This is a genomic window from Emticicia sp. W12TSBA100-4 (assembly GCF_040253585.1).
GTDB lineage: Bacteria > Bacteroidota > Bacteroidia > Cytophagales > Spirosomataceae > Emticicia.
In genome coordinates, this window is sequence record NZ_JBELAU010000001.1 from 57,527 (window position 1) to 115,197 (window position 57,671).

Annotated in this window: 48 protein-coding genes (2 of these 48 running past the window's edge); 11 read left to right on the top strand and 37 right to left on the bottom strand. The window is 37.1% G+C overall.

Translation table 11 applies throughout. The annotated features are described in order from the left end of the window. The 3 genes in view from ABR854_RS00310 to ABR854_RS00320 are tightly spaced (at most 59 nt apart) and all read left to right on the top strand, a layout consistent with a single transcriptional unit that may run on beyond the window. A protein-coding gene (locus ABR854_RS00310) for an Ig-like domain-containing protein (protein WP_350263350.1) crosses the window boundary here: on the top strand, positions 1 to 929 show its 3' portion. It extends 22 nt beyond the left edge of the window; 929 of the gene's 951 nt are visible here — the last part of the coding sequence; its start codon lies beyond the left edge, outside the window; the stop codon is at positions 927 to 929. A 32-nt stretch (positions 930 to 961) separates the two neighbouring features. Next, positions 962 to 1,504: an RNA polymerase sigma factor gene (locus ABR854_RS00315; RefSeq protein WP_350263351.1), complete on the top strand. Its 543-nt coding sequence runs from the start codon at positions 962 to 964 to the stop codon at positions 1,502 to 1,504. Positions 1,505 to 1,563: 59 nt separating this feature from the next. After that, positions 1,564 to 2,979 (top strand): hypothetical protein, encoded by a 1,416-nt coding sequence (locus ABR854_RS00320; protein ID WP_350263352.1) that lies wholly within the window; start codon positions 1,564 to 1,566, stop codon positions 2,977 to 2,979. Positions 2,980 to 3,038: 59 nt separating this feature from the next. On the opposite strand, the gene ABR854_RS00325 is transcribed toward ABR854_RS00320, so the two are convergent. The 14 genes from ABR854_RS00325 to ABR854_RS00390 form a co-directional block, all read right to left on the bottom strand. Further along, positions 3,039 to 5,624, bottom strand: coding sequence for a TonB-dependent receptor (locus ABR854_RS00325; protein ID WP_350263353.1), 2,586 nt, complete (start codon positions 5,622 to 5,624; stop codon positions 3,039 to 3,041). Between the two features lie 362 nt (positions 5,625 to 5,986). Then, entirely contained in the window at positions 5,987 to 6,202 is a 216-nt protein-coding gene (locus ABR854_RS00330; RefSeq protein WP_350263354.1) for a helix-turn-helix domain-containing protein, read from the bottom strand. 4 nt (positions 6,203 to 6,206) lie between these two features. Then, positions 6,207 to 6,860, bottom strand: a complete 654-nt coding sequence (locus ABR854_RS00335; RefSeq protein ID WP_350263355.1) for a DUF2975 domain-containing protein — start codon at positions 6,858 to 6,860, stop codon at positions 6,207 to 6,209. 11 nt (positions 6,861 to 6,871) lie between these two features. Further along, positions 6,872 to 7,402: a DUF2975 domain-containing protein gene (locus ABR854_RS00340; RefSeq protein WP_350263356.1), complete on the bottom strand. Its 531-nt coding sequence runs from the start codon at positions 7,400 to 7,402 to the stop codon at positions 6,872 to 6,874. 169 nt (positions 7,403 to 7,571) lie between these two features. Continuing rightward, positions 7,572 to 9,488, bottom strand: a complete 1,917-nt coding sequence (locus tag ABR854_RS00345; protein WP_350263357.1) for a sensor histidine kinase — start codon at positions 9,486 to 9,488, stop codon at positions 7,572 to 7,574. Between the two features lie 7 nt (positions 9,489 to 9,495). Beyond that, positions 9,496 to 11,289, bottom strand: coding sequence for a sensor histidine kinase (locus ABR854_RS00350; protein ID WP_350263358.1), 1,794 nt, complete (start codon positions 11,287 to 11,289; stop codon positions 9,496 to 9,498). A gap of 43 nt (positions 11,290 to 11,332) precedes the next feature. Continuing rightward, positions 11,333 to 12,679 (bottom strand): hypothetical protein, encoded by a 1,347-nt coding sequence (locus ABR854_RS00355; RefSeq protein WP_350263359.1) that lies wholly within the window; start codon positions 12,677 to 12,679, stop codon positions 11,333 to 11,335. Between the two features lie 6 nt (positions 12,680 to 12,685). Next, on the bottom strand, positions 12,686 to 13,399 hold the full coding sequence (locus tag ABR854_RS00360) for a hypothetical protein (protein ID WP_350263360.1): 714 nt from the start codon (positions 13,397 to 13,399) through the stop codon (positions 12,686 to 12,688). 64 nt (positions 13,400 to 13,463) lie between these two features. Then, positions 13,464 to 13,733: a hypothetical protein gene (locus ABR854_RS00365; protein WP_350263361.1), complete on the bottom strand. Its 270-nt coding sequence runs from the start codon at positions 13,731 to 13,733 to the stop codon at positions 13,464 to 13,466. 30 nt (positions 13,734 to 13,763) lie between these two features. Beyond that, entirely contained in the window at positions 13,764 to 14,441 is a 678-nt protein-coding gene (locus tag ABR854_RS00370; protein ID WP_350263362.1) for a hypothetical protein, read from the bottom strand. A gap of 29 nt (positions 14,442 to 14,470) precedes the next feature. Continuing rightward, complete coding sequence (locus ABR854_RS00375) at positions 14,471 to 14,956, bottom strand: hypothetical protein (protein WP_350263363.1); 486 nt, start codon at positions 14,954 to 14,956, stop codon at positions 14,471 to 14,473. Between the two features lie 14 nt (positions 14,957 to 14,970). Beyond that, positions 14,971 to 15,675, bottom strand: coding sequence for a hypothetical protein (locus ABR854_RS00380; RefSeq protein ID WP_350263364.1), 705 nt, complete (start codon positions 15,673 to 15,675; stop codon positions 14,971 to 14,973). A 12-nt stretch (positions 15,676 to 15,687) separates the two neighbouring features. Beyond that, positions 15,688 to 17,055, bottom strand: a complete 1,368-nt coding sequence (locus ABR854_RS00385) for an OmpA family protein (protein ID WP_350263365.1) — start codon at positions 17,053 to 17,055, stop codon at positions 15,688 to 15,690. A 128-nt stretch (positions 17,056 to 17,183) separates the two neighbouring features. Further along, complete coding sequence (locus ABR854_RS00390) at positions 17,184 to 17,930, bottom strand: LytR/AlgR family response regulator transcription factor (protein WP_350263366.1); 747 nt, start codon at positions 17,928 to 17,930, stop codon at positions 17,184 to 17,186. A 227-nt stretch (positions 17,931 to 18,157) separates the two neighbouring features. Between ABR854_RS00390 and ABR854_RS00395 the strand changes: the two genes are divergently transcribed. Together ABR854_RS00395 and nadE are read left to right on the top strand one after the other, a co-directional pair. Then, a complete protein-coding gene (locus ABR854_RS00395; RefSeq protein WP_350263367.1) occupies positions 18,158 to 18,703 on the top strand; it encodes a transposase in 546 nt (181 codons plus the stop codon). A gap of 166 nt (positions 18,704 to 18,869) precedes the next feature. Next, complete coding sequence (gene nadE / locus ABR854_RS00400; RefSeq protein ID WP_350263368.1) at positions 18,870 to 20,897, top strand: NAD(+) synthase; 2,028 nt, start codon at positions 18,870 to 18,872, stop codon at positions 20,895 to 20,897. Positions 20,898 to 20,958: 61 nt separating this feature from the next. On the opposite strand, the gene ABR854_RS00405 is transcribed toward nadE, so the two are convergent. The 7 genes from ABR854_RS00405 to ABR854_RS00435 form a co-directional block, all read right to left on the bottom strand. Continuing rightward, positions 20,959 to 23,214 carry a DUF7133 domain-containing protein gene (locus ABR854_RS00405; protein WP_350263369.1) on the bottom strand — a complete coding sequence of 752 codons (2,256 nt, stop codon included), beginning with the start codon at positions 23,212 to 23,214 and terminating at the stop codon, positions 20,959 to 20,961. 204 nt (positions 23,215 to 23,418) lie between these two features. Next, positions 23,419 to 24,240, bottom strand: coding sequence for a ceramidase domain-containing protein (locus ABR854_RS00410; protein WP_350263370.1), 822 nt, complete (start codon positions 24,238 to 24,240; stop codon positions 23,419 to 23,421). A gap of 42 nt (positions 24,241 to 24,282) precedes the next feature. Further along, a complete protein-coding gene (locus ABR854_RS00415) occupies positions 24,283 to 26,532 on the bottom strand; it encodes a DUF7133 domain-containing protein (RefSeq protein ID WP_350263371.1) in 2,250 nt (749 codons plus the stop codon). Between the two features lie 210 nt (positions 26,533 to 26,742). Continuing rightward, positions 26,743 to 27,186: a 50S ribosomal protein L9 gene (gene rplI, locus ABR854_RS00420; RefSeq protein ID WP_350263372.1), complete on the bottom strand. Its 444-nt coding sequence runs from the start codon at positions 27,184 to 27,186 to the stop codon at positions 26,743 to 26,745. 100 nt (positions 27,187 to 27,286) lie between these two features. After that, entirely contained in the window at positions 27,287 to 27,541 is a 255-nt protein-coding gene (gene rpsR, locus ABR854_RS00425; RefSeq protein ID WP_188764753.1) for a 30S ribosomal protein S18, read from the bottom strand. 16 nt (positions 27,542 to 27,557) lie between these two features. Continuing rightward, entirely contained in the window at positions 27,558 to 27,941 is a 384-nt protein-coding gene (rpsF, locus tag ABR854_RS00430; protein WP_188763410.1) for a 30S ribosomal protein S6, read from the bottom strand. A gap of 136 nt (positions 27,942 to 28,077) precedes the next feature. Then, a complete protein-coding gene (locus ABR854_RS00435; RefSeq protein WP_350263373.1) occupies positions 28,078 to 28,530 on the bottom strand; it encodes a type I restriction enzyme HsdR N-terminal domain-containing protein in 453 nt (150 codons plus the stop codon). Between the two features lie 114 nt (positions 28,531 to 28,644). Between ABR854_RS00435 and ABR854_RS00440 the strand changes: the two genes are divergently transcribed. Then, entirely contained in the window at positions 28,645 to 29,418 is a 774-nt protein-coding gene (locus ABR854_RS00440; protein WP_350263374.1) for an AMP nucleosidase, read from the top strand. Positions 29,419 to 29,599: 181 nt separating this feature from the next. On the opposite strand, the gene ABR854_RS00445 is transcribed toward ABR854_RS00440, so the two are convergent. The 4 genes from ABR854_RS00445 to ABR854_RS00460 form a co-directional block, all read right to left on the bottom strand. Continuing rightward, positions 29,600 to 29,947, bottom strand: a complete 348-nt coding sequence (locus tag ABR854_RS00445; RefSeq protein WP_350263375.1) for a LytR/AlgR family response regulator transcription factor — start codon at positions 29,945 to 29,947, stop codon at positions 29,600 to 29,602. A gap of 144 nt (positions 29,948 to 30,091) precedes the next feature. Next, positions 30,092 to 32,038: a histidine kinase gene (locus tag ABR854_RS00450; protein ID WP_350263376.1), complete on the bottom strand. Its 1,947-nt coding sequence runs from the start codon at positions 32,036 to 32,038 to the stop codon at positions 30,092 to 30,094. Positions 32,039 to 32,042: 4 nt separating this feature from the next. Next, positions 32,043 to 33,950, bottom strand: coding sequence for a histidine kinase (locus ABR854_RS00455; RefSeq protein WP_350263377.1), 1,908 nt, complete (start codon positions 33,948 to 33,950; stop codon positions 32,043 to 32,045). A gap of 108 nt (positions 33,951 to 34,058) precedes the next feature. Then, positions 34,059 to 34,802 carry a LytR/AlgR family response regulator transcription factor gene (locus tag ABR854_RS00460; RefSeq protein WP_350263378.1) on the bottom strand — a complete coding sequence of 248 codons (744 nt, stop codon included), beginning with the start codon at positions 34,800 to 34,802 and terminating at the stop codon, positions 34,059 to 34,061. 322 nt (positions 34,803 to 35,124) lie between these two features. Between ABR854_RS00460 and ABR854_RS00465 the strand changes: the two genes are divergently transcribed. Further along, complete coding sequence (locus ABR854_RS00465) at positions 35,125 to 36,408, top strand: citrate synthase (protein ID WP_350263379.1); 1,284 nt, start codon at positions 35,125 to 35,127, stop codon at positions 36,406 to 36,408. A 274-nt stretch (positions 36,409 to 36,682) separates the two neighbouring features. Here the strand turns inward: ABR854_RS00465 and ABR854_RS00470 are convergent, their stop codons facing one another. Beyond that, positions 36,683 to 37,270, bottom strand: a complete 588-nt coding sequence (locus tag ABR854_RS00470; protein WP_350263380.1) for a riboflavin synthase — start codon at positions 37,268 to 37,270, stop codon at positions 36,683 to 36,685. A 127-nt stretch (positions 37,271 to 37,397) separates the two neighbouring features. Between ABR854_RS00470 and ABR854_RS00475 the strand changes: the two genes are divergently transcribed. From ABR854_RS00475 to ABR854_RS00485, 3 genes are all read left to right on the top strand, one after another. Next, positions 37,398 to 37,988, top strand: a complete 591-nt coding sequence (locus tag ABR854_RS00475) for a DUF1684 domain-containing protein (protein WP_350263381.1) — start codon at positions 37,398 to 37,400, stop codon at positions 37,986 to 37,988. Between the two features lie 176 nt (positions 37,989 to 38,164). Continuing rightward, complete coding sequence (gene tnpA, locus ABR854_RS00480; protein ID WP_350263382.1) at positions 38,165 to 38,602, top strand: IS200/IS605 family transposase; 438 nt, start codon at positions 38,165 to 38,167, stop codon at positions 38,600 to 38,602. Positions 38,603 to 38,818: 216 nt separating this feature from the next. Continuing rightward, positions 38,819 to 41,272, top strand: coding sequence for a zinc-dependent metalloprotease (locus ABR854_RS00485; RefSeq protein WP_350263383.1), 2,454 nt, complete (start codon positions 38,819 to 38,821; stop codon positions 41,270 to 41,272). Positions 41,273 to 41,351: 79 nt separating this feature from the next. On the opposite strand, the gene ABR854_RS00490 is transcribed toward ABR854_RS00485, so the two are convergent. Further along, complete coding sequence (locus ABR854_RS00490) at positions 41,352 to 42,170, bottom strand: DUF3298 and DUF4163 domain-containing protein (protein ID WP_350263384.1); 819 nt, start codon at positions 42,168 to 42,170, stop codon at positions 41,352 to 41,354. A 140-nt stretch (positions 42,171 to 42,310) separates the two neighbouring features. Next, a complete protein-coding gene (locus ABR854_RS00495; protein ID WP_350263385.1) occupies positions 42,311 to 43,633 on the bottom strand; it encodes an alpha-L-fucosidase in 1,323 nt (440 codons plus the stop codon). A gap of 149 nt (positions 43,634 to 43,782) precedes the next feature. Between ABR854_RS00495 and ABR854_RS00500 the strand changes: the two genes are divergently transcribed. Further along, the gene (locus ABR854_RS00500) at positions 43,783 to 44,622 is read left to right on the top strand and encodes an endonuclease/exonuclease/phosphatase family protein (RefSeq protein ID WP_350263386.1); all 840 of its coding nucleotides are present in this window, start codon (positions 43,783 to 43,785) and stop codon (positions 44,620 to 44,622) included. Positions 44,623 to 44,693: 71 nt separating this feature from the next. On the opposite strand, the gene ABR854_RS00505 is transcribed toward ABR854_RS00500, so the two are convergent. The 9 genes from ABR854_RS00505 to ABR854_RS00545 all read right to left on the bottom strand — a co-directional run. Continuing rightward, on the bottom strand, positions 44,694 to 45,200 hold the full coding sequence (locus ABR854_RS00505) for a GNAT family N-acetyltransferase (protein WP_350263387.1): 507 nt from the start codon (positions 45,198 to 45,200) through the stop codon (positions 44,694 to 44,696). A 9-nt stretch (positions 45,201 to 45,209) separates the two neighbouring features. Continuing rightward, positions 45,210 to 46,079 (bottom strand): transglutaminase family protein, encoded by an 870-nt coding sequence (locus ABR854_RS00510; RefSeq protein ID WP_350263388.1) that lies wholly within the window; start codon positions 46,077 to 46,079, stop codon positions 45,210 to 45,212. Beyond that, positions 46,069 to 48,630, bottom strand: a complete 2,562-nt coding sequence (locus tag ABR854_RS00515; RefSeq protein WP_350263389.1) for a circularly permuted type 2 ATP-grasp protein — start codon at positions 48,628 to 48,630, stop codon at positions 46,069 to 46,071. Before ABR854_RS00515 ends, ABR854_RS00510 begins: the two co-directional genes overlap by 11 nt. Before the next feature lie 343 nt (positions 48,631 to 48,973). Further along, positions 48,974 to 52,390, bottom strand: coding sequence for a transglutaminase family protein (locus tag ABR854_RS00520; RefSeq protein WP_350263390.1), 3,417 nt, complete (start codon positions 52,388 to 52,390; stop codon positions 48,974 to 48,976). Between the two features lie 232 nt (positions 52,391 to 52,622). After that, complete coding sequence (locus tag ABR854_RS00525) at positions 52,623 to 53,570, bottom strand: sugar phosphate isomerase/epimerase family protein (RefSeq protein ID WP_350263391.1); 948 nt, start codon at positions 53,568 to 53,570, stop codon at positions 52,623 to 52,625. 138 nt (positions 53,571 to 53,708) lie between these two features. Further along, the gene (locus ABR854_RS00530; RefSeq protein ID WP_350263392.1) at positions 53,709 to 54,605 is read right to left on the bottom strand and encodes an SMP-30/gluconolactonase/LRE family protein; all 897 of its coding nucleotides are present in this window, start codon (positions 54,603 to 54,605) and stop codon (positions 53,709 to 53,711) included. Positions 54,606 to 54,755: 150 nt separating this feature from the next. Continuing rightward, entirely contained in the window at positions 54,756 to 56,918 is a 2,163-nt protein-coding gene (locus ABR854_RS00535) for a xanthine dehydrogenase family protein molybdopterin-binding subunit (protein WP_350263393.1), read from the bottom strand. Positions 56,919 to 56,922: 4 nt separating this feature from the next. After that, positions 56,923 to 57,393, bottom strand: coding sequence for a (2Fe-2S)-binding protein (locus tag ABR854_RS00540; RefSeq protein ID WP_350263394.1), 471 nt, complete (start codon positions 57,391 to 57,393; stop codon positions 56,923 to 56,925). Between the two features lie 48 nt (positions 57,394 to 57,441). Then, positions 57,442 to 57,671, bottom strand: partial view of an NAD-dependent epimerase/dehydratase family protein gene (locus tag ABR854_RS00545; RefSeq protein WP_350263395.1) — the 3' end only. 433 nt of this gene lie beyond the right edge of the window; only the last 230 of its 663 coding nucleotides appear in the window; its start codon lies off the right edge, out of view; its stop codon occupies positions 57,442 to 57,444.

The following is a 57,671-nucleotide window of genomic DNA, read 5'->3' on the forward strand; positions in this document are numbered from 1 at the left end:
TATTGGTATTTATGTTTGTGTTTTCTTGCGATGTAGCAAGAGAAGATAGCGTAGCGAATCCAGTAGTTTTTGATGAAAACACATCGAATGTTTTCTATACGTTGGCCGAATCTAATTTGAGCATTGACCCAACGGCTTTTGACAAGTTGAAGTCGGCCAGTTCGTTGGTAGTAAGTCAATTGCCAGTAAGTGGAGAAGCGAAGTTTATCAGAAATGGCTTTGTATTTTATCGTGCAAATAATTCTACGGCTACAAATGATGCTTTCGTTATAAGTGGAAAGGTGGCCAATGGGAGCTCGGTAAGCGAAGAAATAAAGATAAATTTTGTGCAGAATCAAGCAAATTTGCCATGTTATGCAGGAACACTCGGAGATAAGGCAACAACCGAAACTGGAAAATCAGCCGAAATAAACGTGATGGACAATGACAAAACGTGTAGCCTGATTGGTGAAAACTCTTTGAGAATTGAGATTCAACCCACTAACGGAAAAGCTGAGATTATTGACCGAAAAGTAGTTTATACACCAAACCCTGATTTTATAGGCGAAGATATTTTTTTCTATCGAATAGGTATCAATAATAACAAAAATCCAGTAGCTCCCGTAGAGGTAAGTGTCTCAGAATCAAAGGATTGTACGAACGGAATGACCGATGATATAGTCAATGTTTTGAGCTATTCACCTAATACAGATTTAGCTTTAGATGTTTTGCAGAATGATAAAATTTGTACGATTTATCAACAAGCAACACTGAAAATTATTACAAATCCAATAATTGGAACACTTAGAATTGGGAAAAATAATGCGGATAAATCGGTGATTTACTATCAATCAGGTACTATTCCGAAAGGAATTCAGACTTTTGAATATGGACTTTATCGAGCCGAAAAAGTATTTATAAAAGCGAAAGTAACAATCAATTTTAATTAAATTCATATAGCCTACACTATTACCCAGCTTTTGTGCAGTCAAACGACCGTGAATTATTAGAAGGGTGCCTCCGACGAGATTCTAAGGCACAAGCGGCACTTTATCATCAGTATAAAGGTCGCTTTTTTGGTATTTGCCGCCGTTATGCCCAAAGTCGTGAAGACGCTGAAGATTTACTTCAAGATGCATTCGTAAAGATATTTTTAAATCTAAATGAGCTGCGAAGTGCCGAACAAATGAGTGCTTGGATTAGGCGAGTTGTCGTGAATGTGTGCATAGATTACTATCATAAAAAGGTAAGTTTGACAAATATTGAGGAAATACCAGATATTCCAACAGGAAATTGGGAAAACGATAATGTGATAAGTCAGATGAGTAATCAAGAATTATTGATGGCTGTGAATGAATTGCCCGATGGGGCGAGAGTAGTTTTCAATTTGTTTGTGATTGATGGTTTTTCGCACCAAGAAATTAGTGAGAAACTCAATATTACTGAAGGAACATCGAAATCTCAATTATTTTTTGCCAAGAAAATTCTCAGGAAAAAACTCGAAGAAATGGGAGTAAGGGCGTGATGATTAATGTTTAATGAAAATAAGTTACCAGTTACACAGTAACAAATAACTATTTACAAATGGAAAATTTTGAAGATAACATAGAAAAAGAATACCACGAGCGTTTTCAGGATTTTGAAGAAATGCCTGATGATGCGGTTTGGAATAAAATTCAGGAGAGAATTACCCCCGAACCCGAAAGACGTCCGATTGTTTTTTGGTGGAATAACTATCGCTCAATGGGAATTGCAGCGAGTATTTTGCTCGGTTTATTGGGAGGAGGATATTTATTCTCAACTTTTTTTGATATTACTAAATCACAATCTACTAAAATCACTAAATCTACACCAGTTGGGGAGAAAAAACAAACTACTCAAGCTACACAACTTTTAACTAAAAATAGCACGCTAATAAACGCAACATCTGAAAAAACTAATGAAGCGGGAAATGCTGCTGAAAAACAGGTAAAAACAATAATTACGACGCCTGAAACGAGAGAACGTTTCATTGCAAGTAAAACTTTTAATGAAAATGAACCAACCATTAATGAACCAAAAGTTGAAGAACTAAAAAAAGAAACCTTTTCATTTGAAACTTTAGCCAAACAAGAGCAAGTAGATCAAGGTTTTGAATCAAAAACACAAAATCAGACCATAATAAATGGCTCAGAACTTGTTTCTTCTAACCCAAATTCTCCACAAAATACTACAAAGACTACCGAAGAAAGAACTACAATAAGCACTGAGAAATCTAAGTTATTTAGTGATCAATTTGCTTTTTTAATGCCAAAAAATACTGATATTCAGTCAGTTAATAAAGTTTTAAATGTACCAGTGTTACCTCAAAGCGAAGCAGTTTTTGCATTTGAAGAACCACGTCGAGACCGTTTAGTATTTATTCCACCAACCGAAATTTATGCAAATGTTAGTCCAATGCTGAGTTATTATGTTTTTTCGCCGAATAGAGCCGATAATTTTGTGGTAAAAGATTTCAATAGTTCGTCTAATAGACTAAGTTTTGCAGCTCAATTGGGAGTTGTTTATCCATTAGGTAAGAAACTCGATATTCGTACAGGGCTTAGTTTTATGGCAGGAAAATCAAATTTTAGTTATGGATTAACAAATAATAGCCAGAAAGTGGTGAAAGTGATTGATGAATTAAATATTGAAGTACAACCCGTAAATAGTATAAATATTGAGCAAAAAAACTGGCAATATGTAGAGCTACAAAGTGATTTGTTGTATTCCGTGAAGAAGCTTCACGCTGTTTCAGTGGGTTTTAGAGCGGGTGTTCAGACCTCGGCTTTGAATAAACCAGTCTTTAATGGTCGAATCGGCTATCGTATCAGTAAGCCAGTCAACAATAGGGTTGCTTTGTGGCTTGAACCTTCGGTTGTGATTTCACTTTCTTCTCAAGAATCTATTGATAATCATTTCATGTATCATACTACGGGATTCGGGTTGAATATGGGCGTGAGTTTATTGCGGCAAGATTAAAAAAACGAAAACCTGTGAAGACTTCCTTCACAGGTTTTTATTAGAAACTTATTCAATTCTTAATTGCCAGATTTAACCCTGCTTTGCTCAGCTTCAGTTGCTGTGCTACGGCGACGAGCTGCTTTTACATTCTGATTACCAAATTTATATGTAAACGTCAAGCGTGCAGAACGGCTATCCCAGCGGTTGCTGAGGTTCATTTTTACGCCTGCAAAGTCAGTCTTTCCTACAAACTTATTAGTCAAGAAAATATCGTTGATGTTTAATCTCAAGTTAGCCTTTTTGTTCCAAAAACTCTTCTGTAAGCCTGCATTTACTGCATATTGGGCATTCCCACGCATCATACCATATACGTTTGGCGAATTATACCACATTGAAATTTCAGCCGTCAAATTTTTGGGTAATTTTAAACTATGGTTTGTATAACCATTGTAGGCCACTTGTCCAACATTGAGGTTTTGTTCCAATAATTGTCCTGAATATCTATTATAGAAAACCGAGATATTATTTTGTGCTGTCCACCATTTTGTAATCGGAATCGGTACACTGAAGTTGACATTAATGTTTTCAAATTTAGCGATATTCTCACGTGTGGCAAAAGTAATTTTCTCAGGGTCAATTCCTTGAATATTATTATATTTCTTGATTTTAGCCAAAACCTCAGGGTCATTGATCGCATTCTTGATAACCTCGATCATAAAATCGTTTGTTACGCTATACCCAATGCTCGTTACGAAGGCTTGTTTGAAAGAGTGTGTTAGCTCAAATGAATTGGTGTATTGCGGTTTTAAATAGCCATTACCGAGTTGATAAGTATATGGATCAAGGAAATAAACAAATGGGTTAAGCGACTCATAATCAGGGCGTTCGATACGGCGGCTGTATGAATATGAAATCTGATTATCTTTATTAATCGTCTGATTCAAGAATACACTTGGGAATAATTGAGCGTAGTTACGTTCACGTTTTTCGTCCAGAGTAACTGATTTTCCTACAGAATGCGTATGTTCCATACGTAAACCTGCTTGAATATTAAATTTCTTGCTCAATTCTTTACTAAAGTTTGCGTAAGCTGCATTGATGTTTTCGTTATAAATGAAGTAGTTTGTGCGTCCTTTATCAACTTCTCCATTCTGAAAAAAACGAATATCATTGTCAGATTTTACCCAGCTACTTTTTGCTCCAAACTCTAATTTAGCTTTACTTTTTGGCAACGGATGCACATAATCAGCCTTTAACGCAATGATATTATACTGATTTGGTGTATTGCTCGTAATATTAAGCGGTGCGTTTGATTCTACTTCTTTTAGGTCGATATACTTATAAAATCTCGACACCATTCCTCGCTCAATGCCTAAGTTTTGGTAAGTCGAATAATCAACATCGGCTGTTAGTTCTTTACCTGTCGAATCAAAAGTATGCTTAAAGTTAGCGTTTAAGGTCACGTTTTTCCAAGTTCTCAACGTACTTGCGGTAGTAACCAAACTCGAATCTGGCACATTATTACCAGAACGTTTGATATAAGTAGTGTTTATATTTGGCGAGTTTGGTTTATTTTGCCACGAACCAACACTTCCATTGACCAAAACACCCAATGTTGTTTTCTTAGTTGCATAAAAATCTGTTCCAACTTTGTAACTAAAATTTTGATTGGCGTTATAACGATAAGCATATTGCTCGAAGATCTTGCCACCTAAATCACGAACAAAAACGTTATTATTGAAGCGTTGATTATCTGAAAAAGTAAGATTAGCAAAAGTATTGAATTTCCCTTGGCGATTATTGAGATTCAAGCTTGTATTATATTTGGGCATAATACCAGGTTTTACTGTTTCAACTTTACTAAAATCTTCGTTTAAACCTTTCGATAAATAAGGAGGAAAACTGGCCGAAAATCCCGCCGAGATGCTTCCATTTGTACCAAAATTCTTGTTTTTCTTAGTCACGATATTGATTACGGCTTTTCCAGCGGCATCATAGCGAGACGATGGATTTGAGATGATTTCAATCTTTTCGATTTGGTCGCTATTCATGTTTTTGAGCTGGTTAGTCAAATCACTCTGCGACATATACGTAGGTTTTCCGTCCATGATAACCAACACTCCTTGCTTGCCTTTTACGCTGATATTGTCATTATTATCGACTGTTACACCTGGTGATTTTTGCAAAACCTCTAAAACTGTACTTCCAGTGGCCACAATGCTACCTTCAACGTTTACAATTAGTTTATCGGCTGCTTGCTCGATGAATGGTTTTTTTGCCGTGACGGTTACTTCTTTGAGATTCTGTGTATCTAAATTCAACTGAATTGTCGAAAGCTTTACTTCCAGATTTTCATTATTTAAGATGATTTTTGGCGAGAAATATCTCTTATAACCCACCATCGAAATCGATACGATGTATTGAGCATCGTTGCCAACTGCTATTTGTTCAAAACTAAATTTTCCATCTAAATCACTCACAGCACCTTTGGCAAGCGTTGAGTCTTTGGCTTTTAGTAATAAAACATTGGCGAAGGGGAGGGCTTGTTTTTTCTCGTCGAAGAGGCTTCCCGAAATTTTACCTTTGTATGAAACTCCGTTAGTTTGGGCAAAGGTGAACACGCTCGCAAATGCGAGTAGCATTGTAAGTAATAACTTTTTCATTTTTGTAATTGTTAAGTAATAGCTTTTTTCGTTTTTCTTTGGTTTTCGGTTAGACGTGTCGTCAGACCTTTTGTGAATTCAATTATTAGATGCAAAAAATATCTTGCGAGTTACAATCTCTGAGAGTTTTGATAAACTACCCTAAAAGTTTTGAGGCAGTTTTTACGCTTTTCAATTGAATGTTGTTTGCTTTTTCATAATTTCTGTGACAAATATATCGGTACTTTGTAATACAAGGTAATTGTTATTACATAAGTGGTTTTTATTTTAGGATGAACGGTCTATCGCTCTAAAAGTAGCTTTTGAGTAGTAGATGCAATTCTGAAAAGAAGCGTTGCGTGGATTCTTAAAATTATTTAATATTATTCTTTTGTTTCTGCTACAAACTCTAAAATATCACCAGGTTGGCAGTTTAGGGCGTCGCAGATGGCTTCTAAGGTCGAAAAACGAACTGCTTTGGCCTTTCCAGTTTTTAAAATAGAAAGGTTGGGGAGCGTAATATCAACTTTTTCGGCGAGTTCGGATAGTTGCATTTTCCGTCGTGCAAGCATCACATCAAGGTTTACTACTATGGGCATCTTTCTAAACTGTTAATTCGTTTTCTTCTTGAAGCTCTACGCCTCGTTTATATACCTGTGAAAGTGCTAATACTAAAAACCCCATAAAAAAACTATTTTGGTAATAAAATATAATGCTAATTGTCTGAAATTTCATGAAGCCGAAATCTTTTATTACTTGATTTACATAGCCTGATAAAAAATATCCATGTAGTAGATTTAATACTCCACCAATGAGAAGGCACAAACCAATATTTCTAATTCGATTAGCATTTTCGATGTAAAAGGACTTATTGGGATTAATCGAATTGAAAACTTCTTTCAATAAATATGCAATAATTATATATAAAGCAAAGGTCAAAAGATTATGAATTATAATGAAGATTGCAATTTTATCATCAGCTTTGATGTGTAACAAACCAGCTTCTTTGTTTTTTTCTAAATAATAAGTTGGCGAAATTTTATCACCGTTTTTGTATTTATAATCTTTTGCAATGTCCCAATCTGCTTTGATACTTATGTACTTTCCTTGCAAATTTAGGAGTTTTCCATCTTTTTGAGGAATTTCGGTCTTTTTTAATAATGATAAAATAATAATAAAAAATATTGATACCACAGAGAGAAAAAAATGAATATTGACAATTGCTTGCGTAATATTGAAGATTGAGTATTTTTTCATGATAGTAAATGTTAAACAGTTAATTCATTTTCTTCTTGTAATTCAACACCACGCTTAAAGATTTGGGCAATAATATAGACAATGCCCGCCATAAAGAAATATTCTCCGTGATTGAAATGATTGACCAAATCAATATCAGTACGCTTAGAAATAAAATCGAAGTAACCATTGCCAATTTCTGCCATTATCCAAAGGCCAAATAAATAGTAACTTATATTTTGAATTTTGGTAGCAACCTCGTCAGTAAAAGGATTTTTTAGTTTGAGTTTATGCAGAAAATCAAATAAATAATACCAAATATGAGCTTTTAATGCCACGAAGGCAATGACCAACGATTTTGCAAAATAGAAATAAATAAGGTTTTGACTACGTAGCTCAAAAATACTTTTATTAGCCAAATACATTTTTTTTGCAAATTCAGGATTTGAAAAACTAATGATAAATGAAATAAGTTGACTGCCGCATTCAATCGAAAAACCGATAGCTCCGATGAGGGCCAAGTATTTGATAATTTCTAAGATTGTTTTGGTTTGCGTTTTCATAAAAATGTATATAAAAATGTGATTGATAGCACAAATGTAAAATTTATTTATTGATAAACAATAAATAAATAATGTTTTTTATTAAATATATATTGATAAGCAGAGGTTTTCGAGTATAGAGATATTTCTCAATTGAAAGGAAATTGAGTAGAAGAATGAATTAGAAAGACTAAATATTGATTTGTATAAGTACTACTGTACCAGATTCAGTAACTAAATCGGTCGTTTCAACTCTAATTTTATTGGCGTAGCTTTGGTTGAATAATTCGATACGTTGATTGGTGATAGACGTACCAAAAGACTTGTGCAATATATCTTGATTGTACTGAATCTCGTGAGCTTTAGTGCGGCCAATACCATTATCAACTATACTAATTTCGAGGCATCTTTCGTCGGTTTGAGATACTTTTATGGTTAAAATTTTTTCGTTTTTTTCGTTTTTTTCGCTGTTTCGCAAGCCGTGAATAATGGCATTTTCTACAAATGGTTGAAGCAGGAGAGGAGGAATCATAATAGAATCAAGGTCTATTTCTTCATCAATGTTTATCGAATAAAAGAAATTTGATTCAAAACGCCCTAATTCCACATCAATATAAAGGTTGATTGCTTCAATTTCATTGCTGAGTGAAATGGTATTTTCTTTAGAATAACTTAGAATTGTACGAAGCAATTTCGAGAATTTTGCGAGATAATTTTTGGCTTTTTCCTTTTGGTCAGAAAGTACAAAGTATCTAACCGTATTGAGGGAGTTGAACACAAAATGTGGATTCATTTGACTACGCAAAGCCATCATTTCTACTTCGATTGCTTTCTTTTCGAGAGCATTTTTGGCTTGGCGTTCATCACCGATTTTTTTTGCAATTGCCAATGCAAAGACAATGATTTCGAGTAAAATTGCAAACGGAAGCGTAAATAAGTGATTGAAGACTCCGTACCAAACTTGTTGGTTGAGCAGCCCAGCTTTAAGCCATGCAGTAAGCCCAAAAATAATTAAGATTCCATTGCTTAATACTACATATTTGACCATCGAAGATTCTACTTTTCGTGCTGTGAAAATCAAAATTCCGATATAAATAATGAGCAGAGGAATGCGAGTAATGATAAAAAGTTTTGCTTGAAGCCCCGAGTCGTTTGTTAGAATTAGCCATAAAAATATGCTAATTCCATAGAATATAAAGACTTTATTGGTGTTAATAATAAACCTATAAAGCTTATGATGATTTTTCCGAAGGTCTAATAGTTCTGCAACAAATACCAAATAGGCTGCAAAACCAAGCCACATAACTGCTTCGCCACCGTGAACTTTAATGAGTGGAACTGTTCCAACAACTTTGCCAACATAAGTAAATGCCCGACTTTTGATTAGAGTAAAAACAAAAGCAGAAAATACATAAAAAAGGTAATATTTATAGAGTTTTTCGCTGCGATTTCGGTAGTAGATCAATAAAATTATGATGAATATTACACCCAATCCACCTTGATAAAAAGCCCGTATTTGAAGCTCGTTGAGGTTATGGTTATAATATTGATTGAGCCAAAGACTATGCTGTTTTTCGGTCTTTAGATAATATGAAGTTCGGAGGCTTTTTTGAGGAAAAAGCCTCAAAAAAGGTAATAAGCCTTGATAATGACTGGACTTGATATAAATTTCAATAGTTCCTTTGCCCTTTATTGAAAAATTATCAACTCCGACTACTTGGTTTTCATTCATTCCCCAAGTGGAAATGAATTCTCCATTTGTTATTTTATTGACTAATTTTTTATTTTCAAAAACATAATATTCGCTGATTTCGTTGTCAGGGTTTCGGATAAAAATTTGCTGAGTTTTATCTGTTGGATTTTCAATGAAAAAATGAATCCATAGAACTGTATTTTTTGGTATTTTGAAATCAGTAGTGAGCGTTTGCCAATTTTTTTCGTTTTTTATCTGCTCAATTGTTTGTTTTGGATTGCTAACAAATACTTCACTTTTCTGATGAATAGAAGCGTTTTTGTCATCGTTTAGCCGCAAAGTATCGGCCTTTGCCCACGCTTGGTTGGCAAAAAGGAAAATAATTTGCAGTAATATAAAAGCAAATCTATTCATCGAAAATCTACAACTGACATTGTATCGAAACCTCGACAAGCGTACCAGTCAGGAGGTCAAACGTTGATACACTAAGTTTATTTTGATAATGTTGATTGTGTACTTCAATACGCTTAGTTGTAATTTCGATGCCAAGCGATTGGTGCATGACTTCTCTTTTTTGGTTGAGTTCTCCCGATTTTTTACGCCCAATTCCGTTATCTTCAATCAATATTACGACCACATCATTGTTTTTCTGCAATATACTTATTTTTAGGCTTTTTTCTCTTTTTTCACTATTTCTTAGCCCGTGTATAATCGCATTTTCGATGTACGGTTGTAAGATAAGTGGCGGAATTTGAATTGAATCCGTTTCTATTTCATCATCTACTTCTATTGAATAATCGAAGTTTGAATCGAATCTACCTAATTCTATTTCTAAATAAAGTTTGATGGCATCAAGTTCGTTGCTCAATGAAATGGTGTTTTCCTTAGAATAAGTCAGAATTGTGCGAAGTAATTTAGCGAATTTTGAAAGGTAATCTTTTGCTTTATCTTTCTGGTCTGAAATTACGAAGTATCGAACCGAGTTGAGTGAGTTAAAGATAAAGTGTGGATTCATTTGGCTGCGTAGTGCCATCATTTCAATCTCTATCATTTGTTTCTCAATATTTTCTTTTTGGCGACGCTCCTGTTCAAGTTTTGTGGCAATAGCAAAAGCAAAGATTAGCATCTCAATTAGCACTGCAAAAGGCATCGTAAAAACAACATCAAGCCAAGGTATTTTAAATACAGAAGCCAATGGCCCAAACCGTAAATAGGCCATAAAAAGTAGAAACAATAAAGAAATATTACCAAACACGATGTAATTTATCAAGGAGTGGTTGATTTTAAAATTAAGCCAAAATAAAATTCCAACTAAATAAGGGAATAGTATTACCCCCGAAAAAATGAAGAGTTTTTCATGTAGTTCGATACTATGGCTTAATAATAGTAGGGCGGGGTCTAATAAACCATAAAAAGCGATGAGTACGGCTAATACTTTGATTGTTTTAGTAAAAGTTGGGTAGTTCTTAGCTAAATCGAGTAATTCAACTAAAAAAAATAAATACGCTAAAGTTCCAAGCATTTGGAAACATTCGGGTATATGAAGGTAGGATATAAAACTAAACGAGTGAGGTGTTTGAAAATTAATCCAGTTATGAAGAATAATTTTTGAGAGCAATAAAGAGAAATTACTTAGACCGTAAATCGTATAAAATGCCAATAGTTTGCTACGATATTTGATGAGTAGAATACTCGAAAAGATACTTACAAACCCCAATGCTCCAAGAATTACCAAAGTTGAGTTATTTTCTTTTTTATACTTTTCAGATAAATGAAATAAATACCTTTCAAAAATGTCTTTTTTATATAAGATGAATTTATTGGAAGGTATGTGCTGAAAATTATTTAGTGCAGACACCAATGGTGATATATGCGAAATAGATTGCAGATAGAAGGTTTTCGTTTGCTTTTTTGGAATTTTTATGGTAGTATAAGAATGAATACCATCGGTTTCCCAGTCAGAAATCATGAGTGAACTGAACTGAAAATTATAACCAGAGCCTATTTCATGAAGTTTCACAACATCATTACTCGCTATATAAAGGTAATACGTTTCAGACGTATCAGTATCGTTAGAAATCAAAAATACTTGCTTAACCGATTCTGATAAATGAATGGAGTCTTTCAGGCTACTATGTAGGAATACTGTTTTCTGAGCCATTAATGAAATTGGCTGCAAAATAAAAATCAGAAAAAAGAGAGTATTCCTAAACATTCGTACTTAGCATTGTATCTGTGAAAGAAGCGAGGTAAACTATTTATTGACAGAGACTCAAACTTCGCTGTTGGTAATCACTCATTAACGCTGTAAATTTTTCCATTTGTTCATATTGTTCTAAACCTTTTACTTTTTCTTTGAGTTTTTTTGCTTCATCTCTATAATTTGCCCAAAGTTGGCGTTGTTTGGTATTGCAATTAAGTTTTTTGTTGAGTTCTCGGCGTTCATCAGCCGTAATACCTTCTCGGTTTAGCTCAATCTGAATTTTTCGAGCTTCGATTCGGAGGTCAATATCTAAAGTTTTGTACATAAAATCGCCGTTCATGGCCATTTCAAAAGTCGAACGAGTGATTTCTGAAGCATCATTTAGCAAAGCAGCATTGCTCATGTTTTCCATAGTTTTTTTCTGCAATTCTTTCTCAATTTGGGCTTTTTCTTTCAACAACGCTTTTAGTTGAGCATCTTCTTCGTTTTCGAGTTCTTGAGATAAATTTTCGTCAATGGCAGTGTTATTTTCTTTGTGGCTTTCTTGTACTTTTTGAAGCATAATGTCACCCATTGGTTTGTAGCCAGCTCCCGAAAATGTATGTTTTTTAGGATAGAACTCCACGATTCGACAGCCATATTGAAGATTGTCCGCTTTCAGAATCTGCATAACTAAATACACATGATTATTTCGTTTGTTATAAACCCAACCCATACCGCCCATGCCAGTAGCAGCAAAAGTACTTTTGATAGGTGCAAACTGACCACTTGCTTCGCCCAAATCTTTCAAATAGATATGTACTTTTCCTTCTTCCGAATTAAACTCATAGACATCGGCAGTTACGGCAGGAGCTTCATTATTGGCGGAGGTAATAAATGCACCTTTCGGAAAAGTTTTGGTCTTGATTTTCTTAGCCGAAGTCCAGAATATTTCACCTTGCATATAGGCATCAAAGCGTGCCATTGTGGTGGTTTGTGTGCCATCACCTGCCGTCATTCCCATCACGATTTTGCCCATGTCGGGCGTATCGACATACATTCGTTGGTTCATGCTTGGCAAAATTGCCCAATAGTGAAGGTTTTCTACGCCTTCCATGCTTTCGGTGCCTGTTTCCCATTGGCGGAGTAACTCTTTTGGAATTCCGACCACTCCATTGGTCATGTTGATGTATTGATGAATGAGGCCACTTTCGCCTTCGCCATCAGAACAATAAACCACTAAATAATGCGTGGTTTTATAGGTATCGCCTTCTTTCGGAATTGGGTCGGGTTTGAGATTAAACGAGGGTTTCGTAAAATCAATTTCTTTGAAACCCTTTGAAATATCCAAAATTTCGATGTCTTGGGCTTGTAATTTTCCAAGAAATAGGAGAGCGGCAAGAAGGCAGAATATCTTTTTCATGGCTATTTATTTGCATTTGTTTAAAACTTCTTGTGCCAATTTTTTTGCAATCGAGAGATTTTCTTCGTCGTTTGTGCTAATATCTACTACAATTTGGAACGTGATTTTGCCAACCAGTACCGTCAATTCTTTGTCTTTGATACGCCACGAAGCAGCTTCGCCAATGCCCGAAACTTCTTTAAAAATTATATCATCTGCTGAAAGTTCTTTGGCCATATTGGTAGCAGTTTCGGTGGTTTTGGCATCATAACCTTTTTCTTTTAAGGTTTCTCCTGCTTTTTTAAAAGCTGCTTCTTTTTCGGCCGCACTCGCATTTCGATAAAAAGCCTTGAAACTTTCGAGAGGTGTAGCTTTGCCAGTAATCATAAAAAGGTCGCTGCCAAGCCATCTTAAACCGATACGATTAGGCGTTGGTACATCCATATCTCGGCCCATTAATTTCATTTTTTGGCTACGTCCGCTTTCCCAAGTATATTCGTAAGTATCTTTATCGTGTTTTTTTGCTTCGGGGCGGAAATTGTAATTTTTCTTAGCCTTCGACATATCGCCAGTGTAGTGTTTCTGGATTACTTCGAGCGGAAGTAATTGGTCCATTTTACTTTGATAACTCAAAATACAAGTTGAAACATCGGCAACTGGTGTCGTAATTGCTTCACTTTTATCGTTTTCATTAGTGCTTCCATTTGATTTACTGCATGACAGAAACGAGGTAGCAACCAAAGCAATAAGTATTTTTTCATAGTTTTTAATCGTTTATTTAGGTAAATCAAAAGAGCAAGTGGCTTTAATCACAAGTAAGCTGTTTGAGTTGGTCTTCATAGGCTTTTCGTTGAATAGCCGTATATACCGAACAATCTTTAATAATTTCGGTCAAGGCTTTTTTGAAGGCTTCACAATTGGCTTTATTGCTTGGGTCTTTGCTCCAAGTCGTCAAAACCTTTTCATATTCGGCAGCCGCTTTTTCGCAGTTGTTGGCCGCCAATGGGTTTAATGCTCCATCTTTTCCGCAGGCTATAGTTGATAAAAGTGCTAATGCAATAATTAGTTTTTTCATGGATTTTAAAATTGAGTGAGAAATTGATGCTTACTTGGTTGTGTAAGTAAAATTAATCTTCATTTCACAGGTTTTTTGGTTCGGAATCGTCACGTAAATATCCGCAACGCCAGTTATTTGCACAGGACTAAGCACATTGACCGTATAAAAAGTCTTGAAAGCCGTTTGGGTATCGTTTAAAATAGCTATCCGATAAGTATTTTCGGCCAAAGTGAGCCACTTGGAGTTGGGCAGTAAATCGGTCGGTTTGAAAGGCTTACTAAACACTTTATTGCCACTTTTGATGCTTGCCATATTATCGGTCTGAGTATCCATTAGACTCGGACAATTCTTCAAGATAGGTTTTTCTGTTTTTGCTATCCAATTGCCATCTTTTGGCTGAATCGTTTTATCGAAAGGTGAAATTATTCCTCCTTTGGCAATGTTTGGCTCGCCTTTTCCTCCGAAATATTCATGCAATTCACGTGGACTACGTTTTTTGTCTGGATAATGGACATCTTGCCCTTGTTTGTTTTTGAGAAATGTCATGATACCTTTATCTCTCTCAAAAACGCCCAAGTAGCCCAGCATTCCATCTACATCTTTATAGCTATATTGTGTCTGATAAAATTTACAACCTCCATCAATTTTGCAATAGGCGATAGTTACTTGTGCTTGGGTGTTTATTCCGTAGAATAACCCCAAAAGCATTATGAAAACCTTTTTCATGATTTTTTGATAAGTTGTCTTGAAATGCGTCAGTATTTCATGCTGAAAGTGCAGTTTTTTAAACTTGCTTTTTTATCAATGAAATTGGTAAATTCAGCACTCATTTCACCTTGAATCTCTTTGTTTTTAATATATTTAGTTATCTTGAATGTGCCACTTTCGGCAAAAACAGGACTATTATTTATTGTAAAAGCTAAGTTTCCACTGAGGTTTTCTTCTTTGGCAGGGATGCCAAATGAGTAAGTTTTGTTTAGTTCGAGTTTTGTTTCATTAAATTGTAGAGAAAGTACATTGGCATCATCTATTTGTCCAATGACTGTAATCAAGGCAAAAGGCCCTCCGAAATCAATTGTTTTGGCTTCCCATGCTTTTCCGTCGAGGGTGGCTTTCATCGAGCCTGATACTTTTGAACTGCCACTGCTCGTATTGTCGGGTTCGGGGTTTTCAGATTTACTGCATGAAGCTGAAACGAGGGCAATTATGCTCAGTAAAATGAGTTTTTTGATTGTTTTCATGGTTTATTGGATTTTTATTCTTCGTATGTAATTAAAATTTTACATGGTTTACTTCTGATTTCCGAACTGGCAGTGCCTGATAGATTTCTGAGCGAAATGGTTGTATTTGTGATATATACATCAAATTCATAGCCGAATAAATCGTTGCCATCTTTTACCCAAAAATTGGTTGCGTATTCTACCAATGCTTCAACTTTGAGAATTTTACTCGGAGTTATATCGTGTGTAAGACTAATTTCTCCACTCGGAAAACCACTATTGGCAGATGTCGTACAGCCGCTGGTTAGTTTTTTTAGTTTTATGGCTGGGGCATCAGAGCCGAGTTTAGTGAAGCCGTTTACTTCCAATTTGGTGGTAGGAGCGGTTGTTCCGACTCCAATATTTCCATTTTTATTTATCTTTAATGCAGATACAAAGTTTGAGATACCGGCAGTTTCAAATAGGAAACCATCGTTTCCTATAAAATGAAAGTTTTCTGAAAGATTTTTTGTTATTGACCCAAATGTTACACCTTGCACCGAAAAATTCAACGTTATGGGTGGTGAAAGAGAATTTGAATTAAATGCAAGACTATTTTGAAGTGATGAAATAGTTGGTGAATAAGTTGTTAAACTTAAATTACCATTGAATCTTATCCTACTTGGTTCTACGCTAATGCCTTGACCGTATAAATTAGACAATGTTAAAATAAATGCTAAGATTTTAAAAATGACTTTCATGATTCTAAAGATTTAAAGTTTAACAAATTCAACTCTACGATTATTGGCTTTGCCTTGTGGCGTGGTGTTTGGATCAGATGGCTGTGTTTCACCTTTGCCATCGGTTTCCATGCGAGTGGCTTCGATGCCAAATTCGGCTGAAAGTGCATTTTTTACCGAAGCCGCACGACGTTTCGATAAATCAAGATTTTTGGCATCATCGCCATCGGAATCTGTATGACCTATGATTTTTACTTTTACAGCAGGGTTTTCTTTCAAAACTGTTCCAATTTCTTTCAAAACTCCGTAAGATTCGGGTTTGATTTTATCAGAATTTACATCAAATAAAATCCCACGAGTAACGAGTTTTCCTTCGGTGATAAGTTTATTTCGGGTATCGGGAGCACCTTCGGCGATGCGTAGATTGGTGATAAAATTTGCTCCTGCAAACAAATTATTATTGAAAAGCATCGAATATTTTAAGGTGGGGTCGAATGCTCTGGGTAAATCCCAAACTTTAGTTTCGTTTACGTAAAGTCGGATACGAGTTTTTTGTCGCCAGATTGAAACTCGATTCACTTCTCCATCTTTCCAACTAAACGGAATTGTATTTTCGAGTATTTTCTCATTATTTTTATCAAAAACCCATGCGGAACTCGTACTTCCCCCTTGGTCGGGCATTGGGTGTATATCAAAGCCTACTTGTGGGTCTGTGCTAAAATTGGCATCAAAAGTAGGTTTTCTTTTACTGATTTCAGGAAAGAAAACCATCAATCCCGACATATTTTGAGAAACATCCTCACTAATCATCATGTCAAATTCCATCGTGAAATTCTCGGGCAATTGATTCACAAAATCAGGGAAGAATAGCCCACGGTCACTGGCTTTGAGCCACTTGCCTTTTTGCCCGTCAATCGTCATAATTTCACCGCCTGCATTCGTATTCCATTTTGCTGGAAAATCGCCAACGGCATCTTGCTCAAAATCTTCGACGGCAACCACTTTTTCACCAGGAATGAAATCAAACTTAGAATACGATTTCATACTTGACTTAGGCTGTGAAGTACTTGATTCTGAACTTGATTTGCTTGCTGGTTTCGTATTATTTTTATTGTTTGTTACAGATTCTTCGGCTTCTTCGGTTTCCTCCGATTCTTCGTTTTCTGTTTTCTTAGAAGAAGTCTTTTTAGTTGTTTTTTCTTCTTTTTCTGGCTTTTCTTTTTTCTTGAAGATATTCCCGATTCCTTCCTCAACTTTGTCGAGACCTTTATCAAGCGTGCGGTCAATGGCACCATTGGTGCGGTCTTGGGCTTTGCGTTTGGCTACTTCTTTAGGGTTAATGATTTGGGCATTAACAAAGAAAGAAATAAAAAGACATGAAACAATGAATAAGATTCTCATGATTGGCTTTTTTGATTAATAAGCCAAAACTATAAGCTATTCGGATGCAGTAATAATGTTACTTAGTAGATGGCAGAAGCGGTTAGCCATTGGTAGATTTGAGTGAGTAATTGGTAAGGAGCGTATTTTTACTTGGTTAGTTCGTTGATAACTTCTTCTTTTCTGGCCCGTGAAATTGGAATTTCGGCGTTATCAATCATTAAAATATAGCCACCGTCGGCTTTTACGTATTTTTTTACGTGATTTTTGGCAATAATGTGTGAGTTATGTACCCGAATGAAAGGTAAATCCGATAGAGTTTCTTCAATTTCTTTTAAGGTTCGGCTCACGAGCATCATGGGTGCGTTTTGTAGAAAAATCTTTGTGTAATTACTATCTGATTCACAACGAATGATTTTTTCGACTTCCACAAACTCAAAACCTTCTAAAGTTGGCAAGGCAATTCGTTTTACTGCTGTTTGTCCCGACTTGAAAACTTCCAGCAAATGCTCAAAATTACTGTTTTGGGTGCTTTTTTTACTTTTATTCTCCAATTTTCGTACGCTATTGATTAATTCAACTTCATCAACTGGTTTTAATAAATAGTCAAAAGCACTAAATTTAAAGGCTTTGATTGCGTATTGGTCGTAAGCGGTTACAAAAATTATGTCAAAATTGATAGGTGCGAGGCGATTGAGTAATTCAAAGCCATTCATAAATGGCATATCAATATCGAGAAAAATGAGGTCAACTTGATTAGAACGAAGGAATAGAAGTGCTTCGGCTGGGTGATTGAACGAAGCAATGACTTGAACCTGCGGGCAGTCTTCGGACAGAAGAATTTCGAGACTTTTGGTAGCGTGTGGCTCGTCGTCTATAATAACTGTTCTAATCATTTGATATTTTTATAGAAGACAAAAATAGGAATAAACTGATTATGTCTCAATTTTTTAAGGTTAAATTTGGTTTTATACTTTTTAGAAACAAAACTTAGCACTGAGAGTTTTTGTTATCTTTGCATTAATCCTCCGTGGCACTCTGTGAGTGTCACGGATAGTGCAGACAGCAAGATAAAAGTATGATAATTCTGTCTATGACACTCACAGCGTAACATTAACAATAAATGCAATTTGAACCTAACAGAATATACCACATTTATAATAGAGGCAATAATCGGCAAAAGATTTTTTTTAGTCGAGAAAACTATCTCCATTTTTTGAGAAAAATTAGAGATAAAATAAAACCTCATTGCGAAATTCTTGCTTATTGTCTGATGCCAAATCATTTTCATTTGATGGTTTTAACTAATGAAAATTCGGCAAAGAAAATATTAGTTGGTCAGGATGAAAGAAATGTGCTTTCAGAAGCTATTAGACTGATATTGAGTAGTTACACGCAATCAATTAACAAACAAGAAGGACGAACAGGGTCGTTATTTACACAAAACACAAATGCCAAAGAATTAGCCGCAATTGAAATTGATTTTGAAATAACTCAAACCTGTTTTAATTACATTCATCAAAATCCTTATGTTGCATTACTTGTAGATAAAATAGAAGATTGGGAGTTTTCATCTTTCAAAGATTATATTGGTTTGAGAAACGGAACTTTATGTAATCAGAAATTAACTAAAGAGATTTTAAATATTGATGAAAAAGCATTTTATTAAAAGTCTTATGAAGTTTTAAATAAAGATAAGTTAGCAAATATTTGGTTACAAAGATAGCTTTCCGTGGCACGGATAACATAGACATAAAATATAGAAATAAGAATACAAAGATAGCAATTTAACCTTATCCGTGACACGCACAGCGTGCCACGGGGCTCAACAAATAATGAAACTCATAAAAGTAGCAGCAGGTACGCTCAACCAAACGCCTTTGGCTTGGGAGCAGAACCAAAAAAATATTATTGATTGTATCAAAGAAGCCGATAAACAGGATATTAGCTTGTTATGTCTGCCCGAGTTGTGCATTACTGGCTATGGCTGCGAAGATGCCTTTTACTCATGGGATTTGGTCGAACAAGCCAAAGAAAGTCTTCTCGAAATCGTGCAGCACACTTCAGGAATGATTGTCTCGGTAGGTTTGCCGATTCGTTTCAACAACAAAATTTATAACACGGCTTGCCTGATTGCCAATAAAAAAATCTTGGGTTTTGTCTGCAAACAACATTTGCCTAACTACGGAGTATTTTACGAAGACCGTTGGTTTCATCGTTGGCAGGCTGGCGTGCGAGATGAAATCGAAATTGATGAGTTCAAATATCCAATCGGAGATTTAGTTTTTGAATTGAGTGGTGTTCGCATTGGTTTCGAGATTTGTGAAGATGCCTGGGTAGCTAACCGTCCAGGTCGGACGATGTTCGATAGGGGAGTAGATATTATTCTGAACCCAAGTGCGAGTCCGTTTTCGTTTTCAAAATTCGTAACCCGTGAGCGTTTCGTTATCGACGGAAGTCGCTCATTTTCATGTAGTTATATCTATACAAACTTACTTGGTAACGAATCGGGTCGCTTAATTTTTGATGGCGATGCCATGATTGCTTCTGACGGAAATCTCTTGGTTTCTTCGCCACGTTTCGGTTATGCCGATTTTTATGTAACCAGTGCTGTTATTGATGTAGAAGCTCCGAAAGTTAATCATTCACAAGTAAAATCGCCAATTACACAAGGAAACTGGAAAGTTCAAAGCTTATTTGATTTTCCTGAAATAAAACCAGTTGCTCTGCAAACCGCCGAACTCGAAAAATTTGAGCGAGGTGGATTTCTGAAAGAAGAAGAATTTGCTCGTGCCGTAAGTTTGGCATTGTTCGATTATCTCCGTAAATCTCGTTCGCAAGGTTTCACGGTTTCGCTGTCGGGTGGAGCAGATTCTTGTGCGTGCGTAGCCTTGTGTGGCTTGATGATTCGCTTGGCCGATGAAAGTATTGGTTTAGAGGCTTTCAAGAAAAAACTTTCGTTCATTAAGAAAATACAGGATTGCACAACGGTCGAGGAAATTGCCGAAAAAATGATTCACAGCATTTATCAAGGCACAGAAAATAGTTCGAGCGATACTTATGAATCGGCTGAAAGTTTGGCAAAAAATATCGGTGCAACTTTCTACAATGTTAATATCAATGGACTTGTTGAAACTTACAAGGATTTAATCGAGCAACAAATCGGACGAAATCTTACGTGGGAAACTGACGATTTACCACTCCAAAACATTCAAGCTCGTGTGCGGGCCCCAAGCGTTTGGTTGCTCACAAACTTGCACAACCATTTATTGATTGCCACCTCAAACCGTTCAGAAGTGGCTGTTGGCTATTGCACGATGGACGGTGATACGGCAGGAAGTATTAATCCGATTGCAGGAATTGATAAGTTTTGGCTCAAAAAATGGTTAGTTTGGCTCGAAACTGTTGGTTGTGATGTAAAAGGAAAGCACATTAAGATTGAAGGTTTGAAGAAAGTAAATAACCTTCAACCAACAGCCGAACTTCGTCCGTTGGAGACAAAACAAACCGATGAGAAAGATTTGATGCCTTATGAAGTGCTAAACTCAATTGAGGGTGTGGCTATCCGAGACAAAAAGCCACCGTTGGAGTGTTTGTTATTTATGGAAGCTCAATATGCAGGTCGATACGACCAAGCAACTTTAGCCAATTGGGTAGAAAAATTCTTTAGAATGTGGAGCCGAAATCAATGGAAGCGTGAGCGTTATGCACCAAGCTTTCACTTAGATAGCTACAATCTCGACCCACGTGGCTGGTGCCGATTCCCGATTTTATCAGGTGGATTTGAAAAAGAACTGGCTGATATGCGAGAATATCTCGAAAAAGGGGACCGCCGAAAATCAAGGGGAAGAATTGGGTTTTGATACCTTTTTTGATAGTCAGAATCGTAGTAAACTGATTGCTACGATTCTGACTATTGTAGTTTTATTGACTTGGAGGGATAGAAAGTTGTTCTAATTCTTCGATTGTCCAAGGGTCAGTTTTGCTTGTGTGTTGTTCTCTGATTTTCTTCACATCAGCTACCTGCACAACCGCCGATTGTCGTCCTTTGCCAACTCGTACTGAAGTACCAACAAATTCGTAGCGAATATAGCTAACCACAGCCGCAACCCATTCATCAGAATTATCATTCATGGCAAGCATTACACTCGGATAGTTCTTACCTTCTATTGGCCCTTTCAAGCCATTCATTAAAATTCTTATCGCAATGTCTTTATCTGCATTAAGGTGCTTTGCTCCTCTCAATGCTGGAGCTGCATTCGTTGGTAAGCCTTTTCCATCTGCACCATGGCAAGCCGAACAAATAGATTTATAAATTTCGCCACCTGATAATATTAGTTTGCGTTCGGAAGGACTAAAGCCAGCGAGTTTTATACCATAAATTTTTGCATCCTCATTTTTGTCAATACTCTTTTTTACGCTCGTAATCATTTGATTATTGGCATTTTGACTCAAAATTTCTTGCACAATTTGTTTAGCCAATGCACTTTTATTTGAACCCAATGATAGCAAAATTTGCGTTTTTACATCATAATTTTCGTCGTTAGTCATTTTGCCAATAGTGGCTATCATGGCTTGGTCGTTTTGTTTTAAATAGATTTCCGAAATCCAGATGGCTGTTTTTCTTACTTGTGGGTCGGCATCTTTTAAGGCCGTATAAATAGTCGGTTTATCAATACCATTTAAGCCTTCGAGCGTCCATAGAGCGTGAATTCTTCCGAGTGCTGATGTATTATTTTTGCCCAAAGCCATTGCTTTTAATGTAGGAATTACCGTCTTATCTCCCAAAATAATGAGTTGTTTTTGTGCATTATCTCTCCACCAGCCATTAGGATGGTCTAAATACGTCAATAAAGATTTTGCTGGAACATCCAACATTTTAGGCTGAGGCCCACGTTTAAAATCATCGTGTACTAAACGCCATATTCTACCTCGTTGATTGACCTTTGCAATGCCATAATAGTCGATTTTATTTCTGAGGAAAGACCCTTTCGGTGTCCAATTCGATTCTTGAATAATACCTCGGTTCATATCAACAATATACAAACATCCATCTGGACCAGTATAAGTATTTGTTGGACGGAAATAAAAATCAGTACTGGCAATAAATTCTTTTTTGTCGTAAGCGTTTTCGAGTTGGGTTTTACCTTGATTATTAATGACCTTCGCACGGCGAATGATACGAGCCACTGGTTCGTTGATGAGATAATCGCCCACCAAATCGGTAGGAAGGCGGTCGCCTCTAAAAATAGATTGTCCGTTGGCGGCTGTAAAGTGATTTAATGTACTATCTGGATTTAAGCGAGGCTTGCCTCCTTGTACATCGGGAGTAGAAATTATTGGCCAAATACGGTTGAATTTTTCTTCACTATACGCATCTGAGAATTCTAATTGGCCATATTTGGGATTGATTTGAAAACCAGAACCTGCATTTTCGCCACCTGCACGACTAAAAAATAGTCTTCCGTAATTATCGTGCGTAAGTCCCCATTGACCATTCGAGCCACTTGGCATAGAATCGGGCTTTAACACACCATTTACATATCGGAAACGAACGGCATCATAAGTCTGATAAATATAATTATCAAGATTCCAGTCTAAGCCGCTTCTTTGATGTTCCAGATTTCCGCCTGCTACTTTTCCTAAAATATAGGCAGGTTTCTTTACATCAGCTATGCCATCGCCATTCGTATCTTTATAGCTGTAAATATCATAAGTATCGGTTTCATTTACCAAAAGTTCGTGATTAACGCACAAAATCATCCGTGGTAAAAGTAAGTCTTTGATAAAAACAGAACTTTTATCCATTTTTCCATCATTATCGGTATCTTCTAAAAGCATTACCCGACTTCTTTTTTCTTTTGTGCCTGTACCATCAGCGTCTTGCGTGTAGGTTTCCATTTGAGCCACGTACATTCTGGCGTTACCATCCCATGCAATTGCTACTGGTTCTTTTATCATTGGTTCGCTGGCGACTAACTCCATGTGATAGCCCTCAGGAACATGAAATGCCAAGCGGCTTTGTTCTGGCGTAAGAACGGCGGGAGTGAGTGATTGAAGGCTATCAATTTTTGAGAATTGAATGTTACCATGAAATGTCTCCGAAAATTGCTGATTCTTGGCAAAGTACGTAAGTCCGAAGAAGGCCAATAGTCCGAATAGTAAGTAATTAAGTTTCATGAGTCAAAGGCTGAATAGATGAGGAATTGTATAATAGATGGATGAATATTTGGTATATTTCTAAGACAAATATAGACAAAATTATACGATAAGATTAGACTGCTCTATTAAATTTATGGACTAATTTATCAGATATTTTCCAATCAATGATGGGCATCAATAATTTTGGGAAAAACCTCAACTTTAATATTAAATGAAGTGATTTTAGACTTTGGAGAATCTGAAAAATGCGTAGCTGCAAAAACTGCTAATCGCAGTAAGTAAATGCCAAATGGCATGACTTTGATAAAATGAGTGTGGGTCGCAGTTGATTTTCTGCACATCTAAAGTTCGAATCTTAACAGCCAAAAACATGAGGATAAAACCTGAAATCGCTAAAATAAAGGATTTATGTTTTCGGAATTGAAAATAGTGGATGCCGATGCTTATAAGTAATAGTAAAATCATGGCAGGTAATAATTTACTGCTTGAAATCATGAGTGAAATCGGCAGAAAAGCAACGATGACTACCAATAAACCACCAACCCAAAGTTTTTTTGTGGTTGCTGAAAAGTCAAATTTATACAAAAGATGATAAAAACCAATACCCAATAAGGTGATAGAGATGCTGTAAGTGCCGTTCATATCAACTCTTTGCCCTAAATACGTAAGCGAAGCATGAAAAAATGCACTTCCAAAACTTAAATAAATAAAGCAAACACCCATCAAAGCCGATAATAACGGAAATTTTTCAAGTCTATTTTGCGTGAAGTCGGTCTTGTTATTGAAATCATGGTTTGCAATTTGCAGAAGCAAAATTCCAAAAAAGAAATACGCCAAATTAGAATAAGTATTCATCGACTGATGAAAAAACTTTTCTGTATCATTAAACTCACAATATTCGACTGTCAGGGCTGATTTACTAATCGTCATTCCATTCCAAACGCTTCCACTCAGCCAAGTATTTAAGCATGCCCAAACCACTATCATTCCGAGCGTAAAAATGAGAGCATTTGCCAGAAATCGAACAAATATTGGTTTGGGCATGAGGAGTATTTTTTAGGACAAATTTCGACTACTAAACAAAAATTAATTCTCAAAATCAGTTTCGAGTAATTGTTTTTCGTTGAATAATCCATCGCCCGCAGGCTTTTTATTCCTTAATTTTTTGATGTCGCTTGCCGAAATATTTTTCCCTTCTTTTGCCAAGGCATTTTGCGTGTATCTGATAATATCGGCGATGTCTTCATCACTTAAATCCTTATTATTAGCCAATCCCGGCATTTCGTTATTGAGCTGGTATAATTTCCCGTTTACTGTGATTGGGCCGCTCAGACCATGCAAAATAATTGCTGCCAAGCGTTTCATTGAGCCATCAATATATTCTGAACCCTTCAATGGAGGAGCTAAATCCTGAATACCTTTTCCATCCGCTCCGTGGCAGGAGGCACAAATCGAACGGAATAATTGTAAACCTTTGGTTCGGTTATCTACTGCATTTTTTTCTTTAACAAAAATAGGGTTTGGTTCTTTTTTTTCGGTGTTTTTGATGGCTATTGTCAAATTATTTTTCAACACAGCACTTGGGTTTTGGGTATCAATATATACCTGCTCTTTTCCTGAAAGACTACTCACAATTGCTTCTTGAATGACTCGTTTATCGGAATACTTTTTCTCAATTTGTGCGAGTATTGGTAAAAAACTATTATCGCCTATTTTGAGCCAAGAGTTCAACGAAAATGCCAAATAAAGGTCAATCATTTCGTTGTTTTGGGCCAAAAGTTGAGTACTGATAGTTTTCATTTTTGCAGCAGTTTGTGCTGTTGCAAAACGTTCCGAAAGTCCCAAAGCATGAGCAATTGTTTCTGCTTGTTTTGATTTTGTTAAAACGTCAGAAACAATTCCGAAAGTCAAGGCATTCATACCATCTAACACATAAAGTGCATGAATAGCCGTCGAATATTCATTAGTAATTTGAGTAAGAGCAACCAAATCTTTGACGATTGTGTTGTCTTTTTTCTGAATCAATATCTGTTGAACTCTATCTCTTACCCAGCCATTTGGATGGCTTAATAACGCAACCAAATCTTTAGAAGTAGCCTTTGCAAAGTCAGGAATTGAATGCAGTTTAGTGGTTTTATTGACCACTTTCAAGATACGCCCAGCGTTTTGCAAAGTATCTAATTTCTTATTTGCCAACTGTTCGGCAAGATATTGAGAAATATACGCTTTGTGTTGAATAATACCTCGGTGCATATCTACGATATACATTGCACCATCTGGCCCATTAAACAAGTTGACAGGGCGGAAGCCTTCGTCGGTTGATGCAATAAACTCTTTGCCATCAATTGCTTGATTAGCAGCAGTTTGAGTATTACTAAAGTTTAAAGTATTCCGCTTAATAAGGTTAGCTTCTGGCACACAAACAAAGGCATTTTGATTGTAAGCACTCGGAAAAGCCCCACCTCTATAAATCAATGGTCCGCACGAAGCCGTTACTTCTGTCAAGTACCCTCGTGCATCTAAAACGCCTTTTTGGTAGCCACGATTGACCGAAGTTGCATGAATCGGATATACTTTATTTGATGTAAGGCGTTGTGCTTCCGAAGCCGAAGGTTTGAAAAACTTATTTCTAATGGCTTTATTGGGTAAAACATAATCGCCTTGTAGCTGCACACTGTTATTATTGTAGTAGAGTCGTCCGAAGTTGTCTTTCGTGATACCCCATTGCCCACGATACGAAGTTGGTTCTTTTATCCATTTTCCATTGCGTAGCTGATACCTAAAATTATAATTGGCGTTATAAATCCAGTTGTCAACGTTCATCATTAAGCCATTTGAGGTGTGTTCCACATTGCCTCCTTCGGCATAAATTGGGTCAACGAGTGTTTTTTTGCCGGGCTTGTCATTTTTGATTTCAACAAACCAAAGTTTTGGGCCATCGGTGTATAAAAGCCCACCATAGACATGAGCCAAAGCACGTGGCAATGTAAGTTTATCAAGAAATGTTTTCGAGTGGTCAATCACACCATCTTTATCTCTATCTTCTAAAATCGAAATTCTGCCGTTTGGTTCATCTTCACCGATACCTTCCAGATTGGGCATGTATCCAATCATTTCTACGACCCACATTCTTCCTTTATTATCAAAGTCCATACTTACGGGAGCTTTAAAGAGTTTTTCGGAAGCAATCACGCTCAGCTCAAAGCCATCTTCAATCTGGTAGCCTTCAAGCGAAATTTTCGGTTCGTTAAAGTCAATAAACTTAAAGCCCGCAATAGTAATAGAAAGAGTTAATAATAAGCCAAATACGATTCTAAATGGTCTTGTTGTTGTCATTTTTATTAGGGTTTTTAATTGAAAAAACATTTAGTTCATGAAAAAGTTTTTCATGCTCACACCTTTTTTCAAGGATTATGCAATTTACAATTTTTTAAAGCTTTTTGTTTAAGCTTATTGTGGAAGTGATTTGTTTTGGCAAAAAAATGCACAAAAAAAGCGTACATTTCATCAGAAATGCACGCTTTTTATATCTCAAAACACTAAGTCTTATGCTTCAGCTACTACGCTAACTGCAACTTTGTGTTTAACTTCTTTGTGAAGGTCAAGGATTGCTGAGAAATCACCAACGAATTTCACATCATCCATCGTAATTTTCTTACGGTCGATGTCAAATCCTTTTTCTTTCAAGTAATCAGAAACTTGAGTGTTAGTCACACGTCCGAAGATTTTACCGCTTTCGCCAGTTTTCATCGGAATCGTGATTACCATGTCACCAATTTCTTCTGCCATTGTCAAAGCAGCAGTTTTGATTTTTTCTGCTTTGTGAGCAGCTTGTTTAAGATTTTCAGCTAAAATCTTACGGTTCGACTCAGTAGCTAACTGAGCAAAACCTTGCGGAATTAGATAATTACGACCGTATCCTGGTTTTACAGAAATCAAATCGTTTTTATATCCAAGACCAGCAATATCAGTTTTTAATATTATGTCCATTTTTTTAAAACAAATTAAAAATTAAGAATGTAGAATTGAGAATGCAAGAAACATAAAATTGAGAATTACCTCTCATATCTCATATCTCATATCTCATATCTTATTTAAGTCCGTCAGCTACGAATGGCATCAAAGCTAAGTGTCTTGCACGTTTGATGGCAACTGATACTTTACGTTGGAATTTAAGGCTGTTTCCAGTCAAACGACGAGGAAGGATTTTTCCTTGTTCGTTTACAAACTTCAATAAAAAGTTTGCATCTTTATAATCAACATATTTAATACCTGCTTTTTTGAAGCGGCAATATTTTTTGCGAGCCTGATCTTTTCTATCCACAGGGTCGTTTACGAGTGACATTGCGTTGTTTCTCATCTTAGTTTTCAGTTTCTGCTTCTTTCGGAGCTGTTTCTACATTTTTTCTGCCAATTTGTCCTTTGCTACGGCGGTCGCTGTAATCAATAGCATATTTGTCTAATTTCGTAGTCAAATAACGCATTACACGCTCATCACGTTTGTAGTCAGTTTCCAAAGTTGCTACTGTCGTAGGGGCAGCTTTAAACTGAATTAATTGATAATATCCCGTATTCTTATTCTGGATGCTGTAAGCCAATTTACGAAGTCCCCAATGTTCTTCGTGAACGATTTCTGCACCTGAATCAGTTAATGTTTTTTTGAATTTGTCGACAGCTTCCTTTATCTGAGTTTCAGATAAAACGGGAGTTAGAATGAAAACCGTCTCATACTGGTTTTGAAACATACTAAAACAGTGTTAAATGATAAAATTTATTTTTCTCAAAATGAGGGTGCAAAGGTAAGAAAAATAATATAGAATGTAAAGTGCAGGATTGAAAATTTTAAATTTATTTTCAAGAAACAGTCTGAAAGTCAAGTTTTTAACTATCAACCCCAGACTTTGGGAGGTCTTTCAGTTGTTCATATTTACCAGTTTCAAAGTTGATTTTGAAGCAAAATGTGCTTATTCCGTTGGTAACTACTAAAAAAGGGCATCGCATCGTGAGATTATAACGAGAAGCCTGCTCAATTACAGCCCGATTGATGGGTACATCGGCCGCTTTGCATTCAACCAATAGAAAAGGGTTCCCTTCATTATCAAACACAACAATATCAGTACGTTTTTGTAATTTATTATAAGATAGCCCACCTTCGAGCCGCAAAAGACTTTTTGAGTAGTTGTAATGATTTAATAATAAATTAATGAAATGCTGCCGTACCCACTCTTCGGGTGTAAGCAACAAATATTTCTTGCGAATTGCATCAAAAATATAAGTTTTTCCGTCCGTTTCTTTCATTTTATAAACGTAGCTTGGAAGGTTGAGTTGGTGCATGCTAAAGAAAAGTTTTGGTACGTTGGAACTATTGTTGTAATTTTTGGGTTGGGTACTCTAATATCCTGTAATGAACGTTACAGGATTTCACAACAAATTTATAGCAATTAAATTATGCAGACAAAAGAAGAAATCGTAAAAAACTGGTTGCCTCGCTACACTGGCACTCCGCTCGAAGAATTTAGACCTTATATATTATTGACCAATTTTGGCAATTATGTAGAAATGTTTGCCGAGAAATTCGGAGTAGAAGTAAAAGGTCGTGACCGAGCTATGCAAACTGCATCCGCAGGAAATATCACTATTATCAATTTCGGAATGGGCAGTGCAGTAGCTGCAACCGTGATGGATTTGCTGACGGCCGTGATGCCAAAGGCGGTTCTTTTCTTAGGCAAAGTGGGTGGTTTAAAAAAATCAACCAAACTCGGAGATTTGATATTACCAATTGCAGCTATTAGAGGCGAAGGAACAAGTAATGATTATGCTCGCCCTGAAATTCCAGCGTTGCCATCGTTTCGCTTACAAAGAGCTGTTAGTTCGATGATTAAAAAGCACGAATTAGACTATCAAACTGGCACAGTTTATACAACTAACCGTCGAGTATGGGAACACGATGAGGCTTTCAAAGATTACTTGCGTGAACTTCGTGCAATGGCCATTGATATGGAAACTGCTACGATTTTTATAGTAGGTTTTGTCAATGCTATTCCTCACGGAGCATTATTATTGGTATCTGATAACCCAATGATCCCAGATGGTGTGAAAACCGAAGAAAGTGATAAGAAAGTAACAGGAGCTTTTGTAGAAAGACATTTACAAATCGGAATTGATTCGTTGAACGAATTGGCAAACTCAGGAGAGTCAGTGAAACACTTGAGATTTGAGTAAGTATTAATTAAGAATTATTCAAATGACGACGGGGTCGCCCGTGCGTTTACGAATAAACGCTTGATTATGAGATTCCCAAAATCCAGTAACTAATTTTCCAGTAACCAAAAATAACACATGGAATGATTTGGCATAAGTATTTAGTCGAAATCATACCACGTGTTTAAAAAGAAAGACTTCTTTAGTTATTGAATTTTTTTGCTTGTCGTCTTGAAACAATGATTTTATCGCCAGTTGTTAAAAGTGCAATGTGTTCTTCGCCGTTGCGTTCGATTTGTTGAAGATACTGTAAATTGAGCATAAATTTTCGGTGGACACGAGCAAACTGCCCTTTGGCTATCAATTGGGTTTCATGAATTTTGAGCGTGCGAGAAGAAACTACTTTTTTGCCACATTTTAAATGAAACTCCGTATAGTTTTCGAGACTACTTAAATACACCACTTCTTCGGGGCGGATGCAGGTTTTTCCGTGGTCAAACCAAATGAGTTGAGGGTCGCAAAAGTTCGGTTTTGTAAAGAAAGTTTTCATGGCTTTTTGGTTTGTAATTGATACAGCAAAGTTGCCAAGAAAGAAATTATGATGGTAGTTGCATTTAGTATTTGGTAGGTTTGGTGGATATTTGGTAGGTTTGAGTTATTATTTGGCGGTACTTTTTTTTATTGAGTGGTATTTTTACGCTATCGGAATACGTATAACTACCTTAGTACCTTCCGCTGTTTTTTTCTTCGATATTTTATCTTCAATCTGGACATCAATCATATAATCATTGGTTTTACTCAGTAAATCAATGCGTTCTTCATTGATACTCATGCCCATTGACTGATGTTTAGGCGTATTTTTCTTCAATAAAGAGGCTTTTTCTCGTCCGATTCCGTTATCTTCAATTTCAATTTTTATAAATACTGAGTTTTCGTTTTGTACTTTTAAAGTCAAAATCCTGAAACCATCTTTATTCATTAGCCCGTGTTTGATAGCGTTTTCGATGTAAGGCTGCAAAAGCATTGGCGGAATCATTATTTCATCAGTCTTTATCTTTGGGTCAAACTCAAAATTAAATAAAAAGTTTTCTTCAAAACGACGTTTTTCAAGACTGATGTAGAGCAGCATGATTTCGAGTTCGTCTTTTAGTGTAATTAATTGTTCTTTAGAATATTGTAGTGTTGCCCGCATGAGTGTCGAAAAATCGGTCAGATATTCTGATGCCTCGGTTGGGCGGTGCGTCAGAATATAACTTTTGATAGAGTTTAGACTATTAAAAACAAAATGCGGGTTTATTTGAGAGCGTAACGTTCGCAACTCCGATTCCATGATTGATTTTTGTAGTGATTTTTGCTCTTTCTGCACATTATAACTTCTGATTCCGATAGCTACCGAGAAAAAGAAAATTTCGAGCAATGTACCAGCTGCAAACAAAAGACTTGGGTCGATTCGGAGCAGCACCAGTTGAGATTTATCGAAATAGTGCGTCAGAAAACCCGCTAAGCCGCCAATCATTAGAAATGTACTACCGATTTGGATATTCCGAGCTACTCGCCCTTTTGCTCTAAATATCATAAACAAAAGAACGATATTAAGTACAGGGAAAATATCCTGAAAAAACCAGTACATTTCTGTACTCCAATCCAGACGTTTAAGTACGAATAAAACAAAAATATCTCCCAACAAAAAGATTGATAAACTGATAATTACCCAACGGAAAATCTTTGCAAGTAATGGAAAATGGTTTTTGAGTTCGAGAAATTCAAAAATGAATAGAAAGTAAAAAATATGCGTCAGCAAAACATAAATATTACTGTTTCCTGTAAACTTTAAAAACTGTAATTGGTTGAAAATCAGATGAATGTACGGCGAATGTTCATATTCCCAAAGATTAAAAAGTCCGATTGAAATAGTATAAGCAGCATAGTAGAGATAGTAAACTTGGCGGTCGAGCAGATAAAACATAAATACAAACAAGGCCACAAAAAGCAAAACCGAAATCAGAAACCCGTAAGCAATCAGATAAATGTATTCGTTATAAAAAGCATTAAGTTTGTGCAGATTTGCCGTTGCCCGATTACACAAAACTATTTGAATCGAAAAGTCTTCTCGTGGATAATCATTGATTTTTGCATAAAATTGATTCTTACTTTTGGGTAGAAAACGCACAGGAATATACTGGTCATCGGAACGAAATGGGCGTTGATTTTTACTGAATTTTTCTTGTGCTTCACTAATTTTTATGAGTTTATTTTGCCGTACAATATATAATAATGTAGCTTGATGAAAACCTGTGGTGAGCAGTAAATCAAGTGTATCATTACTTAAATTTTCAACCTCAAATCTAAGCCAATAATTATATTTATAGCCTTTTATCAGGCTTTTTTGAATGGAAAAATTAGTTAATCGTCGAAATTTTTGTTGCGGAATTTCTTGTAATGTCATATTTGCTGATGAATCAACAAAAAGCGATGCTTCTGAAGAAAAATGAACAAAAGCATCTTTTTTGAGCTGCCCTCGTAATTGTATTTGTGAAAACCCAGATAAACAATTAAAAAGTATATACAAGAGCGTGCAGAAGATTCGGAATGAAACTTCTTTGCTGAATAGCCACTGAATATGATACTTTAAGTGTTTCAAAATCTCAAATTGGTAAATTAATTTCTACGGTTGTTCCTTCCGAAATTCCCTTGTTTGAATTTTTATCAATGATTTTTATCGAAATATGCAAGTCGTTGGTTACTCCCAAAAGCTGTACTCGTTCATCATTGATACTCATACCCATTGACTGGTGTTTAAGCGTATTTTTTCGCTGTAACGATGCTTGTTCTCGCCCAATTCCATTATCATCAATTGTTATTAAAAGTTCTTCTTTCGTTTTTTGTTTAATGCTTAAATTCAATATTCTGTCGTCGTTTTTGCTCATCAATCCATGTTTGATAGCATTTTCGAGATAGGGCTGAAAAAGCATTGGCGGAATCAGTATTTCATCGGTATCAATGCTTTCGTCTATTGAAAAATTAAAAGTAAATCCATTTTCAAAACGGAGATTTTCGAGCTTTACGTAGAGTAAAGTCGTTTCGAGTTCTTCGCTCAATGTTATAAATTTTACTTTTGATTGTTGCAAAATTGCTCGTATTAAAGTCGAAAAATCGGTCAAATATTCTGAGGCTTCGAGTTGGCGGTCTTTCAGAATATAGGCTTTAATCGAATTGAGACTATTGAAAATAAAATGGGGATTAATTTGTGAGCGTAAAGTTCGTAATTCTGATTCTTTGATTGAGCGAATTAGTTGATTGCGATTACGTTGTGAAAGCCAAGTTTTGTAGGCCAGAGCCATCGAAAAACAAAAAATTTCAACTAAAACGGCATAATTTAGGCCAAAACTCGGAGCGAGTCGCATCAAAACATTATCCGATGGCTTGATTTGCAAAAGTTGCTCCAGAAAACCAATCAAAGCTCCGAAAAGCAGCACCGTACTCCCGATTTGAATGTAGCGAATAAAAGGCCCTTTAAGCCTGTAAAGCTGAATTGTGCCATATATGCCAAAAATGGCAATAATTGGTTGAGTGGCAATCCAGAGTAGGCCACCCAGGGAGTAATTTTGTAAGATAAAATTAATGAAAGTGTCAATAATCAATAAGCCAACGAGTACTTTGATATAAAAGACCAAAACTCTGCTAAACTTTGGGGCAATTTTGGGCAAATCAAGAAATTCGTAGTGAAATAAATAATAAAAAATATTGGTAATTAGTAAATAAGTATTGTTGTTGGCAGAAAACTTTAAGATGGGTAAGTGACTGAAAATCAATTGAATATAAGGCGAATGTTCGACTGCCCAAAAAGCAAAAAGCACTAAAAAAAATAAATAAAAGCCGTAGTATAGATAGTAGCGTTTTCGCTCAACAAAAAACATAATGAACATATAAGTTGCCACAAAAAGCAAAATTGATATGTATATACCATCATGCACAAAGTAAATGTATTCATCATCAAATGCCCTTATTTTATCTTCATATTCGGCGGCATAGCTTACCAGTTTGGGGGTAAGTTTGAAATAAAGCTGAGGATGCTCCGTAACTTTCACCAGCAGCTCATAACTTTGTTTTGGCTCAAATTTCAAGGGCAAATAGGATTCATCAAATTTATAAGGACGCTCGTTCGGACGTAAGGTTTGATTCGTCGATTGGAGTTTGGTGTAATTCTTTCCAACTTTTCTGAACACATCAACACTTTTATGTACGCCGGTTGTAAATAAAGCATCAATGATGCTGTCAGTAGGATTATTAACCGTAAATTTTAACCAAAAATTGTAGCGATAATATTCGGTAGAAAGCTTCTGAAAAGAGAAGGTGTTTAGTGGTTTAAAGTTCTTATTATCAATATTTTGTAATAAAAGTTTACTTGTAGAATCTATGAAAAGTAAAGTATTTGATTGTAAAGAAACCCGACCATTATTATTCAAATTTTGAGAAAGATTTATTGGTACAGTTTTTTGTGCAAAACTGTGATTTAGGCTAAAAAACCAGCAAAATATGAGGAGTTTTCTCAACTGCAAGTAAGTATTAAGTCAAAATTTTACACACTAAATATTTTGTAATTAATTGATAATAAAGCATATAATTCTCAATTCTCAATTCTCAATTCTCAATTCTTATCCCTATCTCACCAAATCCATCAACTTGATTCTATTAGCTCTCGAAACCTGCAATGTTGCTCCGTTATTCATTACCACGTAGCCACCTTCACCTTTGACATATTTCTTTATATAAGCCATATTGACCAAGTACGATTGATGGATTCTGACAAATGGATGATTAGAGAGCAGAGCCTCTAAATCTTTGAGCGTTCGAGAAATCAGAATTTTTTCTTTGTTAGTCATGTAAATTCTTGAATAGTTTCCGTCGGCTTCGGCATAGATAATATCAGTGATTGAAATAAACTCCAGTCCTTCGGGAGTTGGCACAGCCACATTTGGTTTATGGTGAATACCACCTCTCATATTGGCCAAAAGGAGTTCCAAATTTTGCAAATCAACTTGCTTGTGTTGTTTCTGACGAACCTTATCTACGGCCCGAACGAGTTTTTCTTTTGATACGGGTTTTAGTAGATAGTCAATCGCACAAAACTCAAAGGCTGTCAGAGCAAAGGCATCATAAGCCGTACAGAAAATGACCTCAAAATTTATTTTCGGAATTTTTAATAAGAAATCAAAACCATTGATTTGAGGCATGCTGATGTCCAGAAAAATCATATCAGGAATCAACGTTTCAAGTACATTAAGTGCCTTTTCGGCAGATTGGCATTTAGCTAAAACCTTTACATCGGGGCAGTAAGTTTGTAGTTCAATTTCAAGGGAATCTAAGCACCCTTTTTCGTCGTCAATCAGAATGGCGGTTAGCATATTTTTATTTTTTTTTCGAGAAAGTGAAGCTACAAAAAAAAACTGAATTTATAAATATCTATAGAAATTGAGCAAACTTTTTATGCTCGGTTGAAGTTGTATAAGTTATAAAAGTACCTATAATTGCAAAATAGTATAATAATCAGAAAACTGTGTATTAAATTATTGTTGTTATAACAAATATTTTTTGGTGACTGATAGTTTTTGCAGTTTTTTTATTAATATTGTCACCGAATTAACAAAATTATTCATCAGCGAAATTCAATAATACAAACAGGCGGTACTCCGCTGGGCGGCAACCGCATAATCTTAAATGTTTCTTATGGCTGGTACAGCAGAAATAATACTTGACGGTAAATCTTACCAATATCCCACCATCGAGGGTACAGAAGGCGAAAAAGCAATTGACATTGCAAAACTTCGTGACGAGACAGGCTATATTACTATTGATAGCGGTTACAAAAACACAGGTGCTACAAAAAGTGCCATTACGTTTTTGGACGGTGAAAAAGGAATATTGCATTATCGTGGATACTCGATTGAAGACCTTGCTGAAAAGGCTAATTTTTTAGAAGTTGCTTATTTGTTAATCTATGGCGAATTGCCAACTACTGAGCAATACAACAAATTTGAAAACGATATTCGTACGCATACTATTGTGAACGAAGATATGCGTCGAATTTTCAATGGTTTCCCAGTAAATGCACACCCAATGGGCGTTATGTCGTCGTTGGTAAGTGCTATGAGTGGTTTCTACCCAGATTCGTATGATGATAAAGCTCCAGACCGTACTGAGACGCACATCATTCGTTTGTTGGCTAAATTCCCAACTTTGGCTACTTGGTGCTACAAAAAATCGCACGGACACCCGATCAATTATCCAAAAAATTCTTTGGATTATTGCTCAAACTTCTTGCACATGATGTTTTCACTGCCAGTTGAAGACTATCACGTTGACCCAATCGTTTCGGCAGCATTAAATAAATTATTGATTCTTCATGCTGACCACGAACAAAACTGCTCAACTTCGACAGTGCGTTTGGTTGGTTCTTCAAAAGCAAATATTTATTCGTCAATTTCGGCTGGTATTTCGGCACTTTGGGGGCCACTTCATGGTGGAGCAAACCAAGAGGTAATCGAGATGCTTGAAGAAATCAAGGCTGATGGCGGCGATGTAATGAAGTTTGTAAACAAAGCAAAAGATAAAAACTCAGGTTTCCGCTTGATGGGCTTCGGACACCGTGTTTACAAGAACTTCGACCCACGTGCCAGAATCATTAAAAAAGCAGCTGATGATATTTTGGGTAAATTAGGCGTAAACGACCCAGTTCTTGAAATTGCTAAAGGCTTAGAAGAAGCAGCTTTACACGATGATTATTTCGTTTCAAGAAAGTTATATCCAAACGTTGACTTCTACTCTGGTATTATCTACCGTGCGTTGGGTATTCCGACGAATATGTTTACGGTAATGTTTGCTTTGGGGCGTCTTCCAGGCTGGATTGCTCAATGGAAAGAAATGAGAGCTAACAAAGAGCCAATCGGTCGTCCACGTCAGATTTACACTGGTGCTACTGACCGTCCATTTGTGCCAATGGCAGAGCGTTGATTCTGTGATTAGTTATTGTTTGACTGGTTATTAGTATTTGATAATCAATTGATTATGATTTTATATAAAAAATGGGAAGCAGAAATGCTTCCCATTTTTGTGTTTTAATTCTGGGCTAAAATAATTTATTGCCGACGGTACTAAAATGACATCAAAATACGGCTTTAGCCAAATACAAGTTTTGGCTGAAGCCATATTGTCTTCTTTATTGTATTCGTCCGTCAGCTAAAGCAAACGGCAATGAATTTGTATTTTATTAAAGAATACTCGAGATTTATTTCCTCGCCAAAATCTTCTGCATATATTTTCCCAGAATATCAAATTCAAGATTTACTATACTTCCTACACTCAACTGATGGAAATTGGTATGTTCCCAAGTATATGGAATGATAGCCACACTAAAACCATTATCTTTTGAGTTTACAACTGTCAAACTCACGCCATTGACACAAATAGAGCCTTTCTCTACCGTAATATTATTGTTTGCTGCCTCGTACTCAAACGAAATTAACCAGCTTCCATTTTGGTCTTCGATGGCCGTACATACGCCTGTTTGGTCAACGTGACCTTGTACGATATGCCCATCAAATCGGCCATTGGCAGGCATGCAACGCTCTAAATTTACTTTATCACCAAGTTTTAGTTTACCTAAATTTGTCTTTTTGAGGGTTTCATCAATTGCGGTTACTTTATAAAAAGTTGACTCCAACTCAACAACTGTCAAACAAACCCCATTGTGCGATACACTTTGGTCGATTTTTAATTCATGAGCAATGCTTGATTCAAACGTAAAAGTAAGGTTTGTTCCTTCGGTGTGAATATCTACTAATTTGGCCGTAGCCTCTACGATTCCTGTAAACATAATTATCTAATTTTTGAGCTGCGAATAACGGAAATTAAGGTCGGAAAAAGAACAGTTTTTTGCTAAATTTACTAACTTAGCGTAAGGATTAGTTCTATGTATTTAATAACAAACAAATCAAGCAAATATGTTTAAAAACAAAGTTTTTTTAGTAATAATAGTACTCGGGATTATCGGAATTATGTTTTATTCATTGAGTGGGTCAGAAAACTATGCCGATACTGTAAAAAAACAACGTGATACTTTCCTGAAAAATTTGACGAGTGAAGATGATTCTCCGATAGCCTCACTTAAAGATTTTTCGGGAATAAAATATTTTGAAGCTGATAAAAATTTTATCATTGATGCTGAATTTAAGATCGAAAGTGCAGGACAAGGAATGATTTTAATGACTGATAGCTCGCAAACAGAAATTAAAAAAGCAGGAACTGCTACATTTTCTGTCAATGGAAAGACCTTTACTGTAAATGTTTTTGATGAAGGAGAACATTTTTTATTTCCGTTCCGAGATTTAACGAGTGGCAAAGAAACTTACGGCGGCGGCCGCTTTATCAATATTCCAAAAGAAAGTCTAAACGATGATAAATTAGAAATAGACTTCAATAATGCTCATAATTTTTATTGTGCTTATAACGAGAGTTACATCTGTCCAATTCCTCCAAAAGAGAATTTTATTGATGCCGAAATAAGGGCAGGAGAGAAGAAGTATAAAGAGTAAATTTGTCTTTTAGACAGCGATTGAAATCACTGTCTAACAGAACAAAGGAATTGTATTCATATAAATTACGGACTTCAAGTCCGTAACTGAAAATTATTCCTTTGTTCTGTTAGACACCCATTTCAATGGGTGATTTTGATAAAATACAAACAACATTTGCTGTAAATTATAAGAAAATGAAACGGAACTACATTGCGTTGCATATTCATTTGATTTGGACAACTAAAAATCGAGAACCTTTACTGACTAATAAGGTTCGTTATCCTTTACTTGACCATATTCGTGAAAATGCAGTAATTAAAGGCATAAAAATTAGAATAATTAATGGTGTAGAAGACCATTTGCATTGTCTAATAAGTCTTAGTCCAACACAATGTGTGGCAGATGTGATTAAACAAATTAAAGGAGAGTCTTCTCGATGGTTAAACGAACAAAGTTTGCTAAATACACATTTTGAGTGGCAAGATGGTTACGGTGCAATTGCCGTGAGTCCACAATTATTTGGAAAAGTAAATCAATATATTTTCAATCAAGAATCTCATCACGCTTTCAATTCTTTGGAAGATGAATTGAAAATGTTTGAGGAGTATTCGGAGGAGGATGAGTCAGATTAATTTTAGCATAATGTATTCCGTAATTTTTCGGTGATTGAAATCACCGACTGAGGGAACGAAGGATTGATGTCTTATTTTACTTTTCGGACTTAAGTCCGAAAATAATGCAAAGTATATTATTCCTTTGTTCCTTTGGTCTGCGAATTTATTCGCTGTAATAAAACCCAATTGATTCTAAAACAAACCAAAATTCATCAAACCAAACCATAGAAATCTATGAAAAAACACTTCATCAAAACCTTAATATTTCTAATAATTAGTTCGTTGGCGTTTTCGCAAGAACTTAAAACCATCGAAGCCTTTACGGCTGGAATGGAAAAAAAAGAAGGTTTCTTGACCTTTTACTGGAATGCCAAAGAAAATAAAATTTGGCTCGAAATTGATAAATTCGAAACAGAATTGCTCTATTATCCTTCACTTGCCCAAGGAGTTGGCTCAAATGATATTGGCCTTGACCGTGGTCGCTTAGGGCAAGAACACGTCGTAAAGTTTCAACGTACAGGCAATAAAGTATTGATGGTTGAACCAAATTATTCTTACCGAGCCATTTCAAACGACCCACTCGAACGCCGAGCAGTTGAGGAATCTTTTGCCAAATCGGTGCATTTTGGTTTTGATGTAAAAGCCGAAAGTAATGGTAAAGTTTTGGTCGATTTAACCCCTTTCCTATTGCAAGATGCCGTTGGTGCTGCCCAAGACATTGCTCGTACTCGACAAGGAACTTACCGTTTTGATGCTTCCAAAAGTACGGTTTATTTACCACATTGCAAAAGCTTTCCGAAAAATACGGAGTTTGAAATGACCATTACGCTTACAGGCGAAAATGCAGGACAATATCTCCGTGATGTTGTGCCAACGGCTTCAATCGTAACCATGAATCAGCATCATTCGTTTGTAGAATTGCCCGATTTGTCAAAATATGAGTTCAAGGCCAGAGAATACGACCCACGCATTGGTTACAATGGTATCGAATATTTTGATTATGCCACACCAATCAGTGAGCCGATTGTAAAAAGATACATTTCTCGCCATCGTTTGCAGAAAAAAGACCCAACATCCATGATTAGTGAGGCCGTCAAGCCAATTATCTATTACATGGACCCAGGTGCTCCCGAACCCATCCGTTCGGCATTGATGGAAGGTGGTGCTTGGTGGAATCAGGCTTACGAAGCGGCTGGTTATAAAGATGCTTTTCAAGTGAAACTGTTACCTGCTGATGCTGACCCGATGGATATTCGCTATAATCTCATTCAATGGGTGCATCGCAGTACACGAGGATGGTCGTATGGAGCGAGCATCATCGACCCAAGAACTGGCGAGATTTTAAAAGGAAAGGTTACGCTCGGTTCGTTGCGTGTACGTCAAGACTTTTTGATTGCACAAGGATTCTTGGGTAATTATGAAACAGATTCGTCAAAAGTAAAAGAAATCATGCAAATGTCGCTCGACCGTTTGAAGCAGTTGGCAGCTCATGAAATCGGACACACATTGGGTTTGCCGCATAATTATATTTCAAGTATTGCTGGCCGTGCTTCGGTGATGGATTATCCGCATCCTTTGGTTGATTATGCCAATGGTAAATTCGACCTTTCTCGAGCTTATTCTATGGGAATTGGTGATTATGATAAAGCGTCTATCATTTGGGGCTACCAAGATTTTCCTCCTAATGTGAATGAAAAAGCTGAGCTGGAGAAAATTGTGCAAAATACACTTCGTAAAGGCTTACGTTTCTTGACCGACCAAGATGCTCGCCCCGAAGGCTCGGTGAGCCCGACCACGCACTTGTGGGACAATGGTGCAGATGCCACTACCGAATTGAAAAGAGTAATGGAGTTGCGTAGAATTGCCTTAAAAGAATTTACGGAAAAGAAAATCACGAAGGCAACACCAATGGCCAATTTGGAAGAAGTTTTGGTGCCAATGTATATGTATCATCGTTTTCAGGTAGAAGCTACTGTAAAAGTTTTGGGCGGAGCAGATTATAATTACGCTTTGCGTGGCGATGGACAAATGGTTTACGAACCTGTACCGGCTGCCAAACAGCGTGAAGCATTTAATGCTTTGATGGCTACACTAACGCCTCAGTTTTTGGCCGTTCCTGAACATATTTTGAAGATGATTCCTCCACGTGCTTTCAGATATGATGCAAATCCAAGAGAAACTTTCAAACGTCATACTGGCCTTGCATTCGACCCACTTGCTCCTGCTGAAGCCGCTGCTGGACTGACTTTAAGAATGATTTTAAACCCAGAACGTTGTTCGAGATTGGTTAGTCAAAGAGTATTGAACGCTGATTTGCCGACTTTTTCGGAAATAACGAAAGAAATGACTAAAAGGTTATGGAGAAAGCCAGGGATGGGTGAAAATACATACTATGCACAAATTGATAGAATGGTAGCTATGCAGTATCTTGACCATCTAATGAAATTAGCAAATAATAAAGAAACCGCAACTGAGGTAAGAATGAATGCCTATGCTGCCATTAATGATATAAAGATGTTAGGTGAAAGTTTTTTCAATGATGCTGGTTTTTCAAGATTGACTCTATTAAAAATCAAGCAATTTGAAGAAAACCCAGAAGCTGTAATTTCATCAAATGCACTTACGCCACCCGATGGTCAGCCGATTGAATCTGGTTATGATTGGTTGGGAACTGAGTGTGAATGGTAACTCCCGACAGGGAAAAGGCTTTCAAAATAAACTTTTGAAAGCCTTTTTTATTCTTACCGTGGACTGTTAACTTACTATTTTACCTAATTTCCTTTTTAGCAATGTCACCTAATTCTTGCCAAGTTAACTCAAACGAGATTGTTCCTACGGCGTAAGCTGCTGCTTCATAAGGGTTGTATAAAAACTGTAAGCCATTTTTGGTTACAGCAATGTTAGCTGGTAAAAAGAACGGATTCCCCCAGAAATAATCTTCCTTGTTGTATTCAAAATCATTGTCTTTGGCAAACTCTTTTTGAGTTTTCTCAAATTTCAACTCTGCAATTTTCTTCAAAGCAGTCGTATCCGAAACCATGTCGGTAAGTTTTAACAAGTCACCAGTTTGGGCATTGAAATTCAGATAAGTGATGTTAGAATTTCCGTGAGCCCCACCAGTAAACGAATAAACTTGGTAATAAATAGAAATCACTTTTGGAGAAATCATGAGCGTGTCACCCGACCCTTCATAGTCCCAACCCATAAGTGGCATATCATCATTTTCGGCTGCTAAAGACTCAAATTCTTTCATAAAACCTTTAGCAAGCGATTCGAGTGAACCTGTTTTTGTAGTTTGCACCGTATCATCTATGCTAAAAGTTTGGTCTTTTACCATTTGTTCAATCTGAGCATTGATTTTGCTAATTACAGCTTCATTTCCACCCACAAGTTTAGGATATTTTACGCTAAAACTTGTAATGACGGTATCGCCATCTTTCGTGATTTTTGGTGGAGTTTTAAGGCTATAAGTTACGCTATCAACTTTTATTTCGGCTGAGGCTGTATCAGTAGTGGTAGTTTCTTTTTTACTCTGACAAGACGCTAAAGCGATTATTGAAGCAAATAATAGGAGGAGTTTTTTCATTGATTTTTGTTTTAGAAATTTGAATTTCAAAGATATTATCTTTCAAACGAATTTCTATTTTTTGAGGAATAAATGTAAAATAAAAGGAGTTTCAAATTAGTATTGAAACTCCTTCAATTGGTATAATTTATTGAATCCAATTACTCAGGTGTGTTATACAAAGCCACATTTGAGATGATTGGTTTTGCAAATGCTTCATCAAACACAATGCGGAGTTCTTTGGCGGTTGTTGTCGGGAAATAAACAATTCTTTTATGCCCGATAGTTGTTGCAAAAGTTAGGTTTTTCCACTCTCCATTGAGTTTTGCCTGTACATAGAATTTTTTCACTCTCTGCCCATAACGAATATCTTCTTGTACTACAAAGCAGTTGAAAGTTTGCGGCTTTGTAAGCGTAATATCGTAGGTATCTTTACTGAAATCTTTTTTGAAATTACCAGCAGTTAAAAGATTATTTTTGAAATAATTATCTCTCATCTTCTTGAAATCCATCAAGGCTTTTTCATCGTTTTCATGAATCAGGCCACGATTATCAACTGGAATATTCAATAAGAGATTTGAACCACGCCCCACCGATTTATTCCAAATATTCATCAATTCTTTGTCGGTTTTTACTTTATTATCTTCGTTTTTATGGTAAAACCAACCTGGACGAATCGAAACATCACATTCGGCAGGAATCCAATGAGTTCCTTTTTCATCACCAACATTTAAGTGTGCCGGTTTGTCATAAGCAGGAAAGAGTTTATCTCCATTGATGGTTGCCCAGCAAGTTTCGCCCGCAAAACCATTTTCGTTTCCAACCCAACGAATATCAGGGCCAGCATCGCTAAAAATCAAAGCATGTGGTTGATAGGTTTTTACGGTTTTGTTAAACAAAGGAAAATCATACACTTGGCGTTTGCCATTTGGCCCTTCGCCGTTTGCTCCATCGAACCAAACCTCAAATAAATCGCCATACTGAGTCGTGATTTCTTTGAGCATATTTACATATACTTGGTTGTATTCGGGTGTACCATAAGTTGGATGATTTCTGTCCCACGGAGAAATATAAAGTCCCATTTTTAGGCCATATTCTTTGCAAGCGGCTGAAAGTTCTTTCAAAACATCTCCTTTACCATCTTTCCATTTCGACTCTCTAACGGTGTGTGTCGAATATTTACTTGGGTATAACGCAAAACCATCGTGGTGCTTAGCTGTCAAAATAATGCCTTTCATACCTGCTGCTTTGCAGATTCTTGCCCATTGACGGCAGTCGAGTTGGGTTGGGTTAAAAATCTCTTCTTTTTCGGTGCCATCGCCCCATTCTTTATCAGTAAACGCATTTGGACCAAAGTGAATGAAAGCGTAATATTCCATATTATGCCATTTTACTTGATCGGCTGATGGGGTTACTCCGTAAGGTTTAGGGGTTTGGGCAAAAGAAAAACTGGTGATGAAGAGTAAAAGGAGGATTCTTTTCATTTGAATAATAAATTGGATAAGGTTTAAGAGTACAAAAATAGAAAATACGATTAATAATCTGCTAATAATATCTTAATTCGATTGACACATAAAACTTTCAGAAATTGTCCTATTTTTGTGGAATAAAACTATGACAAAACCTCAGTATAATGAAAAAAAGTATTCTATTCTTCCTCATGTCTTTCATGACACTCAACTTATTCGCTCAGAAAAAAACACCAATCACCATTGCTTCTTACAACCTAAGATACAATACTCAAAATGACGGAATTAATGCTTGGCCAAATAGAAAAGAATTGGTAAAAGGACTGATTCGTTTTCATGAGTTTGATATTTTCGGTATTCAAGAAGGCTTGCGTGGACAACTTGATGATATTGCCGAAATGGGCGATTTTGCATTTCTTGGCAATGGCCGTGACGATGGCAAGCAAGGCGGAGAACATTCTTCGATTTTTTACCGTAAATCTCGCTTTAAAGTTTTAGAATCGGGTGATTTTTGGTTGAGCGAAACCCCTGATGTGCCAGGCAAAGGTTGGGATGCCACTTGCTGCAATCGTATCTGTTCATGGATAAAATTCAAAGATTTAATGACCAAAAAGAGCTTTTATGTCTTCAATGTGCATTTTGACCACCAAGGGGTTGTTGCACGCCGTGAATCAGGAAAGCTGATGGTGAAGAAAATTCAAGAAATTGCTAAAGATGCAACCGTAATTCTAACAGGAGATTTTAATTCTACGCCCGAAACTGAGCAGATTCAGCACATTCAAACGCTATTGAGCGATTCTAAACAAGTTTCACAAACGCCAGCTTATGGCCCTGAAGGAACATTTAACGGTTTTAAATTTGATGCCCCATTAAAGAATCGAATTGACTATATTTTTACGAGTAAGCAAGTAACTGTATTAAAATACGGTGTTTTGACTGATTCATTTGAGCAACGCTATCCATCTGACCATCAGCCAGTTGTGGTGAAGGTGGTGTTGAATTAGAAAACTTTTGAATAAAAAATCATTGCCGTCAGTTTCAACTGACGGCAATGAAAGCGAAGACGATTTAGTTTTTATTTCACCCTAATTTCCCAATAAATAATCCCATCGGCTTCTACAATTTGTGAAAAGCCATTGTTGCGTAGCACACGCTGCGAAGAAAAGTTTCTTTTTTCGGTATTAGCCAAAAGTTTTCTCACATCGGGTTGTTTTTTTGCCCATTTGAGCATTTCGCTAACTGCTTCGGTCATGTAGCCTTTTCGTCTAAACTCAAAGTGTGTTCCGTAGCTGATTTCGATTTCGCCATCAATGTTGGGTTCGCCTTTGAAACACACATCACCTACCATTCTGTTGCTTTCTTTCAAAATTATTGTCCAAAGGGTAGAAAAAAGGTAGTTTTGAGTCTCGTCCGCTACATTCGGTATAATGCCGTAGTCGAGGGCTTCACGGAGTTCGGGAGATATACTTCTCGGAGATTTTTCGAGATTAAGTTCTTCTTCTAAAGAATTATCAGACTTGCCATATTTAAGCAGTTGCTCGTAAGTTAAAGGGCGAAGAATCAAACGTTCAGTTTCTATCATTGCTTTACATCAATCTTCACGAATCACATCAACTTCAACGCCCACTTTATGCTCGCCTGAACTAAAAATAATTCCTTTGAGTGGAGCAACATCGGCATAATCTCGACCATAAGCAGTGATTATGTGTTTATCGCTCGGAATTAGGTTATTGGTTGGGTCAAATTCGCACCAACCCATTTCTGGAATATAAACCGAAATCCAAGCGTGTGAGGCATCTGAGCCTTGCAATTTGGGCTTTCCTTTTGGCGGAATTGTTTCGATATAGCCACTCACGTAGCGAGCCGCCAAACCAACACTTCTCAAGCAAGCAATGGCCAAATGGGAAAAGTCTTGACAAACACCTTTACGTTCTTTCAGAACAGTTTTAAGAGGAGTATTAACACTCGTAAAACCTGATTTGAATTGGAATTCGTGGAAAATTTTGGCAGAAAGTTTACTTACACCCTCAAAAAGTGGCGTACTCGGCGAAAGACAAGTTTCGGCAAAAGCCTTAATTTCATCGTCCCATTTGATAAACTGACTGGGCAGTTGGTATTGCAAAACCTCAATTTTTAGAGCATTATCATTCTGAAATCTCAATTTAGCTTCTTCGCAAGTTATTGAGCTGATTGTAACTGTAGTTTTCGGCAAAATCTCAATCTCACTTGATGCAATAACTTTCAATACTTTATGCGACTCGTGCAAAGAAAAATAATGCTGTGTATTACCAAAAAAATCTGTGCGGTCATAAACTTTTATTGGCTGAGGCTCAATCGTTAAATCAAAGTTGTGGCATAGCTGAGTGGGCAAAGTCAGAGGTTCTAAACAAAGCACACTTTGGTAATTATCAACAGGATTTACATAAGTATAGACCGTTTGGTGTCGTAGCTTATATTTCATCTGAATTTATTTTTTCAATGGTATCTAAAAACGAATGTTGTATGACCGAATGATTGAAGTATAAGCTTGCAAGATTGCCCGTAACGTTAGAAATCAAGTCGAAAACCTGTTCTAAGGTCTTGTCGAGTTCTGTACGATAGTGCGTATCTTCATCTGCTTTTATCATGCTTTCGGCATCAAAAAGTTTTACGAGTGTGCTGGCTTCTAAAACAGTACGTTCGGCAATGTTTAGTCGATTCGAGTCAATGTTTTTTGGTAATTTCGATAAACAATTCGATAAGGCATCAAGCAAAGACGCCAACGTATAAGGCAAGTTTGTTTCTAAGAAAACCATATTTAGCACCGCCACCAAGCTCCAATGTGATTTATAAATATGCCGATACTGAGCCAATAAATGATGGTTTTCTAAAACAGCTTCCATCAAAACGGCTTCTACGACGTCTTTATTTTTAAAGCTGAAAGCAGACCTAAGTACCGATACGTGTGATAAAATTCGCTCAATATTTTTACCAGCTTCGAACAAGTAAAAACCACTATCACGTGGAAGCGTCTCGAAGATATTACCATAAAAAGCGAAAAGTCGGGTATAAAGTTTATCTAAACTATGACTTACTTGGTTGATACTGTGCGAATCTTTGAGCGATTGCAGATTGTCTTCAATTAGGTTTAAAATTCGGCGAGTTTCCACGTTCCACTTATCGCTCACTTGATTTGAAGTACGCAGAAAAGATTGAATATTGTATGCCACTGAACCAACTTTTTTTGTATCGTTGATTAAACTAAATAATTCAGGCTCAGGGTTTTCCAATATCGAATCATCTTCTTCATCGGTAAAACCAGGGTAAGTCCAAGTTAAGTGTGTGATTGACTTAAACAAAACTACCAGGTATTCTTGCTGTTTTTTGCCTTTATCGTTCACGTTTTCGTTGAGGCGGTCAAGTACAATCCTCAAGAAACTTGTCAAAGCCATTGTTCGCTCAAATAAGCGTCCGACCCAAAATAAATTCTCGGCATTTCTACTCGTAAGCGAGTTATTGTGCTGATTACTTGACGTTTTTCGCACAACTATGCGTTCGTAATGCTCAGTTGGTGTATCAGTAACAATCCAAGTGTCTTTCGATAATCCACCCAATTGATTAGAGATTACAAACTTGTCTTTTACGGGCGAGCTACGAGTGAGTCCGCCTTGCATGACTTTATAGTCATTGCCATCCGATACTAAAAAGGTACGGATTGCTGCAAAACGAGGCACTAATTTTCCATCAATCAACGAAGGGGTTGTAGAAAGACTTACTTCTTCTTGAGCCACAAAATCTTTCGGACTTTGCAGAATCATCTTACGAAGTCTTTCTAATTCTTCTTTACTCATTTGCCTTCCGTAGAGCGATTTAAAACCTTGCTTACGATTGGCTTTTTTGATGATTAGTCGGTGCAAATTGTTGAGAACGAAGTTCAATTCTTTGGTTTGTCCGCACCACCAAGTTGCTACCGAATTCATCTGTAATGGTTCATCGAGCAGAAATTTACAGGCATTTTGCATAAAAGCCAGCAAACCGTAGTTTTCGACAACACTTGCACCTGGTGGATTTACAACTGCCACATTGCCCATTCGCATAACTTGCAGCAAACCTGGGACTCCCAAAAGCGAATTTTGTCGGAGTTCGAGAGGGTCACACCATTCGTCATCCACACGTCGGATAATCACATCCACACGCTCCAAGCCATCGATTGATTTTAGCCAAACAAAGCCATCTCTCACCAATAAATCACTGCCTTGTACGAGCGTGTAACCTAAATAGGAAGAAAGATAAACATGCTCGAAGTAAGTTTCGTTGCCCGCACCAGGGGTTAAGAATACAACATTAGGGTTTTCGTTAGAAAGATTGCCAAGTGTTGCAACTGTCTGTTGTAAATGATTGAAATAGGGCGAAAGCCTGTTTCTGTAAATGTTTTTATTAAGTTCGGGGAAAACCTTTGCCATAACGGTGCGGTTTTCAAGAGCATAACCCGAACCCGAAGGCGATTGAGTTCTGTTATCCAGCAGCCACATTTTGCCATCTGGTCCACGAGCCATGTCGCAAGCATAAATCAATAGTTGATTTTGAAGTTTTTGCTTGACATCAAAGCAAGGTTGCAGGAAGCCTGAATTATCGAAAACCAATTCGGCTGGAATGATATTCTTTTTTATCAATAATTGCGGCCCGTAAATATCTTTCAGAATCAAATCAAGCAAAGTAGCTCTTTGTTTAAGCCCTTTTTCGATATTTTGCCACTCTTTCTGATGAATCAAAAACGGAATCGGGTCGAGTTTCCACGCACGATTTCCGCCATTATCCGCATTATAAACATTATAAGTTACACCATTTTCTTTGAGCTTATTGATGATTTCTTGGTTACGAAGCTCTAATTCTTCCATACCAATTGACTCCAAAGTGTCGAAAAGGCTTCGCCAATGAGGTTTTACCTGACCATTATGGTCAATAACTTCATCATAGGAGTTGATTGTTTTTTTATATGAATTGAGCAGGCTCAAAGATAAATTTTCTGTCATTTACTACTTTTAAAGGTCATTCACAAAATAATGCTTTTTAAGTGGAAAAAACCAATAAATTCTTGAATTAAACGAATAAAATGCTTAATGATGGTTTTGAGTATTTGTACTTAGTAAATACTTTTTTTTAATTTCCCCTCCTTTTTTCAAGGAGGGGTGGCAAAATTCTGACGAAGTCGAATTTTGACGGGGTGGTTAAAGGCTGTTGATGCTTCTTTGTCATAAATTCAATGCCTATACCCACCCCGCCGACTGCGTCAGGCACCCCTCCTTAAAAAGGAGGGGAAACTATTTGTGCACAATATAATTTAGCAACTAATAATTTAGAACCCCTACAATATTTCTATTTTTTAGCTTTCCAAAAATGCCTTAAATCTAAGGTATTTGGATATTCTGGATTTACTAATTCAATCGGCGTATCGGGCTTGAGGTCAGTTTTTGTTTGAGCTACAAATCTCGAAACCGTTGGCGTATCGAAAATCGGTGCAGTTTGTTCAATCGTACTCGAAGGCGTATGCCCAAAATCCCAGAAGCGGCTAATTTTCCGAGATTCTGCCTCGTAACTATTCACAGGATAAGTATCAAAACTTCGTCCGCCTGGATGAGCCACAAAATAAGTACAACCACCAATAATTCGGTTATTCCAAGTGTCAACAATATCAAAAACTAAAGGGGCATCAACGCCAATATTAGGGTGCAATGCTGATGGTGGATTCCACGCTTTATATCGGATTCCTGCCACATATTCGCCTTTTATTCCTGTGCTTCTTAGCGGAATTCGACAGCCTTTGCAGAGCAAAATATGGCGTTCTGGAACAATTCCAGAAACTTTTACTTGTAATCTTTCGAGTGATGAATCAACAAAACGAGCTGTTCCAGAATTGGATAGTTCTTCGCCCAAAACGTGCCACGGTTCAATTCCAAGTCTGATTTCAAGTTGAATATTATCGACTGTAATTCCGCCATGAAAAGGAAAACGAAACTCAAAAAATGGGTCAAACCACGAAATATCGAAGTCATAACCCGCATCTTTTAGGTCGTTTACGACATCAATCATATCTAAATATGCAAAATGCGGTAGCAAGAATTTATCATGCAGTTCTGTTCCCCATCTGATGAGTTTTTTCTTGTAAGGTTTCTTCCAAAATTTCGCTACCAACGCACGAACCAAGAGGTTTTGAACCAAATTCATGTGTTTGTGAGGTGGCATATCGAATGCCCGCAATTCCAAAATTCCGAGACGACCTGTTGATGAATCGGGTGAGTATAATTTATCGATGCAGAACTCCGTTCGGTGGGTATTTCCTGTAATATCTGTCAATAAATTTCTGAAAATACGGTCAACCATCCAAAAAGGTACTTCTTTGTCTTCGGGAATTTGCTCAAAAGCAATTTCCATTTCATAAAGGCGTTCGTCTCGGCCTTCGTCAATGCGTGGAGCTTGGCTCGTCGGCCCGATAAATGGCCCCGCAAAAAGATAACTCAATGCTGGGTGATGCTGCCAATAAGTAATTAAGCTTTGCAATAAATCTGGTCGGCGAAGTAGCGGACTATCTTCGGGTTTTGATGCCCCGATTGTTACGTGGTTTCCTCCGCCTGTACCTGTATGTCGGCCATCAACCATAAATTTTTCTGTACCAAGACGAGCAAAAAAAGCTTCTTCGTAAAGAGCAGTTGTATTATCGACAATTTCTTGCCAAGATTTCGCAGGATGCACGTTTACCTCAATAACCCCAGGGTCGGGCGTTACCATCATTTTTTCGATGCGATAATCAGATTTTGGTGTGTAGCCTTCAATTCTGACTGGCATTTGGAGTTTTTCGGCGGTAGTTTCTACCGAAGCCACCATATCGAGATATGTTTCGAGATAATCGGTAGGAGGGAGGAAAACATAAATAATTCCGTCACGCTCTTCTACGCACAAAGCCGTTGAAAATGTATCAATTTCAAAAAGTAGCGAAGCGTCGCCCGAGTTTTCTTTTTCTTCGCTTTCTTCTTCCGAAACTTTCTTTTCGGGAGCTTTATAATTAGGAGAAGTTGTTCCGTATCGTTCTTCGAGCGACTGATAGAAATCTCCTAAAGGTGGTAGTTCTTCAAACAAACTTCTTTCGACTGGATGCTCACGTTTGAGTTTTGAAGTTTTTGGTAAAGATTCTAAAGGCAAACGTAATCCGATTGGGGAATTTCCAGGAATTAAATAACATTGCTGACGGCGGAATTCCCATACGCAACTTGTCCAACGAGAGGCTTCATGTGCCCATTTAATGGGTAGAACAAAGCCAGAAGGGTTATTTAAGCCTTTTTCAAGCAATTTTGCGAGTGTATGTCGCTGAATCGAATCTTTCAGATTAACCGCCAGCGGGTCAAGATTTACTGGTAATTTACCTTCTTCTAAAGCCCAATAGATTGGGTCTTCGTAAGTTGGCATGAGGTTTTTGGGGTCGATACCTAAATATTTTGTTAGCTCAATCGCAAAGCGTTCGGCATCGTGAAAAGTAAATTTTGTTTCGCCTTCTTTGGCGACTAAATCATCGTTTTTCCAAATTGACAGACCGTCTTTTCTCCAATAAAGTGCATATTGCCAACGTGGAAACAACTCGCCTGGATACCATTTCCCTTGTCCGAAATGTAATAAACCACCATGAGCAAAGCGTTTTTTGAGGCGAAGAACTAAATCATAAGCCAATTTACGTTTGAGTGGGCCGTCGGCAGTTGAGTTCCACTCAGGTGATTCAAAATCATCAATCGAAACGAAAGTTGGCTCACCGCCCATTGTTAGTCTGACATCGCCCTCGATGAGGTCTTTTTCAACCACATTTCCCACTTCCATTACCTTGTTCCATTGTTGTTCGGTGTAAGGTTTGGTAACTCGTGGATTTTCGTGAATTCTGAAAACACTATTATCAAACTCAAAACTAACTTCGCAGACATCGGTTGCTCCAGTTACGGGGGCGGCACTGGCATAATCAGGCGTACAACTGAGCGGAATGTGTCCTTCGCTGGCAAAGAGCCCTGAAGTTGGGTCGAGGCCAATCCAACCTGCACCTGGCACGTAAGTTTCTACCCAAGCGTGTAAGTCAGTAAAATCTTTTTCAGGACCAGATGGGCCATCGAGCGATTTTACGTCGGGTGCGAGTTGTACTAAATAACCCGAAACAAAGCGAGTGGCCAGTCCAAAACTACGCAAGACTTGTACCAAAAGCCAAGCAAAATCTCGGCACGAACCGCTACCGAGCGTGAGAGTTTCTTCACAATTTTGTACGCCAGTTTCTAATCGAATATTGTATTTGAGAGCATTATAAACTTGCTGATTGGCATATACCAAAAAATCAACGGTATTGATGCCTTTTTGAATAGACATTTGGTCGATAAAATGCTGTGTTTTTTCGCCAATATCTTTTGTTTCTAAATAAGGCACAAGTTCTTTTTGAAGTGTAGTTTCGTATTTGAAAGGAAACTTTTCGGCGTATTCTTCTACAAAAAAATCAAACGGATTAATGACTTGCAAACGTGCAATTACCTCTACTTCGATGCGTAATTCGGTCGTTTTTTCTGGAAAAACCACCCTTGCTTGATAATTACCGAAAGGGTCTTGCTGCCAATTAATAAAATGATTTTCGGGGAGAATCTTAAATGAGTATCCTTCGATAGCAGTTCGTGAGTGAGCGGCGGGTCGCAAACGAAAAATATGCGGTGAGAGACTAACACTCCTATCAAATTTGTAGGCTGTTTTATGTGAAATGGCAACTTTTATAGACATAGTGTATTTAAGGCTTAGAATCAACTATGTCAATATAAAAGAAAAAAAAGAAATTTGTAAATAAATAAGTAAAAACCCTTGAAAAATAATATTTTTGGGTGGATTAGTGCAAGATTTTAGTTGAGAATTGATAATGGAAAATTTAGAGTTCTTTTAGTTGGATTCTGTGAGTTGGTCGGAATTTAGAATTCCGACCAACATAATAAATGAGATTTACAATCAGAATATAAAATCAAGCTCCAACTGCTTTTTCAACCGAAGCCTTCATTTTCTCGAAACCAACTTTTGCAGCTTCAAGAGCGGGCATTTTCCAATAATCTTCGTTGAAAAGCTCTAAAGAAAGTACAATCGGAACATTTTTTTCATTTAACATCTGGAAAATTGGTGTGAGTGGAGCAACGCCATCGCCTGGGAAAACTCGGTAGCTATCGTTGATTTTCTCTCTTGAAACATTAGCGGGATAATCGTTTACATGAAACATCTGCATACATTGTCCGTTGAGCATTTTTAAGGCGTTAAATTCAGAACCTCCTTTATATAAATGATAAACATCTGATAAAACGACTGCTTTCGGGTGTCCACTTTCGGCAGCTACGAAGAGGGCTTCACCAAAAAGATGTAAATTGGCCGAAAATCCCCACATTTCAAGCTGAGGTAAAACGCCCATTTCATCGCCCAAATCGAGCATTTGGCGGAAACGTGCTGCTGCATTTTGTAGGTTAATTCCTGCTTTGTTGGTTGCTCCAAAAGGTGGAGCCGCAATGCGTTTACAACCAATTTCGGCCAGCATTCCCATTTCTCGTTTGGTTTGTTCGAGGGCTTTTGCTCGTATATTTGGGTCGTCAACAATCCAGTTGGCAAAGCCAATAGCATCTTCGATAGTTATTCCTAAATCTTTTGCTTTTTGGCGAACATCTTTTAAATTTCCTCCACCTTTAACAAATGTTTCGAGGGTTCTAACCCAAATTTCTATACCCGAATAGCCAGCTTTTGCAGCCACATCGAGTTCGGCCATTAGACCTATATTTTGTTTCATTATTGTACTTGTATTCAAGCAATAGCTAAAATTATGTTTAGCTGCTTTTGGAGCTTGAGCAGAAGCATTTTCTAAGCCAAGTGCTAAACCCGCACCCGTTGCTAAAGTTGATTTTATAAGATTTCTACGAGATATATTTTCCATGAGTTTTTTTAGATTTTGGAGTAAGATGTAGTTTAGTTGCATTTTTGTGAACTGTTATAGCATAATTTTCTAAATGTTGTCGCTTTATACAACAAACACAGTTTGGAAATCGGCTCGCCGAAGCGATTGTGCAACAAATCAAACGCCCTTTACTTTCATTTTAAGCGTATAAACGGCCTTTGAGGCAGTAATGAAAAGTGTTTTTCGGTCTTTTCCGCCGAAAGTAACGTTGGCTGTCCAAGGTTCTTTTGTTTCGATTTGCTCAATTTGAACGCCATTTTTATCGAAAACTGTCACTCCTCTTCCTGTTAAATAAACATTACCTTTTCGGTCGATGGTCATGCCATCTGAACCCAATTGTGTGAAAAGTTTTCTATCGCTCAAAGTGCCATCAGTATTGATTTTGAAAGAAAAAGTTTTCTTATCGCCAATGTCGGCAACGTATAAAGTTTTGCCGTCGGGTGTACCAATGATTCCATTAGGTGCAACAAACTCACGAGCAGCAATTGTTACAGTTTTTTTATCGGGCGAAAGATAATACACTCTTTTTTCGGGCAACTCCATTTCCGTATGCTTCCAATAAGGGCGTTTGTAGAAAGGGTCAGTGAAATAAATGCCACCGTTTGGTGCAACCCAAAGGTCGTTTGGCCCATTAAATTTCTTCCCTTCAAAATCATTGACTAAAACCGTTATTTTCTGATTTTTATCAATGCTTATGAGTTGGTTTTCTAAATCGGCACATGAAAGTAGGTTTCCCGCATGGTCGAAATAAAGGCCGTTTGAGCGACCAGTTTTGTCCATATAAACAGAAATTGAGTTATCTGCTACCGACCATTTATAGATTTTATCATTAGGTTGGTCGGTAAAGAAAACATTGCCTTTGGCATCAGCAGCTGGGCCTTCGGTGAAGGCATATTCGCCCGAAAGTTTGGTGAGGGTTGCTCCTTTGGCAATGATTTTACTTTTGGTTTGTTGTGCAAAACCATTAAGCACAAAGAATAATAGCACAAAAATGCTTAGTGTAGTTTTTTTCATTGGGGTTGAATAGAGGATATTTAAAAAAACGAAAAAGGCTATTTCGCATTGCAAAATAACCTTTTTTTGTACAACTCCCAAATATGATTTTATCGTCTTGCTATTAAGCAGAATAAACTATCGACAATCATCGGTTGTTAAGCGACTATCTTAGCTCAATTTGATTGGTAATGAGCGAACAGCTTTTCCAGTCAAGTCTAAAATTGCACCTGTAATAGCTGGAGCAATAGGAGCGAGAGGAGGTTCGCCAACACCATAAGGAATATCGTCGCCTTCGAGTATAAAACACTGAATCTCAGGTACATCTGCCAACGAAACCATCGGGTATTGACTAAAATATGCTTGTTCAACTTGTCCATCTTTCACGGTAGCTTCTTCATAAAGTGCGGCTCCGATTCCCATCATTGTTGCACCTTCAATTTGTTGCTTAATACCTTCTGGATTTATACTTACGCCAACATCCATCACCTGTGTAACTTTCTTAACAACAACTTTTCCTTCTACGATTGCCAATTCGATGGCTGCTGCGGCAATTGTTTTTCGGTCGTTGCCGATGGCAATTCCTCTGCCAATTCCTTCGGTTTTTGGGGTTTTCCATCCACTTTTTTCGATAAGCGTTTCCAACACTTTCTTGCTACGCACACTTATTTTATCATCATCTTGCAGCAATCCAATTCTGAACGCAATTGGGTCTTTCTTGGTTTGTTGTGCCAATTCGTTCATAAAACTTTCGATAGCAAAGGCATTTGGAAACATTCCAACACCTCGCCAAATACCAATCGGAATTGGCACTTCTGCATTCCAAACCGAAACCGATTTATTCTTGAAATTATACATCAAACTTGCACCGTGTCCAGCCGAAATAAAATCTGCTCCGAGTATTTTATTTGGAAGGTCAGTTCCCATTAAATTCTTGAGCATATCTGGCGTAGCTTGGTCGTGTGTGATGGCTTCAATTTCGCCATTTTGAGCAATTTTGGCTTGCAAAACATGGTGCGTATTGGGGCGATACAAACTATTTTGGAATTCTTGTTGGCGAGAATTATATAGTTTTACGGGCTTTCCTACTGCCTTAGAAATTAAAGCGGCTTCAACGTAAAGCCCTTTTACAGCTTTTCTTCCGAAACCTCCACCCACGAGTGGTGTTTGTACTTCTATTTTATCTTTGTCGAGCTTGAGTGCTTTTGAAACGGTATCAATAACAATTTTTGGCCCTTGAGTTCCTGCAATTATTAGGGCTTTATCTGCTTGCACATGAGCAATGGCTGCATTAACCTCCATTTGAGCGTGTGCGGCCATTGGCGTGCGATATTCTTGACGGAAAATCGAAGATTTATTGTCTTCAATGATACTTTTGGCGTTACCTTCTTTTTGAATATTTACTTCTTTGCCATTGCCAACCGTTACAAGTTTTATCAAGTCGGCTTGCTGAACTTTATTTGGCGTGTTCCATTCAACTTCTATTTTCTTGAATGCACTGTCGGCTGCATAGAAAGTTTTAGCCACTACTGCTACAAGTTCACCTTCATGTACAACTTTTACGACACCTGCCGATTTTTCAGCTTCTTTGGTATCAATGGTTTTGATTGTGCCATCTAAATAAGGCGATTGTAATAAGACTGCATAAAGCATATCGGGCAATTCGCTATCAAGTGTGTATTTAGCCGTTCCCATTACTTTTGCTTTCAAATCAGTTCTTTTTACTGACTTTCCTACTACTTTAAATGCTGATTTTGGTCTGAGTTCAGGTGTTTTCGGAATTTCCCATTTTTTATTTTCTTTTGCTATTTCAGCATAAGTAATTTTGTTATTGCCTGAAATCAATGTGCCATTTTGGGTCTTAATTTCGCTGGCTTTTACGCCCCATTTTTTTGCTGCGGCTTCTTTTAGCATTTCTCGCATAGTTGCTGCCACCTCTCTGATTGGCTCATAAAGGCTTGCTGTTGAGCTACTTCCACCTGTATTCATTTCGTCGTATAAACCACCTTTTGTATTTGAGTGTTCGACTTTTATTTGCTCGTAGCTTACATCCAGTTCTTCGGCGGCAAGCATGGCAAGTCCTGTAAAAACGCCTTGTCCAATTTCTATTTTTGGAGATTTTAATGAAATTGTATTATCTGGCAAGACCTCAAACCAAAAATCAGGTTGCAGCGAACTCATCATGGCAGGAAAATCCATGCTTTCGACTTTTTGAGCCGTAAAACGTCTTAATGGCGAGCAACCCAAATAGCTTGCAACAACAGTTCCGCCCAAAACTATTGCCCCTCTTTGTAAGAATTTTCTACGAGAGAAAGATTTTTTTTCAGTTGACATAGTTTTAGAGTTTTTGGTAAGAAATTTCGGCTGCTCTTTTGATGGCTTTGATGATGCGTGGGTGAGTTCCGCAACGGCAAATATTAGTGATGCCATTTTTAATGTCATCATCACTCGGATTTGGGTTTTCTTTCAATAATTTGGCCGCTGCCATCATAAATCCAGACTGGCAATAGCCGCATTGTGGCACTTGCTCTTCCATCCACGCTTGTTGAATCGGGTGTAGGTTGGCTTCACTTTCCGAAAGCCCTTCGAGCGTAGTAATGTCTTTTCCCGCAATGGTTTCGATAGGAACAGAACACGAACGAACTGCTTCACCATCAATATGCAGGGTACAAGCTCCGCACATGGCCATTCCGCAGCCAAATTTAGTGGCTGTCAATTTGAGTTCGTCTCTGACAACCCAAAGTAGAGGCATGGCAGGGTCAACGTCGATGCTCGTTGGTTCGCCATTTATTTTAAAGTCTATCTTCATTAGTTTTTATTGTGATTGGTTGAGAATCTATATTATAATTACAGAAATTTATGATTTACTCATCACTAAAATATCTTCAACTTCCAAAATTTGCTTTGAATACCCTCTAATTGAAGTACTTATCATCGCCTGCCCGAGTTCAGCTAAGGTACTGAAATAATTCGGAAAAAATCTTCGTCCGACAGGGTACATCCATGAAATATATTTGTAATAAGGTAATGTGTTTTTTAAACCTTCAGTAGGCAACATAAAAGCAGGACGAAAATTATATACTGCCT

Excerpts from the sequence above, each read along its gene's own strand:
- ABR854_RS00320 (WP_350263352.1), top strand. The coding sequence starts at position 1,564 with ATGGAAAATTTTGAAGATAACATAGAAAAAGAATACCACGAGCGTTTT.
- ABR854_RS00325 (WP_350263353.1), bottom strand. The coding sequence starts at position 5,624 with ATGAAAAAGTTATTACTTACAATGCTACTCGCATTTGCGAGCGTGTTC.
- ABR854_RS00330 (WP_350263354.1), bottom strand. The coding sequence starts at position 6,202 with ATGCCCATAGTAGTAAACCTTGATGTGATGCTTGCACGACGGAAAATG.
- ABR854_RS00335 (WP_350263355.1), bottom strand. The coding sequence starts at position 6,860 with ATGAAAAAATACTCAATCTTCAATATTACGCAAGCAATTGTCAATATT.
- ABR854_RS00340 (WP_350263356.1), bottom strand. The coding sequence starts at position 7,402 with ATGAAAACGCAAACCAAAACAATCTTAGAAATTATCAAATACTTGGCC.
- ABR854_RS00345 (WP_350263357.1), bottom strand. The coding sequence starts at position 9,488 with ATGAATAGATTTGCTTTTATATTACTGCAAATTATTTTCCTTTTTGCC.
- ABR854_RS00350 (WP_350263358.1), bottom strand. The coding sequence starts at position 11,289 with ATGTTTAGGAATACTCTCTTTTTTCTGATTTTTATTTTGCAGCCAATT.
- ABR854_RS00355 (WP_350263359.1), bottom strand. The coding sequence starts at position 12,679 with ATGAAAAAGATATTCTGCCTTCTTGCCGCTCTCCTATTTCTTGGAAAA.
- ABR854_RS00365 (WP_350263361.1), bottom strand. The coding sequence starts at position 13,733 with ATGAAAAAACTAATTATTGCATTAGCACTTTTATCAACTATAGCCTGC.
- ABR854_RS00370 (WP_350263362.1), bottom strand. The coding sequence starts at position 14,441 with ATGAAAAAGGTTTTCATAATGCTTTTGGGGTTATTCTACGGAATAAAC.
- ABR854_RS00375 (WP_350263363.1), bottom strand. The coding sequence starts at position 14,956 with ATGAAAACAATCAAAAAACTCATTTTACTGAGCATAATTGCCCTCGTT.
- ABR854_RS00380 (WP_350263364.1), bottom strand. The coding sequence starts at position 15,675 with ATGAAAGTCATTTTTAAAATCTTAGCATTTATTTTAACATTGTCTAAT.
- ABR854_RS00385 (WP_350263365.1), bottom strand. The coding sequence starts at position 17,055 with ATGAGAATCTTATTCATTGTTTCATGTCTTTTTATTTCTTTCTTTGTT.
- ABR854_RS00390 (WP_350263366.1), bottom strand. The coding sequence starts at position 17,930 with ATGATTAGAACAGTTATTATAGACGACGAGCCACACGCTACCAAAAGT.
- ABR854_RS00395 (WP_350263367.1), top strand. The coding sequence starts at position 18,158 with ATGCAATTTGAACCTAACAGAATATACCACATTTATAATAGAGGCAAT.
- nadE (WP_350263368.1), top strand. The coding sequence starts at position 18,870 with ATGAAACTCATAAAAGTAGCAGCAGGTACGCTCAACCAAACGCCTTTG.
- ABR854_RS00405 (WP_350263369.1), bottom strand. The coding sequence starts at position 23,214 with ATGAAACTTAATTACTTACTATTCGGACTATTGGCCTTCTTCGGACTT.
- ABR854_RS00410 (WP_350263370.1), bottom strand. The coding sequence starts at position 24,240 with ATGCCCAAACCAATATTTGTTCGATTTCTGGCAAATGCTCTCATTTTT.
- ABR854_RS00415 (WP_350263371.1), bottom strand. The coding sequence starts at position 26,532 with ATGACAACAACAAGACCATTTAGAATCGTATTTGGCTTATTATTAACT.
- rplI (WP_350263372.1), bottom strand. The coding sequence starts at position 27,186 with ATGGACATAATATTAAAAACTGATATTGCTGGTCTTGGATATAAAAAC.
- rpsR (WP_188764753.1), bottom strand. The coding sequence starts at position 27,541 with ATGTCACTCGTAAACGACCCTGTGGATAGAAAAGATCAGGCTCGCAAA.
- rpsF (WP_188763410.1), bottom strand. The coding sequence starts at position 27,941 with ATGTTTCAAAACCAGTATGAGACGGTTTTCATTCTAACTCCCGTTTTA.
- ABR854_RS00435 (WP_350263373.1), bottom strand. The coding sequence starts at position 28,530 with ATGCACCAACTCAACCTTCCAAGCTACGTTTATAAAATGAAAGAAACG.
- ABR854_RS00440 (WP_350263374.1), top strand. The coding sequence starts at position 28,645 with ATGCAGACAAAAGAAGAAATCGTAAAAAACTGGTTGCCTCGCTACACT.
- ABR854_RS00445 (WP_350263375.1), bottom strand. The coding sequence starts at position 29,947 with ATGAAAACTTTCTTTACAAAACCGAACTTTTGCGACCCTCAACTCATT.
- ABR854_RS00460 (WP_350263378.1), bottom strand. The coding sequence starts at position 34,802 with ATGCTAACCGCCATTCTGATTGACGACGAAAAAGGGTGCTTAGATTCC.
- ABR854_RS00465 (WP_350263379.1), top strand. The coding sequence starts at position 35,125 with ATGGCTGGTACAGCAGAAATAATACTTGACGGTAAATCTTACCAATAT.
- ABR854_RS00470 (WP_350263380.1), bottom strand. The coding sequence starts at position 37,270 with ATGTTTACAGGAATCGTAGAGGCTACGGCCAAATTAGTAGATATTCAC.
- ABR854_RS00475 (WP_350263381.1), top strand. The coding sequence starts at position 37,398 with ATGTTTAAAAACAAAGTTTTTTTAGTAATAATAGTACTCGGGATTATC.
- tnpA (WP_350263382.1), top strand. The coding sequence starts at position 38,165 with ATGAAACGGAACTACATTGCGTTGCATATTCATTTGATTTGGACAACT.
- ABR854_RS00485 (WP_350263383.1), top strand. The coding sequence starts at position 38,819 with ATGAAAAAACACTTCATCAAAACCTTAATATTTCTAATAATTAGTTCG.
- ABR854_RS00490 (WP_350263384.1), bottom strand. The coding sequence starts at position 42,170 with ATGAAAAAACTCCTCCTATTATTTGCTTCAATAATCGCTTTAGCGTCT.
- ABR854_RS00495 (WP_350263385.1), bottom strand. The coding sequence starts at position 43,633 with ATGAAAAGAATCCTCCTTTTACTCTTCATCACCAGTTTTTCTTTTGCC.
- ABR854_RS00500 (WP_350263386.1), top strand. The coding sequence starts at position 43,783 with ATGAAAAAAAGTATTCTATTCTTCCTCATGTCTTTCATGACACTCAAC.
- ABR854_RS00505 (WP_350263387.1), bottom strand. The coding sequence starts at position 45,200 with ATGATAGAAACTGAACGTTTGATTCTTCGCCCTTTAACTTACGAGCAA.
- ABR854_RS00510 (WP_350263388.1), bottom strand. The coding sequence starts at position 46,079 with ATGAAATATAAGCTACGACACCAAACGGTCTATACTTATGTAAATCCT.
- ABR854_RS00515 (WP_350263389.1), bottom strand. The coding sequence starts at position 48,630 with ATGACAGAAAATTTATCTTTGAGCCTGCTCAATTCATATAAAAAAACA.
- ABR854_RS00520 (WP_350263390.1), bottom strand. The coding sequence starts at position 52,390 with ATGTCTATAAAAGTTGCCATTTCACATAAAACAGCCTACAAATTTGAT.
- ABR854_RS00525 (WP_350263391.1), bottom strand. The coding sequence starts at position 53,570 with ATGGAAAATATATCTCGTAGAAATCTTATAAAATCAACTTTAGCAACG.
- ABR854_RS00530 (WP_350263392.1), bottom strand. The coding sequence starts at position 54,605 with ATGAAAAAAACTACACTAAGCATTTTTGTGCTATTATTCTTTGTGCTT.
- ABR854_RS00535 (WP_350263393.1), bottom strand. The coding sequence starts at position 56,918 with ATGTCAACTGAAAAAAAATCTTTCTCTCGTAGAAAATTCTTACAAAGA.
- ABR854_RS00540 (WP_350263394.1), bottom strand. The coding sequence starts at position 57,393 with ATGAAGATAGACTTTAAAATAAATGGCGAACCAACGAGCATCGACGTT.